This is a genomic window from Comamonas aquatilis, from assembly GCF_965139575.1.
Lineage (GTDB): Bacteria > Pseudomonadota > Gammaproteobacteria > Burkholderiales > Burkholderiaceae_C > Comamonas > Comamonas aquatilis.
On record NZ_CBCSIW010000020.1, the window covers coordinates 1 to 56,284 of the forward strand.

General features: G+C 58.5%; 53 protein-coding genes and 1 pseudogene (1 of these 54 cut by a window edge). 33 read left to right on the plus strand and 21 right to left on the minus strand.

Translation table 11 applies throughout. The features are described 5' to 3' along the window. Positions 1-92 (plus strand): IS3 family transposase (locus ACNAZA_RS18215; RefSeq protein ID WP_415797097.1); only part of this gene is annotated, 92 nt, incomplete at its 5' end. Positions 93-107: 15 nt separating this feature from the next. Here ACNAZA_RS18215 and ACNAZA_RS18220 read toward each other — a convergent pair. The 5 genes from ACNAZA_RS18220 to psrA form a co-directional block, all read right to left on the minus strand. Continuing rightward, positions 108-587 carry a type IV toxin-antitoxin system AbiEi family antitoxin domain-containing protein gene (locus tag ACNAZA_RS18220; RefSeq protein WP_415797943.1) on the minus strand — a complete coding sequence of 160 codons (480 nt, stop codon included), beginning with the start codon at positions 585-587 and terminating at the stop codon, positions 108-110. Between the two features lie 527 nt (positions 588-1,114). Beyond that, positions 1,115-2,563 (minus strand): phosphonoacetaldehyde dehydrogenase, encoded by a 1,449-nt coding sequence (gene phnY / locus ACNAZA_RS18225; RefSeq protein WP_415797944.1) that lies wholly within the window; start codon positions 2,561-2,563, stop codon positions 1,115-1,117. A gap of 20 nt (positions 2,564-2,583) precedes the next feature. Next, the gene (gene phnA, locus ACNAZA_RS18230; protein WP_415797945.1) at positions 2,584-3,813 is read right to left on the minus strand and encodes a phosphonoacetate hydrolase; all 1,230 of its coding nucleotides are present in this window, start codon (positions 3,811-3,813) and stop codon (positions 2,584-2,586) included. Positions 3,814-3,870: 57 nt separating this feature from the next. After that, a complete protein-coding gene (locus ACNAZA_RS18235) occupies positions 3,871-5,181 on the minus strand; it encodes an MFS transporter (protein ID WP_415797946.1) in 1,311 nt (436 codons plus the stop codon). A gap of 112 nt (positions 5,182-5,293) precedes the next feature. Further along, positions 5,294-6,385 carry an iron-containing alcohol dehydrogenase PsrA gene (psrA, locus tag ACNAZA_RS18240; RefSeq protein ID WP_275054579.1) on the minus strand — a complete coding sequence of 364 codons (1,092 nt, stop codon included), beginning with the start codon at positions 6,383-6,385 and terminating at the stop codon, positions 5,294-5,296. A 247-nt stretch (positions 6,386-6,632) separates the two neighbouring features. Between psrA and ACNAZA_RS18245 the strand changes: the two genes are divergently transcribed. Together ACNAZA_RS18245 and ACNAZA_RS18250 are read left to right on the plus strand one after the other, a co-directional pair. Next, positions 6,633-7,556 carry a LysR substrate-binding domain-containing protein gene (locus tag ACNAZA_RS18245; RefSeq protein WP_415797947.1) on the plus strand — a complete coding sequence of 308 codons (924 nt, stop codon included), beginning with the start codon at positions 6,633-6,635 and terminating at the stop codon, positions 7,554-7,556. A 106-nt stretch (positions 7,557-7,662) separates the two neighbouring features. After that, positions 7,663-8,405 (plus strand): annotated as a pseudogene (locus tag ACNAZA_RS18250) (IS5 family transposase); the annotation flags it as partial. A gap of 5 nt (positions 8,406-8,410) precedes the next feature. On the opposite strand, the gene ACNAZA_RS18255 reads toward ACNAZA_RS18250, so the two are convergent. Together ACNAZA_RS18255 and ACNAZA_RS18260 are read right to left on the minus strand one after the other, a co-directional pair. After that, positions 8,411-8,710 carry a putative quinol monooxygenase gene (locus tag ACNAZA_RS18255; RefSeq protein ID WP_415797948.1) on the minus strand — a complete coding sequence of 100 codons (300 nt, stop codon included), beginning with the start codon at positions 8,708-8,710 and terminating at the stop codon, positions 8,411-8,413. Between the two features lie 3 nt (positions 8,711-8,713). After that, on the minus strand, positions 8,714-9,733 hold the full coding sequence (locus ACNAZA_RS18260; RefSeq protein ID WP_415797949.1) for a zinc-binding alcohol dehydrogenase family protein: 1,020 nt from the start codon (positions 9,731-9,733) through the stop codon (positions 8,714-8,716). Positions 9,734-9,984: 251 nt separating this feature from the next. On the opposite strand from ACNAZA_RS18260, the gene ACNAZA_RS18265 reads away from it, so the two are divergent. Next, positions 9,985-10,917, plus strand: a complete 933-nt coding sequence (locus ACNAZA_RS18265; RefSeq protein ID WP_415797951.1) for a LysR family transcriptional regulator — start codon at positions 9,985-9,987, stop codon at positions 10,915-10,917. Between the two features lie 552 nt (positions 10,918-11,469). On the opposite strand, the gene ACNAZA_RS18270 is transcribed toward ACNAZA_RS18265, so the two are convergent. Next, positions 11,470-11,733 carry a helix-turn-helix domain-containing protein gene (locus ACNAZA_RS18270; RefSeq protein WP_415797952.1) on the minus strand — a complete coding sequence of 88 codons (264 nt, stop codon included), beginning with the start codon at positions 11,731-11,733 and terminating at the stop codon, positions 11,470-11,472. A 137-nt stretch (positions 11,734-11,870) separates the two neighbouring features. Between ACNAZA_RS18270 and ACNAZA_RS18275 the strand changes: the two genes are divergently transcribed. The 7 genes from ACNAZA_RS18275 (at position 11,871) to ACNAZA_RS18305 (ending at position 20,504) form a co-directional block, all read left to right on the plus strand. Continuing rightward, on the plus strand, positions 11,871-12,665 hold the full coding sequence (locus tag ACNAZA_RS18275; protein ID WP_415797953.1) for a hypothetical protein: 795 nt from the start codon (positions 11,871-11,873) through the stop codon (positions 12,663-12,665). Positions 12,666-13,623: 958 nt separating this feature from the next. Beyond that, on the plus strand, positions 13,624-14,892 hold the full coding sequence (locus ACNAZA_RS18280; RefSeq protein WP_415797954.1) for a nucleotidyltransferase domain-containing protein: 1,269 nt from the start codon (positions 13,624-13,626) through the stop codon (positions 14,890-14,892). A gap of 497 nt (positions 14,893-15,389) precedes the next feature. Then, entirely contained in the window at positions 15,390-16,262 is an 873-nt protein-coding gene (locus tag ACNAZA_RS18285; protein ID WP_415797955.1) for an SMODS domain-containing nucleotidyltransferase, read from the plus strand. An 11-nt stretch (positions 16,263-16,273) separates the two neighbouring features. Further along, positions 16,274-17,038 carry a hypothetical protein gene (locus ACNAZA_RS18290; protein ID WP_415797956.1) on the plus strand — a complete coding sequence of 255 codons (765 nt, stop codon included), beginning with the start codon at positions 16,274-16,276 and terminating at the stop codon, positions 17,036-17,038. A 174-nt stretch (positions 17,039-17,212) separates the two neighbouring features. Further along, positions 17,213-18,046, plus strand: coding sequence for a vWA domain-containing protein (locus ACNAZA_RS18295; protein ID WP_415797957.1), 834 nt, complete (start codon positions 17,213-17,215; stop codon positions 18,044-18,046). Between the two features lie 9 nt (positions 18,047-18,055). Continuing rightward, the gene (locus ACNAZA_RS18300) at positions 18,056-18,811 is read left to right on the plus strand and encodes a hypothetical protein (protein ID WP_415797958.1); all 756 of its coding nucleotides are present in this window, start codon (positions 18,056-18,058) and stop codon (positions 18,809-18,811) included. Continuing rightward, a complete protein-coding gene (locus ACNAZA_RS18305; protein WP_415797959.1) occupies positions 18,792-20,504 on the plus strand; it encodes a serine/threonine-protein kinase in 1,713 nt (570 codons plus the stop codon). The genes ACNAZA_RS18300 and ACNAZA_RS18305 overlap by 20 nt, the downstream gene beginning before the upstream one ends. 156 nt (positions 20,505-20,660) lie before the next feature. Here the strand turns inward: ACNAZA_RS18305 and ACNAZA_RS18310 are convergent, their stop codons facing one another. Further along, positions 20,661-21,524, minus strand: coding sequence for a ComEC/Rec2 family competence protein (locus ACNAZA_RS18310; protein ID WP_415797961.1), 864 nt, complete (start codon positions 21,522-21,524; stop codon positions 20,661-20,663). A 215-nt stretch (positions 21,525-21,739) separates the two neighbouring features. On the opposite strand from ACNAZA_RS18310, the gene ACNAZA_RS18315 reads away from it, so the two are divergent. Continuing rightward, positions 21,740-22,201, plus strand: a complete 462-nt coding sequence (locus ACNAZA_RS18315; protein WP_415797962.1) for a RidA family protein — start codon at positions 21,740-21,742, stop codon at positions 22,199-22,201. Positions 22,202-22,291: 90 nt separating this feature from the next. Then, a complete protein-coding gene (pdxY, locus tag ACNAZA_RS18320) occupies positions 22,292-23,173 on the plus strand; it encodes a pyridoxal kinase PdxY (RefSeq protein WP_415797963.1) in 882 nt (293 codons plus the stop codon). Between the two features lie 127 nt (positions 23,174-23,300). Here the strand turns inward: pdxY and parC are convergent, their stop codons facing one another. From parC to ACNAZA_RS18335, 3 genes are all read right to left on the minus strand, one after another. Beyond that, complete coding sequence (gene parC / locus ACNAZA_RS18325; RefSeq protein WP_415797964.1) at positions 23,301-25,691, minus strand: DNA topoisomerase IV subunit A; 2,391 nt, start codon at positions 25,689-25,691, stop codon at positions 23,301-23,303. A 118-nt stretch (positions 25,692-25,809) separates the two neighbouring features. Beyond that, positions 25,810-26,640: a lytic transglycosylase domain-containing protein gene (locus tag ACNAZA_RS18330; protein WP_415797965.1), complete on the minus strand. Its 831-nt coding sequence runs from the start codon at positions 26,638-26,640 to the stop codon at positions 25,810-25,812. Between the two features lie 64 nt (positions 26,641-26,704). After that, positions 26,705-28,687 (minus strand): DNA topoisomerase IV subunit B, encoded by a 1,983-nt coding sequence (locus ACNAZA_RS18335; protein WP_415797966.1) that lies wholly within the window; start codon positions 28,685-28,687, stop codon positions 26,705-26,707. Between the two features lie 217 nt (positions 28,688-28,904). Here ACNAZA_RS18335 and ACNAZA_RS18340 point away from each other — a divergent pair, with 217 nt between their 5' ends. From ACNAZA_RS18340 to bamC, 6 genes are all read left to right on the plus strand, one after another. After that, positions 28,905-30,131, plus strand: a complete 1,227-nt coding sequence (locus ACNAZA_RS18340) for an MFS transporter (RefSeq protein WP_415797967.1) — start codon at positions 28,905-28,907, stop codon at positions 30,129-30,131. Positions 30,132-30,134: 3 nt separating this feature from the next. Beyond that, entirely contained in the window at positions 30,135-30,281 is a 147-nt protein-coding gene (locus ACNAZA_RS18345) for a hypothetical protein (protein ID WP_415797968.1), read from the plus strand. 42 nt (positions 30,282-30,323) lie between these two features. Continuing rightward, positions 30,324-31,136 (plus strand): SDR family oxidoreductase, encoded by an 813-nt coding sequence (locus ACNAZA_RS18350; protein WP_415797969.1) that lies wholly within the window; start codon positions 30,324-30,326, stop codon positions 31,134-31,136. A 44-nt stretch (positions 31,137-31,180) separates the two neighbouring features. Next, complete coding sequence (locus ACNAZA_RS18355; RefSeq protein ID WP_415797970.1) at positions 31,181-31,756, plus strand: class I SAM-dependent methyltransferase; 576 nt, start codon at positions 31,181-31,183, stop codon at positions 31,754-31,756. Positions 31,757-32,010: 254 nt separating this feature from the next. Then, positions 32,011-32,907 (plus strand): 4-hydroxy-tetrahydrodipicolinate synthase, encoded by an 897-nt coding sequence (gene dapA / locus ACNAZA_RS18360; protein WP_120966710.1) that lies wholly within the window; start codon positions 32,011-32,013, stop codon positions 32,905-32,907. Positions 32,908-32,976: 69 nt separating this feature from the next. Beyond that, a complete protein-coding gene (bamC, locus tag ACNAZA_RS18365; RefSeq protein WP_120966709.1) occupies positions 32,977-34,095 on the plus strand; it encodes an outer membrane protein assembly factor BamC in 1,119 nt (372 codons plus the stop codon). Positions 34,096-34,263: 168 nt separating this feature from the next. On the opposite strand, the gene ACNAZA_RS18370 is transcribed toward bamC, so the two are convergent. From ACNAZA_RS18370 to ACNAZA_RS18380, 3 genes are all read right to left on the minus strand, one after another. Then, on the minus strand, positions 34,264-34,530 hold the full coding sequence (locus tag ACNAZA_RS18370; protein WP_415797971.1) for a hypothetical protein: 267 nt from the start codon (positions 34,528-34,530) through the stop codon (positions 34,264-34,266). Between the two features lie 383 nt (positions 34,531-34,913). After that, positions 34,914-36,044, minus strand: coding sequence for a JmjC domain-containing protein (locus ACNAZA_RS18375; protein WP_415797972.1), 1,131 nt, complete (start codon positions 36,042-36,044; stop codon positions 34,914-34,916). Between the two features lie 226 nt (positions 36,045-36,270). Next, a complete protein-coding gene (locus tag ACNAZA_RS18380) occupies positions 36,271-37,245 on the minus strand; it encodes an AraC-like ligand-binding domain-containing protein (protein ID WP_415797973.1) in 975 nt (324 codons plus the stop codon). Between the two features lie 243 nt (positions 37,246-37,488). Here ACNAZA_RS18380 and ACNAZA_RS18385 point away from each other — a divergent pair, with 243 nt between their 5' ends. From ACNAZA_RS18385 to ACNAZA_RS18410, 6 genes are all read left to right on the plus strand, one after another. Beyond that, positions 37,489-38,721, plus strand: a complete 1,233-nt coding sequence (locus ACNAZA_RS18385) for an amino acid ABC transporter substrate-binding protein (protein ID WP_415797974.1) — start codon at positions 37,489-37,491, stop codon at positions 38,719-38,721. Between the two features lie 222 nt (positions 38,722-38,943). Further along, positions 38,944-39,819: a branched-chain amino acid ABC transporter permease gene (locus ACNAZA_RS18390; RefSeq protein ID WP_415797975.1), complete on the plus strand. Its 876-nt coding sequence runs from the start codon at positions 38,944-38,946 to the stop codon at positions 39,817-39,819. Next, on the plus strand, positions 39,816-40,754 hold the full coding sequence (locus ACNAZA_RS18395; RefSeq protein WP_415797976.1) for a branched-chain amino acid ABC transporter permease: 939 nt from the start codon (positions 39,816-39,818) through the stop codon (positions 40,752-40,754). Before ACNAZA_RS18390 ends, ACNAZA_RS18395 begins: the two co-directional genes overlap by 4 nt. Next, on the plus strand, positions 40,751-41,509 hold the full coding sequence (locus tag ACNAZA_RS18400) for an ABC transporter ATP-binding protein (protein ID WP_415797977.1): 759 nt from the start codon (positions 40,751-40,753) through the stop codon (positions 41,507-41,509). Before ACNAZA_RS18395 ends, ACNAZA_RS18400 begins: the two co-directional genes overlap by 4 nt. Then, positions 41,502-42,215, plus strand: a complete 714-nt coding sequence (locus tag ACNAZA_RS18405) for an ABC transporter ATP-binding protein (protein WP_415797978.1) — start codon at positions 41,502-41,504, stop codon at positions 42,213-42,215. Before ACNAZA_RS18400 ends, ACNAZA_RS18405 begins: the two co-directional genes overlap by 8 nt. A 22-nt stretch (positions 42,216-42,237) precedes the next feature. Beyond that, entirely contained in the window at positions 42,238-43,689 is a 1,452-nt protein-coding gene (locus tag ACNAZA_RS18410; RefSeq protein ID WP_415797979.1) for an aldehyde dehydrogenase, read from the plus strand. A 130-nt stretch (positions 43,690-43,819) separates the two neighbouring features. Here ACNAZA_RS18410 and ACNAZA_RS18415 read toward each other — a convergent pair whose 3' ends face one another. Continuing rightward, positions 43,820-44,506, minus strand: a complete 687-nt coding sequence (locus ACNAZA_RS18415) for a DUF2076 family protein (RefSeq protein WP_415797980.1) — start codon at positions 44,504-44,506, stop codon at positions 43,820-43,822. A 241-nt stretch (positions 44,507-44,747) separates the two neighbouring features. On the opposite strand from ACNAZA_RS18415, the gene ACNAZA_RS18420 reads away from it, so the two are divergent. After that, the gene (locus ACNAZA_RS18420; RefSeq protein WP_415797981.1) at positions 44,748-45,269 is read left to right on the plus strand and encodes an FKBP-type peptidyl-prolyl cis-trans isomerase; all 522 of its coding nucleotides are present in this window, start codon (positions 44,748-44,750) and stop codon (positions 45,267-45,269) included. Between the two features lie 65 nt (positions 45,270-45,334). On the opposite strand, the gene ACNAZA_RS18425 is transcribed toward ACNAZA_RS18420, so the two are convergent. Further along, complete coding sequence (locus ACNAZA_RS18425) at positions 45,335-45,943, minus strand: outer membrane lipoprotein (protein ID WP_415797982.1); 609 nt, start codon at positions 45,941-45,943, stop codon at positions 45,335-45,337. Between the two features lie 285 nt (positions 45,944-46,228). Continuing rightward, positions 46,229-46,639, minus strand: a complete 411-nt coding sequence (locus ACNAZA_RS18430) for a PepSY domain-containing protein (protein ID WP_415797983.1) — start codon at positions 46,637-46,639, stop codon at positions 46,229-46,231. 275 nt (positions 46,640-46,914) lie between these two features. On the opposite strand from ACNAZA_RS18430, the gene ACNAZA_RS18435 reads away from it, so the two are divergent. Genes ACNAZA_RS18435 through ACNAZA_RS18445 form a run of 3 tightly spaced genes read left to right on the plus strand, consistent with a single transcriptional unit; the run spans position 46,915 to position 49,430 of the window. Continuing rightward, positions 46,915-47,223 carry a PepSY domain-containing protein gene (locus tag ACNAZA_RS18435; RefSeq protein ID WP_415798003.1) on the plus strand — a complete coding sequence of 103 codons (309 nt, stop codon included), beginning with the start codon at positions 46,915-46,917 and terminating at the stop codon, positions 47,221-47,223. A 40-nt stretch (positions 47,224-47,263) separates the two neighbouring features. Then, the gene (locus tag ACNAZA_RS18440; RefSeq protein ID WP_415797984.1) at positions 47,264-47,926 is read left to right on the plus strand and encodes a response regulator; all 663 of its coding nucleotides are present in this window, start codon (positions 47,264-47,266) and stop codon (positions 47,924-47,926) included. 13 nt (positions 47,927-47,939) lie between these two features. Then, the gene (locus ACNAZA_RS18445) at positions 47,940-49,430 is read left to right on the plus strand and encodes a sensor histidine kinase (RefSeq protein ID WP_415797985.1); all 1,491 of its coding nucleotides are present in this window, start codon (positions 47,940-47,942) and stop codon (positions 49,428-49,430) included. A gap of 86 nt (positions 49,431-49,516) precedes the next feature. Here the strand turns inward: ACNAZA_RS18445 and dut are convergent, their stop codons facing one another. From dut to coaBC, 3 genes are all read right to left on the minus strand, one after another. Then, positions 49,517-49,966, minus strand: a complete 450-nt coding sequence (gene dut, locus ACNAZA_RS18450) for a dUTP diphosphatase (RefSeq protein WP_120966693.1) — start codon at positions 49,964-49,966, stop codon at positions 49,517-49,519. Positions 49,967-50,083: 117 nt separating this feature from the next. Then, the gene (locus ACNAZA_RS18455; RefSeq protein WP_415797986.1) at positions 50,084-50,614 is read right to left on the minus strand and encodes a hypothetical protein; all 531 of its coding nucleotides are present in this window, start codon (positions 50,612-50,614) and stop codon (positions 50,084-50,086) included. A 2-nt stretch (positions 50,615-50,616) separates the two neighbouring features. After that, positions 50,617-51,846 (minus strand): bifunctional phosphopantothenoylcysteine decarboxylase/phosphopantothenate--cysteine ligase CoaBC, encoded by a 1,230-nt coding sequence (gene coaBC, locus ACNAZA_RS18460; protein WP_415798005.1) that lies wholly within the window; start codon positions 51,844-51,846, stop codon positions 50,617-50,619. 113 nt (positions 51,847-51,959) lie between these two features. Here coaBC and ACNAZA_RS18465 point away from each other — a divergent pair, with 113 nt between their 5' ends. The 4 genes from ACNAZA_RS18465 to eno all read left to right on the plus strand — a co-directional run. Then, on the plus strand, positions 51,960-53,618 hold the full coding sequence (locus ACNAZA_RS18465; RefSeq protein ID WP_120966690.1) for a CTP synthase: 1,659 nt from the start codon (positions 51,960-51,962) through the stop codon (positions 53,616-53,618). 72 nt (positions 53,619-53,690) lie between these two features. Then, a complete protein-coding gene (kdsA, locus tag ACNAZA_RS18470) occupies positions 53,691-54,548 on the plus strand; it encodes a 3-deoxy-8-phosphooctulonate synthase (RefSeq protein ID WP_415797987.1) in 858 nt (285 codons plus the stop codon). Between the two features lie 2 nt (positions 54,549-54,550). Then, positions 54,551-54,841 (plus strand): DUF1330 domain-containing protein, encoded by a 291-nt coding sequence (locus tag ACNAZA_RS18475; protein WP_415797988.1) that lies wholly within the window; start codon positions 54,551-54,553, stop codon positions 54,839-54,841. Positions 54,842-55,191: 350 nt separating this feature from the next. Then, positions 55,192-56,284, plus strand: partial view of a phosphopyruvate hydratase gene (gene eno / locus ACNAZA_RS18480; protein ID WP_120966687.1) — the 5' portion only. 194 nt of this gene lie beyond the right edge of the window; only the first 1,093 of its 1,287 coding nucleotides appear in the window; the start codon lies at positions 55,192-55,194; its stop codon lies beyond the right edge, outside the window.

Consider the following 56,284-nt stretch of genomic DNA (forward strand, 5'->3'; position numbering starts at 1 on the left):
ATATTCGTTGGTACAACGAAAAACGTATCAAAGTATCTCTGGGACGTTTAAGTCCTGTGGAATACCGGCACAAGCTTGGCCTAGCCGCATAAAACCAGTCCAAGTTTTTATCCGCACCTCCTATCCAGCTGCGAGGAAAAATCCTTCGCAACACGGGCGATTGCCTCAATTCCGCCGACGTCATCCTGGTGCCGGATGAGATCCAGCAGCGTTGCTGCCCGCGTACTGACCCGCCAAGGAGCAACACCGGATCCCACGACAACGACCGGTGTACCGGAGATCTTCCTCTTGGTAAAGAAGGTAACTTTCAGCTTGCCCGGTGTAGCCGTCGTACGTGGTCGGCTGACCATAACTTGGGCTTCTTGGATAGCGTAATGTGCCGATCCCCAGTACCGCGCCGCAGATAACAAGGCGATGTAATAGTGTGGCTCAATTCGCTTGAGACAGTCGTCAATCCACCAAGTAATTGGAGGAGCACCGTAATGCATTTGCTCCGCCGGGACAATTAAGTAACTTGTGGGTCGACGCGAAGCCAGAGTGATAAGGCCTTGCAAGGTCAGACGGTGGAGCGCCTTCTTCACCATCATGCTGTCCCCGTCACGCCCAACGAGCCGGCCGAACTCCTCTGGAGCAAATAAGTATCGGGCCTGAGACTGAATAGCACGGAGCGCCGCTCTCGGTCGAAGGGGCTCTTCAGCGCGGGTAGGTCGGGAATTCGAGGAGTTTTCAGGGCTCATTGCTTGCATAAATGTTATGCAAAAATACCCCAATACGTCCTTTTAGACAAATGATTTTGCACTAGAGAAAAGGTTCTTTAGCAGTCTGGGTGGCACGCCTTCGCTCATCTAAGAACACGAAGCTTCTAGGTCAAGGCTCGTTGCTTAATAAAATCGAACGCCTTAAAACTGCTGACGCTGTCTTTTGTGGCCATGGGCTCATGAAGAAAGGCATGGGCTTTCCGGATGCAAAGATGTACAAGCTGTTTTCTATCTGGCTAGTGACAGTCGAAAAGTCTCTACTAGTTATCGTGATGCAGCGGAGCGGCCAATAGGTCCGTCCGCTGCAAAAGCTCAATCGATGCGAAGGAGATCATCCGCAGATTGAAAAGTTCGCTTTACCAGGGCAGCGAATATGTCTTGGTGTTGCAGAAGCTCTTCATTGCTTCAAGAACACCCTCTTTGTAGCCCAGGCCTGAGTCCTTGATGCCGCCAAAGGGTGTGAGTTCCAGACGGTAGCCTGGCACCTCGCGTACGTTCACGCTCCCTACGTTGAGCTCGCGCACGAAGCGAGTGATGTAGTCAAGCCGGTTGGTGCACACCGAGGAAGAAAGACCGTAGGCCGTGCCGTTCGATATGCGGATGGCCTCGTCAATATCCTTGAAACGGATTACGGGTGATACAGGTCCAAAGGTCTCCTGAAGAGCCACAGTCATTTCAGGTTTAACGTGATCCAGCACGGTGGGTGCATAGAGGGCGCCGCTGCGGACATGACCTGCCAGCAGTTTGGCACCGTCTGCAATGGCTTCGTTCACCACTCTCTCGAAATGAATGGCAGCTTCCTCGTCGATCACCGTACCCATATCTGTGTGCGGGTCCATTGGATCGCCGTAATTCAGTGCCTTGGTCTTTCGAACCAATAGTTCGACGAACTGGTCGGCCACCTTTTCGTGTACCAGCATGCGTTTGACAGCAGTGCAACGCTGGCCCGAGTTCTTGTATGAGCCACTGGCTGCCAGCGTAGCTGCTTCCTCCACGTCGGCGTCTTCCATGACGATGATGGGATCGTTACCTCCCAACTCAAGGATTTGACGTTTGTAGACTGCTTTGGCCGCGATGTACTTGCCGATAGCGACACCGCCAGTGAAAGTGACCAGGTCTACGTCGGGATGAGTCAGCATCTCATCGGCAATCTCGCGTGGGTCACCAGTAACCACCGAGAGCATCTGAGGCGGTAAGCCAGCTTCATACAAAATATCGGCCAAAACGAACGCAGTAAGCGGCGTCTTCTCGCTGGGTTTGAGCACAACGCGATTGTTGGTTGCGATTGCGGGAGCCACCTTGTGGATCACTTGATTAAGTGGGTGGTTGAAAGGGGTGATTGCGGTGATCACACCAAGCAGCGGCTCCTTGGTTGTGTAGACCTTGCGGCTCTTACCGTGGTGCGTGAGATCGCACGAAAAGACGGCACCATCGTCCACTAGGGCCTGGTTGGCGGCGAATAGCAGCACATCAGATGCTCGCCCCACCTCGTACAGGGAATCCTTGCGGCACAGGCCCGACTCCAGAGTAATGACTCGCGAGATCTCATCCAGGCGGGAGGCGATGATCTCGCCTGCGCGCATCAGGATCTGGTAACGCTCATAGCGCGTGAGCGTAGGCTTGTAGTCTCGGGCGATCCGGTAAGCTCGTCGAATATCGTCGAGCGTGGCCTTGGGCACAGTACCGATGACTTCGCCAGTGTAGGGGTAAGTAACCTCGATCACCTCGTCGCGGTGCACGCGCTCGCCAGCGATGCGCAATGCCTCGCGGCGGATATCGATGGGTTTGACTTGAGTCAGGCTCATGATTCGTGTCTCCGGAAGGGTTAGGCAGCGTGATTGAGAGCGATGTCAAGTGCATCGAAGTTGCGCAGGCGCCTATTGCCAGCAATGCCGGTTACGGGGCGATTGCAAATGAGCGGTACCCGTTGCTCGGAGATGCCGCCATGCGAGCGCAGCGGAGCATCTAGACCTGACAGGTCGTGGCGACTAGCGCTAGTACCGAGCACCGTACGTTGCTCGCTGACCACGACGATATCGCCGATGCGGTCTTCAGGCAGTTCGAACTTCTTTGCGGCTTCAGCACGGGTTAGAGCCAGTTCCACACCGGGCAGCTCGCGAATGCGGGCAATCCATTCAGCGGCCGTTGTCTCGTCGGGTGCATAGATGGTTGCGTACGAGCCCAGCGCGCCATGGTGAACCACATAAGGATCTGTAATGGGAAGTATGACGCGCGCACGTTCGGGGCCATACCATGCGTCGAGCTGGTCTTGCAGGTAGATCACCTTGGGGTTGCCATCAGCGCCGTGCTTATCGTTCATGCCGTGGTCGGCTGTGAGTACGATGGTGGTCCCGAGGGCATCGAGCTGAGCCAGGTACTTATCCATCATTGCGTAGAAGGAGTTGGCCGCCTCACAGCCTGGAGCAGCCTTGTGCTGCACATAGTCCGTGGTGGAAAGGTACATAAGGTCCGGACGGAGGGTCTCCATCAACTTCACACCAGCCGCGAACACGAATTCAGACAGCTCCGCGCTGTATACCGAAGGCACAGGCATCCCCACTAAATCAACGACGCCGGTGATACCGTGCTCCTCCTGTGTCACCTGATCTGCCTTTTCTGAAGAGAAGCAGATGCCCCGCATTTTGTTACCGAGAAGCTTTCTCAGCTTGTCTTTAGCAGTGACCACAGCAACCCGGGCACCAGCATCGGCGAAAGCTGCCAGCACTGTGCCTGCTCGCAGGTACTTTGGGTCGTTCATCATTACTTCCTCGCCCAACTCACGGTCGAAAAAGTAGTTGCCGCAAATGCCATGTACAGCAGGCGGCGCACCGGTAACGATGGACAGATTGTTCGGATTGGTGAAAGAGGGCACCACGCAATCGGCTAGCAAATCTGCACCTTGCGCCCGCATGCGCGCCAGGTACGGTGCCACGCCAGCCTCGACCGCTGCGTCAAGATATGCCGGTTCGCAGCCATCCACACACACGATGACGACGGGCTCCTTCATCCAGCGATAGGTTCTGCCGTTTACTTCGAGAGTAGTGGTTGTATTCATGAGTTGTGTCTCCTATGAGTTGATATTGAATTCGGCTTGGTTTGCTGGCCCTGTGACTCAGCGACGAATGAAGGCGGCGATAAAAGCGCTGATGAGACAGCTCGCGGCCACGATGGGGAATACGAGCGAGGTGTTTCCTGATTGATCCAGCATTCGACCAATCAGTGGCTCACCAAGGCCCGCGAGCAAGTAGGAGAAGAAGTTCATGACTCCTGTGGCGGTACCTGCGCGTTTCGCACCGACCAGATCGGGGCAAAGTGCCCAGAACGAGGAAGCCGGTCCGTAGACAAAGAACCCAGCGAGGAAAAGCAGCAGCAGCCCCCAGATGCTGGTCGGCAACTGGTACATGCTGATCGAGGCAACCGCACCAAGCAGCATGTAGAGAACGATGGCCTTGTAACGCTTGGATCCAAATACCTTGTCAGAGATCCAGCCATTGGTCAGAGCCCCAAAAGCCATCCCTACAGGCAGCGCCACAGAAATCCAAGCAGGGTTGAACATGCCGTCCGCAGCCTTAGCCCAGTCCTTGCCCAAGAAGTGCACCGGTACCCAAACGATCAATCCGTAGCGAGCAGCATTCTGAAAGCCGATGGAGAGTGCAGCAATGATCAGGCGCGGGTTACTCAGAACGGCCTTGTAACGAGACCAGGAGCTTTCCTCGGGCTCATTTGCGGCAAGGCTGTCCTTGGCATCATCAGCATTCGCCACACCGGTGTCGGGTGACTTGAAGCCCAGGTCTTCCGGGCGTTCCCGCACGATCAGGTAGAAGGTAATTCCACCCACCAGCATCAGAAGAACTGGAATCCGGAATATCCAGCGCCAATCGAGATGCAAAACGTTCACCACAATGATGGAGGTGATGAATGACAGAACCGACGCGCACCCTGCTGCAAAAACGTAGAAGCCATACACCTTACCGCGCTCGCCGGCTCCCCACCAATTTGAAAGCAGCCGACTGCCAGGGGCCCAGCCCAATGCTTGAAAGTAGCCATTGATGCCCCATGGAATCGCCAAACTTTTGAATCCGACGGCGAAGCTCACCACCCAGTTTGCAGCACAGGAAAGGATGGCGCCGGCGGTCATTACCCGGCGTCCGCCATACTTATCCCCCAGGTTGCCGTTAATTGCTTGACCGATGGCATAGCACCACAGTAGTGATGTAGATGCCCATCCGAGCACTTCCTTGGAGAGCCCGAACTCTTTCTGGATACCAGGTATCGCAAAGCCAAAAGTCTGGCGTCCTGTGTAAAAGAAAAAGTAGCAAAACATAGCTGCAAGCAGCATCCGCCACTGAGCTCTACGAAACGGACTATCTAGCGAGGCTGCATAAGAAGACCCTGCCCCCAGGGTCTGATTTACCGATTGCATGTTGTCTCCTTTTTTGCGGGCAAGAAGCCCGACAGGTCGAACTACTTACTGGTATGTATTCATGCATGCAGGAGCTCGAAGCACGCTTCAGACGCTCCTGCGCGGTACACGACTACGCAGCTACTGCGCCGATGAAGTTTTTTCCACGAGCACCATCCATCGCTCTAGCAATCATTGCTGCGGCCTCCTCATCAGGAACGCCATAGTCGGAAAACTCTGTCTTGACTCCCAGCCCATTCAAAAATTCGCGCAGGAGCTTTGCCCCTTGTGCCAAATCTGGCCCAAACACCCGCTGCAAAGCGAAGTCTCGATCGGCAGATTTGGCCCATGCTCTTTCGAGAACTATGGGCAACGTGAATGAACAGGCAATCCCGTGAACGAGGCCATGACGAAGCGTCATCTCGTAAGAGATCGAATGAGCTAAGGCCGTTTTCGTATTAGAGAAAGCCATACCAGCCTTGAGTGCAGCTAAAGCCATACGTTCGCGCAGCTCGATGTTTCCCAAGTCCTTCATCAGCGCAGGCAAACAGCTGAATATGTCCTGCACCGCGGAAATCGCGAAGGTGTCCGAGACAGGATTCGAGTTAACGTTCCAGATTGACTCCAATGCATGCGAGAGCGCATCCAGTCCGGTGGAGACGGTTGTACTAGCCGGAACGGAGAGCATTAGCTCAGGGTCGATCACCGCGGCCTCCGGCCAGGTTTCATTGAGATGCAAGGAATACTTCTTTTGACTGGCCGCATCCCAAATAGTGGCCCACGGTGTGACCTCGCTTCCGGTCCCCGCTGTCGTGGGGACCGCTATGAGTGGCTTAACGCAAGAAGGAGTGAATGACTGTCCTGTGGCCAACAAGCTGATGAGCTCGTCGAACTTGCCACTGCTGGTTCCAACCATCAGCGCCTTTGCTGTATCAATAGCGCTACCACCACCTACGGCAACGATGGCATCACATGCATTGCCGTTTTGCCAAAAGCGGTTGTAAAGCCCTGCCAACTGCTCGACATCGGGGTTCGGGCGCACGTCCTCAATGACCGCGACTAATGTGTCTTTCAGTAGTCCTTTCAGCCGTGTGACTAAACCCAGGCTGCGAGCTTCTGGAAAAGTCACCACGACGACGCGACGGCCGGCAAGGATTTTTGGCAGGCGCTCAAGGCTACCTCGGCCGCAATGAATTGAAACGGGATTGTGATATGCGTGAGGCATAGGGCTTGTCTCCTGTCGTTAGTGTTCTAGGTATTCCGCAGTTGAGCGTTCAACCTGGAGCTCAGTTTCCTCGGGGCCCTAGTCAGCGTCCAATCGCATTTCCAGCGGGTGTATGAGCCAAAACCGATGGATCAACCATCCGGTAAATTTCGCCCCCTCCTCGGTGCAAACACGGGTTCCCAGGCTTGCGTCGAACGCGTATCAGATGCCTTGCACATCACACAACATCTAATACGTTCATACACCCATGTTCCACCAGTACTACAAGAGCATTCGCTGCTTTCACGCGGTTGCAAGAACCGGCGGCTTTACAGCTGCCGCGCAGTATTTGCATATTGGCCAGCCGACGGTGACCGACCAAGTGAAGGCCCTTGAGACACGCTTTAACGTTGAACTATTTATGCGTAAGGGGCGTGGTGTGCTACTCACCGACGCAGGCGAGCAGCTTTATGCCATCACACAGGGACTATTTGGGCAGGAGCAGGAAGCAATGCAGTTCTTGCAGAGGGCCCATAAACTGAAGTCAGGACTGATACGCTTGGGGAGCGTTTCACCACCTCTTGCCTTGGAATTAGTTCGCAATTTTCGGAAAACCAATCCGTCGCTTGATCTAACGATTTCCATTGGATCGGAGAGCTCAACACTGCGTAGCTTGCAGGACTTCGATATCGATGTTGCAATTCTGGTTGAACCACCTCCAACCGAAGGCTTGCATATTGCTCACTACCGAAGAGAACGAATCGTTGCAGTCGTTCCGGAAGGACATGCGTGGACAACGCGCACCCTGATCACTACCTCGGACATAGCAGACGAAATGGTCATCTTGCGTGAGCCTGGATCCAAAACGCGTCATAGAGTTGAGCGAGCATGCAGTCAGAAAAATGTGGTTCTATCTTGTGCCATGGAAATCAATAGCCGGGAAGCCATCCTTCACGCAGTATCAAACGGTATGGGCATTAGCTTCGTGACGCAGGCAGAATTTATTCCACTACCCGGCCTTGTTGCAGTTTTGATCGACGACGAGCAACTGTCCATTAACTACTCTCTTTGCTGTCTGTCCGTGCGCCGTGAGCGACCACTAATTAAGGTCCTTTTCGACTCCGCAGGTGCCGCACACGACCATTCGCAATCAGTAGACAGGCCAACAAACACAGCACAAGTCACCAGCTAAACAGGGATACCTAGCTATGGCCTCGCCTCTAACAATGTGCACCAGTTCCACTGCCATTGAGTGCTTCCTCATCGCTCACGGTTAGCTTGCGCGCACCGCCTTCGTGCCTTCTGCCAAAGGCGGTGCGTGCAAGCTCGTGGTCAGCGACGAAGCCGCCCTCAACGGCATCCTGTTCGTGCCGCAAACAGGCATCCCATGGGAAGACCTTCCCCAGTCCCTTGGATATGGCAGCGGCATGACTTGCTGGCGGCGCCTGCGCGACTGGAATGTCGCTGGTGTCTGGGAGCAGTTGCACCAGGCCATGCTGATCCGCTTGCGTGAACACGACCAGATCGATTGGAGCCGGGCCTTCATTGATGGCTCCTCGGTACCAAGCCCCCGGGGGGCCAGGAAAAGGGCCCCAACCCCACTGACAGAGGCAAGCTCGGCTCCAAACGACACATCGTCGTAGATGCCAGGGGCATCCCGCTGGTGATCTTGGTCAGCGGCCCGAACCGGCACGAGTCCAAGATGTTCGAGAGGTGCGTAGACACGATTCCTGCGGTTGCAGGCTTGTCAGGGCGTCCCCGTAAAAGACCAGCCAAGCTGCACGCCGACAAAGGCTACGACTTCAAGCGATGCCGAACCCACCTGAGGCAGCGGGGCATCATCGGCCGGATTGCCAGACGATTCGTTGAGAGCAGCCAGCGGCTGGGCAAGCACCGTTGGGTGGTGGAGAGGACGCACAGCTGGTTTGCTAGCTTTGGCAAGCTGCGAATCCGCTTTGAACGACAGCGGGATATCCACGAAGCGCTGTTGAAGTTGGCGGCAGCGATCATCTGCGCACGCTTCGTGGATAGGTGGTGTTAGCCAGTCTAAGCAACTTCACGTAAGCCAATTAGTTGTAGAGGCCGTGCCAGTAGTTCTTCAAATCGCTTTTCAAAGTCCTTGAAGTAGGGCATGGAGAAATGCTTCTCCAGCGCCTCTTGGTCTCTGAAAGATTCGCGCATACAAAACGTGCCGGGGGCTTCGCAGAGTTCAAAAAGCGTGTAATCCAAACATCCAGGTTCTTGCCGTGTAGCAGGCACCAGAGCGAGCAGAGCATCGCGTAAATGATCGTGCTGCCCAGTCTTTGCTTCAAGTACAGCCAAGTTGAATATGACGGCGGATTGCATGACTCAAGCCCACCCTTCCAACACAACCTTACCGCGGGCCTTACCCGATTCGATCAGCGCATGAGCGCGTTTCAGATTGCTGGCATTAATTTCGCCGAAATGCTCTGCCAACGTGGTTCGAAGCAGCCCAGCATCTACCAGGTCGGCTACTTCGTTCAATAGTCTGTGCTGGCCGATCATGTCGTCTGTTCCAAACAGGGAGCGAGTGAACATCAATTCCCAGTGAATCGAAACAGCCTTGCGCTTGAACAATGTCGCATCCAGAGAAGTAGGATCATCAATTAGTCCGAACTTGCCTTGAGGTGCGATAGCTTCGACGATATGCGCAATGTGGTCATCGGTGTTGGTCAGGCTAATGATGTAATCGACCGTGGAAAACCCAAGTCGTTTGAGCTCAGCAGTAACAGGCTGGCTGTGGTCAATGACATGATGCGCCCCCAACTCCTTAACCCAGGCCTGGGTTTCTGGACGAGAGGCTGTCCCGATCACGGTAAGACTGGTCAAGCGTGCAGCCAGTTGCGTCAGGATAGAGCCGACGCCACCAGAAGCACCAATTATCAAAAGTGTCTTGTTGCTGGGCTGCTTACCAGGAGCAATACCCAGACGATCAAACAGCATTTCCCAGGCAGTGATTGCAGTGAGCGGTAAGGCAGCAGCTTGCGCAAAGTCCAGTGACCTTGGGGCGTTACCTACGATGCGCTCGTCCACTAGGTGCAACTGCGCATTCGTGCCGGGCCGTGCGATTGAGCCGGCATACCAAACCCGATCACCTGGCCTGAACAGTGTGACCTCGGGCCCCACTGCTTTGACGATGCCACTGGCATCCCAACCCAGAACTTTGTAATCCTGCCCCTCTGCTGGTGTGGCGCTACGACGCACCTTGGTGTCCACGGGGTTCACCGAGACAGCCTTCACCTCGATTAGCAGATCACGCCCAGTAGCGACTGGGTCTGGCAAGTCGATGTCAAGTAGCGAATCGCCATGGTTAATGGCCTGGGGGATCCTGTATCCAATGGCTTTCATTGTCGTTCCTTTTGAAATTGTGTCGGAGGGTACCGTTTAGCAGAGTAGGTGAGGTAGTCGACATACTTGAGTCAACCTCAGTCACGAAACTGGCTGATGCAAGTCGGGGGTGTTCACGACTGCAATCGTTCTCAAGATGGATCAATCATGAACCCACCTTTCTTTTTGATAAAGAAGCAAAAACATGAAGCAACATTCAAAAATTATTTGAAAATAAGGGCGCTTCAAATTCAAACTTTCTCCTTTGACTCATGAAGGCATTAAGAGATTTGGATATCTTTGTGCGCACGGCAGACACTGGCAGCCTCTCAGCGACAGCGCGTTCGCTGGATCTGACGCCAGCGGCGACCAGCGCCGCACTTAAAAGGCTAGAGGAAGAGTTGGGCGTGCAGCTGTTTTTGCGGTCCACCCGTAACCTTCGCCTAACCTCTCAAGGAGAGCTTTTCCTGGAACATTGCCGACCAGCGGTGGCCTCGCTGCAACAGGCGAGTCAAGAACTGGCCGCTGGTGAGAAGGCCTTGCAAGGTGTGCTCAAGATGTCTGCGCCATCGGACCTGGGGCGCAATCTGCTGTTCACTTGGCTCACCGAGTTTCAGAAGCTTCATCCCAAAGTAGAAATCAGATTGCACCTATCAGACCGCATGGCCAACATCTATAGCGATCCTGTAGACGTCGCCTTCAGATACGGCAAGCCACCGGATTCCAGCTTGGTTGCATTACCTTTAGCAACCTCCAATCGCAGGGTGTTATGCGCTTCTCCCTCATATATCGCCCAGCATGGAGCACCATCAACACCGTATGAATTACCCCAGCGTGATTGCTTGTGCTTTATGCTTGACGAAGAGATTCATGATCGATGGCGCTTTTCACATAACGGCACTTCTGAGATCTCCGTTAAAGTAAAAAGCGCCAATGTTTCTAACGATGGCGACGCAGTACGTCGTTGGGCACTTCTTGGTAAAGGTATCGCCTACAAATCACAGCTGGATGTTCTCAACGACTTAAATGAGAGGCGACTTCTAGTTCTATGCCCAGATTGGACAACTGAGACAACACCTCTGTTCATGATTGTTCCGAGCCGACGTCAACTGACTCCGTTGTTACGTAAACTTTGCGATTACATCGCCCACCAAGTAAGTGAAGCTTTAATCAGTCTTCGCAGTGATAGGTACTGCGACTTTTGAACGTTTTTTCCTATATTAATTTGTACGAGCTGAAAACAGCCCCGCCGCGCATCTTGCCGCCGGAATGCTGAGCGACCTTGACATTGCAAGACTCGCTTGAAGCAGCAGATGGACAACTTGCTCCTTGCGCCGAACGACAATCCGGGCTTTGGGCAAACTGGTCACAATTGTGGCCAGCGAACTGCCAAGTACCGCCGCAGTCGACGCCTATGCGCCAGGACTACGGGGATAAGCAGGTGCTGGGGGAAAGCGTTGAGATACCTGCAACGGCGGCGAAGCAAGCACCGTGACGTGAAAGGCTTGCGGGTAGTGCGGCTCCATACGTTCAGCCACTCTTGAAGGTCTAGCCTAGTCTTCCTAGGAGGCTAGGCTATGCCCACCAACATTCAGACAGGGTTGAGAAACTCAGGTATGGAGCTCTAGGCCTTGATTTCTGCTGGCATAGCCCAGCATAGGGCTTCAAGGCAGAGCGGATGACTCCTGTGCAGGCAAGCTGCACTCACCCGAATCTATCCGTCTTAACTAGATCTCCCTAAGCAGGAACAAGTCAGCCTAGAAATTTCTAGCTACACCTTGAAGGTAGCGCTCTTGGACCCGTTCCATGAAGCTCCCGAGCGGTAACTCTAGAGCTTCCGACAAGCGATAAAGAACACTCAGAGTCGGCTGCTTGCGAGCTACTTCAATAAGGCTGATATATGGACGATCAAGGTCGCAGCGGCCAGCCAAGTCCTCTTGAGAAAGCCCCAACTCTTTGCGCCGCACCTTCATCTCAAGCGCCAGCGCGGTCATAAGTTCGTAATTGGTGCTCTGCCGCATCCGGCGAATTTGTCATTTATGTATACTTTAGACACGTGTCTATAGACAGCTAAATATTGACGTGCAACAAGCCAAGTGCTGCGATAAGTGGTCTGGCTTACGAATCGGAAGAAGTCCCTGCTAAGACAAGCAATGCAATGTCGACGAACCCTCTCCTGCGCCCCTGCGGGATAGCTGAATTGAAATGGATGATGAAAATGAGCAGTGTTAGGTTTTGGCACACGACCGCTGTGGTCGCTGCTGGATTGGTTGTGGCCGGATGTGGAGCAACCCAACCGAAAGTTCAGCCCGGAATACAGGAACAGCTGCCAAGGCAAGTCAAGCTGCACACGCAGGATTCGTTGCTCAGTGCTTCACGTGAAGGAAGAGCTTTTGCTCTTATTGGCAAGGCCCCCTCAAGCGGTACTTGGGAATTGATCAGCGCCAGTGCGAAGTTTCCGGCTGTCAGTACGGGGCAAGAAGTGCTTCTTGTCTCTGACGACCTGAAGCGCTGGGAAACAACCACTCCTCGATTCCAAGACTGTTCGAAGCCTAGTGCCGGGTATTCCGTGTGCTCGAGCGCATTGGCACAGAAGGACTGGCTGGGATACGCAAATTACAACTCCGATGCTGTCGTCCGAGCTGTGAACTCGATTCCAGAGTATCAAGCCCAGACAGTGATGCAAAGCTACCTTAATGCAGAGGACGAAGCGGCGCTGTCCAAGTACGAAGAGAAGAGGAAGGAGCAAACAGAGTGCTATGCAAATCACGCAGCTGGTTCACGTGAGATTGAAATAGCGGGAGGGAAAGCCATGGCATCTGCTATTGCTGGGAAGCCATTGAAACCAGAAGAAATGGCTGCGATTCGTCGTGCTCAACAGCGTATGTCTGCGAGCAGTGTGTGTGGTTACAACGTTCAGCCACCAAAGAAACGCGCGAGCGTGGGTGGATAGGAGAGATCGAGATGGGACGCTTATATGACGAGCTGACAAAGCTTGAGCGCTTATATCCTCAAAAAGTAGAGACAGCTCTACCGCCACGGCTAACAGAGATACCCGACTTAGCACTCGCATACCGGGAACTTCAAAGGCTCGCCCAAGCTGATGGCGACCTCGGTGCCGAGTATTGGAGTCGAGTGATCAAGCTGCTTGAATGGGCTGAAGCCGCTCATCAAGACGCTGTAACTGGAGTCTAATTCCGCAAAAACGTTTGCGAAAAACCTCCAAGCATCCTTGAACACACGAGCTTTTGTCGAAACTGCAAGTAGGAAGCTACCAGAAGCAGATATTCACTTGATGCGGGGGCTCTTGGCCGGTATGAAGCGAGCAGTTAAATAACCCAAGGTCAACAGCAACCTGAAACGGCCATCCAAGAAGCGGAACTGGCCAACTGCTTCTGGCCGAACTGAGCTGGCGACGAACCGCAGCCTGGTCAGCCGCAACTGGCACAGGTAGTCAATTCATCTGGAATACGCACTTGCGACACCGGACGCGAATGTTGATCAGCTCACCATGCCGAGCATTAGCTTCGCCTCGCTCAACATTCCGCAGGGCTTTGCGAGCCAAGCCAAATCTTGGCTAACTAGCTCTAAGTCGGAGAGGAAAAAGCCGCCGGGACCATGGCGGCACCTTGTTCGTTCAAGCTGGCTGCATTGGGATAGGCCCCCTAGCCGCGACCACAAGAACTGAGAAGCTCAAGCAGGACTCATGAGAGAGACAACCCAACCCAATCTGGGCAGTCATAAATTCCGTAAAACTCTATATTTTACTGTACATATAAACATACTGTGTTTATATACGGCGCTACAGGTAGTGTTTGATGCCCCAAGAATACCCAGATATAGTGTCTCCTAGCATTTGGGGCGGCTGAGTGCTGTTTTTTATAGGTGCCGCTATTAGAAGGAAATTTCAAATGGCGGCCCTCAGTTACCAGAACCCTTCCCCCTCCCTCCCAGGTCAGACCATCGCCAACCGCTCATCGGCTCGATTCTTCTACCTAGTCGATGCAATTGGACGCTTACATGAGCCGACTAACACACAGTTGGAAGCGCTTGAGTCGTCATATCGCAGTACTGGAGAATTTCTCGCGGAGTGCCTGGAATTCAAGGGGCTGCTTCATGAGATCCACGCCCATGGCTCACGGCAGATCGGCACGCTTGTCCGCCCCTTGGACGAGTCCCGTGAAGGGTTTGACATTGATCTGATTGCCCGCTTCCATCAAGGCGCTATGCAAAGATATGGCGACCCTGAAGGGCCCACACGTCTACTGAATGACCTTCACGCAACTTTAGATCGATACGCTAAGGCCCACGGTCTACGTATCCAGCGTTGGGAACGATGTGTAACTCTTGAATATGCAGGCGGTATGTTTGCCGACATTGCGCCCCTAATTGATGCGCCTTCGCAATTCAGTCTTTATGGCGACACTCTTGGCCGGATTCCTGATCGTGAGAAACACCGCTATGACCTGACCAATCCTCGCGGCTATGCCAGAGGATTCGACAAAGTTGCAGCAATCTCGCCCGTTTTCACATCAACGGTCAAGTTTGCCGAAGATACTGCCATCAATAGCCGCGCGGATGTTGTGCCGCTTCCCGACTCCCAAGAGGTGTTCGATCGCCTGCTCAGTCGTCTTGTGCAGTTACTCAAGCTACATCGCAATGTGTCATTCGGCCAAGCTTCCAATGGAATGAGTGATTTGGCGCCATCGTCCATCTTCATCACGACCTTGGCCGCAGCAGCCTATGCCGTTCTAGCCCCGAAACCACACGACAGCCCTTTAGAGCTTCTCCTCGAAATCGTAGAAACCCTGCCAGACTACTTCGAGCGAACTCTGCAACCCAATGGCCACGAATATTGGACCCTTGCCAACCCTTCCGCACCAGGTGAAAACCTTGCGTCTGGTATGAACACCCCAGCACGGCAGGCCGCATTCAACGCATGGCACCAGCGCATCAAAAGTCAGCTTAAGGAGATTGTCGATGCGATTGAAAAGCACCTCGGTATGGACGTATTGCTGGAAAAACTGGAGGCAGCATTTGGCAAACGAGCCGCACTAGCAGTTCGCGACGACGAAGCTAAACAGCGCCAAAGCAATATCAGCATCGGAAAGGTAGCACTGGCTTCGGCAGGAGTATCCGTCGCAACGACGGCCCGCTCCCATACATTCTTCGGCGACTAATGCGTAAAAACATCCCAGTCGCCGTACCCACGCTATCCCAACGAGCCTTAGAGCTTCGCCGACTTGGGCTACCTGGGTCCACTGTGCACCTGGTGAGCGGCAGGGAGCTTCTCTTTCGTTTCTCTGTGACCCCAGGCCAATTTGGGCGGAACTACGATTGCCTTTTACGGCTGAAGCCAGACTCGCGTGCACCAGAAATGCTGGTGATGGAACCTGATCTTTATAGCCTCGCTGGCAACGATCCCATTCCGCATATCTATCGACATGACGGTCCTGGCGTCCTGCTGTGCTTATGGTGGCCAAAGCGTCGCGAGTGGGTTCCACAGTTGAGACTGACAGAAACATTCATACCATGGACCGAAGAATGGCTCTGGTACTTCGAAGACTGGTTAAAAACCCGCACCTGGGCAGGTGGCGGCGAACACCCTCCCCCTCAGCGTAAGCACAACCGGCTGATGCCACCAGTCCCCGCCCACGCTGGACAATAGGAGAGTCACTTGCCACGCACCATCGAAGAAGGATTTAACGATTTCCTGAGTCGATTGAAAGCCAAAGCGCCTGAGACAGAAGCCGCTAAAAGCCATCGAGCCTCTATCGAAGCCTGCCTTGTTAACAACTTCGGGCTCAAACGGTTCGTGCGCATTGGCTCGTTTGGCAATGGAACCAGCGTATCCGGATATAGCGACATTGACTATCTTGCTTCAATTCCAACAAACCAATTTAAGCAGTCATCTGTCGCTTCTCTCACCAAGATCAGAGACGCACTTGAACTGCGGTTCCCGCGAACTGGCGTCCATGTGAACTCACCTGCGATCGCAGTTCCATTCGGAACCTATAAATCTGAATCAACTGAAATCGTTCCAGGTCACTATGTCGGAGAAGCTAACGGGCACAAGGTTTACGAGATTGCCGACGGCAACGGCGGCTGGATGAGAGTCAGCCCCGACGCACACAACACCTACGTTACTCGTATTGATCAACGATTGGGTGGCCGCGTCAAACCACTAATCCGCTTTATAAAGGCTTGGAAGTTTCATCGCCAAGTTCCAATCTCCTCCTTCTACATAGAGATGCGTGTGGCGAAATACGCTGAGGACGAATCGTCGATTCTCTATGACATTGACGTCTCTGCGGTTCTCAAGAGTCTGTGGAGCCACCAACTGGCACAACTTCAAGATCCCACCGGTTTCTCCGGTTACGTCCGAGCCTGCAAGACCGAAGCTCAGCAAAACGACGCGCTATCAAAACTCAGCACAGCAGTCATACGAGCCCAGAAGGCTCGCACAGCATCCAGGGAGGGCAGCACATCGGATGCGTTCTCTTGGTGGCGCCTTCTCTACAACGATGCTTTTCCAACCTACTACCGTTGACGCTAAGCCGCATGTCCAAATCAGATCCAATACGCACGAACTATTACAACGCCGTTGAACGTGCCGACAAAGTGTCGGATGTACTGTTTTATGTTTCGGCCACCTTGTCGATCGTTTCGCTATTCGTCGACAAGTCAACACACTCTCTTGCTTATGACATTGTCTTAACTTGTTTCGCACTATCTGTCGTTGCGCTGTTCATCATTGGCCTTGTTAGCCGGTTGTACTGGACACCGCGCGCCGAAGACAAGCGTCGACAGGACTTCTTCGCCAGCGCTTGTGGCGTTAGCTTGAGTCACCAAAAAACTGATGGCTACTACAACAATGACTTTACTGAACCGATTCGACGCATGGCAGCTCAGATACTCGAGAACAGCCATTTCAGTAAGGCAATTGCTTTACGCATGGTTCGCACTGAACGCATAAGAGTGATCGTTTATGGGTGCATCTGGCTCGCTTGCGTGTTCAACAGAAATGCAGACTTGGGCTTGTTGATAGCTGCATCTCAAGCTGTATTTAGTGAACAAATCGTGTCGAAGTGGCTAAGACTGGAATGGCTACGCATCCGATTCGAAAGAACTTATGACGAGGTTCACCGAATGTTCCGGTCCAAACCAGCAAGTCAAAGCTTCAAAGCAATGACATTAGAGTCTCTGGGCTCGTACGAGACTGCGAAAGCTACCGCAGCCATCACCCTGTCATCGTCACTGTTTCAAAAAATGAACGACCAACTGTCCGCAGAGTGGGAGCAAATCAAGGCCGACCTTGGCATTTGAACAGTTCTGGTTAGACAGCATCTAAGTCACTGCACGCAAAGAAATGCTCTAACGGATCAAGCAAATCTATTGCAACATCCCCCAACAGTGTCACTATCTAAAGCTTCCTATATCATGACACAATTTGGTACAAATTAGCCAATAGTTAACTTTCCAATCCAGGAGCAGAGACTTATGTCGCACGAGGCCCAGATCAGCCGGAACAATCCCACCGCATTTCTCTTTGTCGTTGATCAATCGGGCTCGATGTCGGATCGCATGTCCATTGGAAAAAGTAAGGCGGAATTCGTCTCCGATGCACTGAACCGGACACTCATGAACCTAATTGGTCGTTGCACGAAATCAGAAGGCGTGCGCGACTATTTTGAGGTGGGTGTGATTGGTTATGGCGGGCAAGGAGTCGATAACGGCTTCTCTGGCTCTCTCGGCTCGCGCGTACTCAATCCTGTGTCGGCGATTGAGCAGAATCCAACTCGTGTAGAAGACCGCAAGAAGAAGATGGATGATGGCGCAGGTGGCATCGTGGAGACTTCTGTGAAGTTTCCCGTCTGGTTTGAACCACGCGCCGATGGAGGGACACCGATGCGCTCAGCGCTAGCAAAAGCAGCCGAGGAAATTGCAGCTTGGTGCGATGCCCATCCCGAGAGCTATCCCCCCACGATCTTGCACGTCACCGATGGTGAATCTGGCGATGGAGATCCCGAAGAGATTGCAGCAAACCTCGGACAACTAAGCACCAATGATGGTCCTGTTGTCGTAATGAACATCCACGTCAGTGCACTGGGTGCCGATACTATTAAGTTCCCCGGTTCAGAGTCGGGCCTACCCGACAACTACGCAAAGATGCTCTTTCGCATGTCAAGCTCGCTACCTCCGCATCTTGCTGCTTTCGCGAAAGAGAAGGGCTACAACGTCACCTCAGAGTCACGCGGCTACATGTTCAACGCTGAGGCCGGTGAAATCGTCGACTTCTTCGACATCGGTACGCGAGCATCCCAGCTCCGCTAACCAGCCGTTATGCGAGCTCTTTTCGTTGGGACCTGCGCGAAGGAGCCCGATAAGCCAGAAGCAAACGAGGACGCTTATGCCTTCTCTGCTGACCGACAACGCTTCGTGTTGAGCGATGGAGCCAGCGAGTCCTATGACTCGCAGCTCTGGGCCAACATGTTGGTACGTAAACTCGCACACGATCCCTACTTCAATCAAGCATGGATCACAAGCGCAATATCGGCCTACCAAGGTGAGCATGACTTCGCCACGATGAGTTGGTCGCAACAACTCGCTTATGAAAAAGGTTGCTTCGCAACCCTAATCTCCGTTGAGCACGATGCGCTCAATAACCACCTTGCAGTCTTTGGTGTAGGTGACTCAGTCGCCGTGCTCCTCGTGGGCCTGGAAATTGTTCGCGCGTGGCCATTGGACCATCCAGACAGGTTCAAGGAGCGACCGACTCTTCTTTCCACACTACGAGCACACAACGAATTCACCAACGCACCCGATTTCAACTCACGAGCACGCATTGAGCTGGAACTAGCTGCATTTCCAGAACCAACTCTTCTCTGCATGACAGATGCACTTGGTGAATGGACGCTAAGAATGGCCAGCGACGAACCAGAACGCCTGGCGGATCTCTTAGCGGTTCGCAGCGAAGAACAACTCGCGAAACTAGTCCTCAATGAACGTGAGGCAAAGCGCATGCGCGTGGATGACTCGACTCTAGCAATTCTGAAATTCGACAATGAGGACGACGCCAGTGGCGTACCCCACTCTTGAGCAATACAACAACGCATTCTCCGCGCACCGCACGCTATTAGCGGACACGGAGCTTCGCTCAGGTGATCTCGCCATCAGCGGTCTTGGACTACCGTTGGCGATCAGCGGTGGCTTTGCCCTAACCTATACGATAAGCACACATGGGCGCAAATTTGCAGTTCGCTGCTTTCACAGGGAGTCAAAGGGCCTCGAGCGTCGCTATGCCGCAATTTCAAAAAAGCTCGCGAGTCTGCGATCACCTTATTTCCTAGACTTCCAGTTCCTGCCGCAAGGTATTCGAGTCGATGGATCCGCCTACCCCATAGTGAAAATGGCATGGGCGAGTGGAATAACGCTTGGCGAGTTTCTCGAGGACAACCTCAGGAATTCATTGGCACTAGGACGACTCGCTGACGCTTTAGCACAGCTCGCCACCTATCTGGAAAGAGAAGGCATCGCTCACGGAGACCTTCAAAGCGGCAACTTGATGGTGAGCCGTGACGGCTCGACTGTGCAGTTGATCGACTATGACGGCATGTTCGTCGACGAAATCAAGGACTTGGGCAGTGCGGAGCTCGGACATGTCAACTTTCAGCATCCACAACGCAAGTCTGTCAATCCATTCGACGCAACGCTAGATCGCTTTTCTCTCATTGCCCTAACGCTGGCGATTAGGGCATTGCAAGCAGACTCATCGCTCTGGGATAAAACAAACTCAGAGGCAGACGCGATCATCTTTCGTGCCAACGACTTTCTGGACCCTGCCAATTCCAGTGCATTCGCGCTCGTCGCCAAAAACCCGAACCTCGCCTCCCACGTCAAGAATTTTGCCGCTGTGTGTAAGTCGCCGATGGCGCGAGCTCCCGGATTGGCAGACTTCTTGGCAGGTAGAAATATTCCCGCTGTCAGCGTCGTCATCCAACCTGCTCAGGTCGGTTCGAATCTGGCCACAACATCAGCCCGACCAGGCTATATCGGCGCATATGCCGTGCTCTCTGCTACCGACTATGCAGCATGCTTCAAGGCAGTCGGTGACAAGGTGGAAGTTATTGGGCGCATCGTCGAAGTCAAGCATGACAAGACGCGGCGGGGAGGCAAGCCCTACATCTTCATCAACTTCGGGCCATGGAAAGGCAACATCTTCAAGGTATCAATCTGGCCGGACGGCATGGCGCACGTTAAGTCGAAACCTGATGAATCCTGGGTCGGTAAATGGGTCAGCGTCGTGGGACTTATGGAGCCGCCGTTCAGCAGCCAGAAGTTTGGCTACTCGCACCTTTCTGTCTCTGTCGGAACTGCGGGGACAATGACCCCCATTACTGAGCAAGAGGCAAGATGGCGCCTCGCGGGAGCAGGAAAGGCCGCAGGGAACTTCACCGCAGCCACCTCGAGCAATCAGCAGACACTGGATAGAATCAAAGGCATTTCGGGCTCAGTGTCGGCTATCTCATCTTCGAGCGCCTCAACCTCAGCTCCGGCAACCTCCTCGAACACTCAGGTTCTGCAAAAGATCCGAGCCGCCTCCGCGTCCTCGCTACCAGCATCATCACCTTCTCCAAGCTCGGCGGGACGTAGCACTTATCACCGGTCGAATTCTGCCGGACGTAGCTCCACGCCCTCTCAGCCACCAAGTTCCACAGGGCGCTACACCTATCAGCCTCCACAGCAGCGGCCAGGGATCATTGCGCGCCTGTTCAAGTGGCTCTTGGACTAAATCGACACCGGCCTAAACAGGATGAATTGTCTCCCTGTGTCTCAGCGCAGATTTCATTTGTCAGCGCAAAAATATCTGGCGCAAATTTCTTTTGTTAGTTTAGCTTCTCAAGATTAAAGAAATTTCATACAAATCAGACGCTTAACAGCGCAGGTTTTATTTGTCTGTCACCAGCTCTATGGCTTGCTGATCGCCCACCGCCAGCGCCGCAACTACGCCTATCGCTTTGCGCCGGGTTGACGCATCGGTCTGCGGGAGCAGCTCGGCTTGCGCACGAATGCGATTTCGCAGCCATTGACGCCATCGCTGCAGCCGGTAGTCGGAGCCCAGCTCCAGCAGCACCGGCTCCGGCTTTTCACGCACATAGCCCGTGGCCTGCACGCCCTGCTCCCATTGCTGCAACTCATAATCAAAGCCATGTGGATTGCGCGAGCCATGAGGGCGCTTGAGGCGCACCGTCATGCGCCAGCGCTGGCCCGGCACAAGAGCCCTGCCCTGCGCCCAGGGCGCCACCCTGGGCTTTGCTGCCTCCTCCTCCCGGTCAAACGCCTCATACCAGGAGAGCGCTATGAGCGCGGGCACACCCGGCGTTTGCGTCTGTGCTTGGGGTTTGTCCACGGCAAAACGCCAGCGCTGGCCGTTGCCCGTGTCCTGCAGCATGGAGGCAATCGTGCCCTCCACTTCTATATCGACGGCCTCCAGCGATGGAGGCAAGGTATGGGCCAGATAAGCATGGGCACGCCAGCCGCTGAGACCTGCCACCAGACAGGCTGCCGCCAGCAGCGGCCCCAGTTGCAGCCAAGCCATTCGCACCCAGGCCGCTGTGGAGTGTGCTCTGAAGCGCCACACGGCAAGCAACAGCAGCACGCCAAAGAGCAGCAGCACCGGATAGGCCCAGAAGGCCCAGAGCCGGGCTTGCGTCACCTGCCACGCGGCCCCCAGCACGCAGCCGCACAGCGCCGCCACCCACGACGGACGCGAGCGCAATGCTCCGGCAGTGACCACGCTTGCAGACGGCATCCGCCATGCTAGAGCGCAGCACCTGCCCTGCCGATTGCGGCAATCCCTGCCCCTGCAGATCATGCAAAAAAAACACCGCTAAGCGCAGATTTTCTGTGCGCTTTGCGCTATCAAATTCGTATCTCTACGCATCCATGTTCGCTGTCGGCAGCGATCCGGCAGGCTGCAGCCTGTGTCAAACTCATTGCCTCGTTTTGCCAACCCCTGGAGCTTTCATGAGCGTTTACGACAAACTCAAAGAACTCAACATCACCCTGCCCGAAGTCGCCGTGCCCGCAGCCGCCTATCTGCCGTATATGCAAAGCGGCAATCAGCTGTTTCTCAGCGGCCATGTGGCCAAGAAGAACGGCCAGCCCTGGGTGGGCAAACTGGGCGAGAACATGAGCACCGAAGAAGGCAAGCAGGCGGCGCGCGCCGTGGCGATTGACCTGCTGGGTACGCTGCACCATGCCACCGGCGGTGATCTGAACCGCATCAAGCGCATCGTCAAGGTCATGAGCCTGGTGAACTCCTCCACCAGTTTCACCGAGCAGCATCTGGTCACCAATGGCTGCAGCGAGCTGTTCGCCCAGGTGCTGGGCGAAGCCGGCAAGCATGCCCGCAGTGCCTTTGGTGTGGCGCAGATCCCCATGGGTTGCTGCGTGGAAATTGATCTGGTGACCGAGCTGGCGGATTAAAAACCCAGGACTTTCTCTGCCAGCCCCGGCCTATTGCATGTCTGTGCCTGGCTGGGGCTGCACCACCGCATTGCGAACCTCATTGCCATCATGTCCACGCCTTTAGTTCTCTCCATTCAATCGCATGTAGCTTACGGCCATGTGGGTAACGACGCGGCCATGCTGCCGCTGCAGCTGCTGGGCATAGAGCCGGTGGCCGTGCATACCGTGCAGTTCTCCAACCACACGGGCTATGGCGAGTTCAAAGGCCAGGTGTTCACGCCTGCGCATATCGGCGACGTGCTGGACGGCCTGCGCGCGCGTGGCGTGCTGTCGCGCTGCGTGGCCGTGCTCTCGGGCTATCTGGGCGATGCCGGGGTGGGTGAAGCCATCCTGGCCGCCGTGCAGGAAGTGCGCGCAACCCAGCCGGCAGCGCACTATCTGTGCGACCCGGTAATGGGTGACGTGGGGCGCGGCCTCTTCGTGCGCCCCGGCATTCCGGAGTTCCTGCGCAAGCGGGCGCTGTCCCAGGCCAGCGTGATTACGCCCAACCACTATGAGTTCGAGCTGCTGTGCGGTGGCAAGCCGCTGACCAGCGTGGCGGCAGCCATCGAAGCCGCACGCGGCATGCTGCCCCATATGCACCAGCATCCGTCGGCCTTGATAGCCATCACCAGTCTGCGCACCGAAGATCTGCCCTCCGAGCGTCTGGCCACGCTGGCCGTGACCGCCTGCGAGGCCTGGCTGGTCGAGACCCCGTTTGTAGATCTGCAGCCACTGCCCAATGGCATGGGCGATGTGTTTTCTGCCGTGTTGCTAGGCCATCTGATCCAGGGTGATGCCGCACCTGAGGCTGTCGCCAAGGCCGTCAGCACCCTGTATGCCCTGGTAGCCAACACCGAGTCGGGCCAGCGCGATCTGCCGCTGGTCGCCTGCCAGGCCCAGATCCGGCAACCCACGCAGATCTTTAGCGCACGGTCGGTTTCGCTATGATTTTTTCTGCATTTTTCATGCACCAAAACTGTCGCTAGCCATTGATTAGAAAGCGCAATCTGCTATAAAAAAGCCGTACTTCATCAAAGTACGGCTTTGGTTTTTGGGCTTTTGCAGCAGCGCCGGCTTATTCCACGCGGGTTACCGTCTGGGGCTTGAAGCCCAGGTCCGCTGCCTTGCCCTTGCGGCCGCGCGTGCCACGGGCGTTGTTGAGGCTGCGGATCTCCAACGACTCACTGCGCGCCTTGCCGCCACGGCCAATGCCGTCAAGGCGGATGCTGCGGGTGTAGGCTGCAGCACCGGCCAGCGTGTCCTTGTCTTCCAGACCCAGCAGCATCAGGCCACGTCCGCCCTTGGGCATGGCTTTGAGCTCGCTGATCTCGAAAGTCAAGATGCGGCCGCCCACCGAAGCACAGATCACATGGCTGGCAGGTGCCAGCAGACCCGCGCCCTGCTCGCCGCCAGGCACATGCTCGGCACGCGCATTCATGGGCACGCCATGCACCACCGATGGCGCGCACAGCGTCTCACCCTCGCCCAGCGAGACAAAAGCCTTGCCCGCCTTCTGGCGCGAAATCATGTCACCCACCGTGGCCGTAAAGCCGTAACCGCCCGAGCCGGACAGCAGCAGCTGCGTGCTTTCCGCCCCGGCAAAGTAATACAGCAGCTGCGTGCCCGCCTCCAGCTCGATCAGCGTGGTCACCGGCTGACCGTCGCCACGCCCGCCGGGCAGGGCCGAGACCGGCACAGAGTAGACCCGGCCGTTGCTGCCAAAGGCAATGAGCTGATCCACCGTGCGGCATTCGAACGTGCCGTGCAGGCTGTCGCCGGCCTTGAAGCTCAGCGTCTCCGCCTCCACACCGTGGCCGTTGCGCGTGCGTATCCAGCCCTTGTCGGAGATGATGACGGTGGTCGGCTCATCCACCACCTTGACTTCGGCCACCACCTTTTTCTCTTCCTGGATCAGGGTGCGACGCTCGTCGCCAAAAGTCTTGGTATCGGCCTCGATTTCCTTGCAGATCAGGCGGCGCAAAGTGGTTTCGCTACCCAGAATGTCTTCCAGCTTGCCTTGCTCGGTGCGCAGCTCCTTGAGCTCCTGCTCGATCTTGATGGCCTCCAGCCGTGCCAGCTGGCGCAGGCGAATTTCAAGAATGTCCTCGGCTTGGCGGTCGGAGAGATGAAACTCCTCAATCAAGGCCTGCTTGGGCTCATCGCTCGCGCGAATGATGGCAATGACCTTGTCGATATTGAGCAGAACCGCCTGACGGCCTTCCAGAATATGAATCCGGTCCAGCACCTTGTTCAGGCGGTGCTGGCTGCGACGGGTCACCGTCTGAAAGCGGAAGGCAATCCACTCTTCCAGCATCTGGCGCAGCGACTTTTGCACCGGCCGGCCATCGAGGCCGATGCTGGTCAGATTGATGGAGCTGGACGACTCCAGGCTGGTGTGGGCCAGCAGCGCCGTGATCAGCTCCGATTGCGGAATCTTGCCAGTCTTGGGCTCGAACACGATGCGCACCGGTGAATCCTTGCTCGATTCGTCGCGCACGCCGTCCAGTACCGCCAGCATGCTGGCCTTGAGCTGGGTCTGATCCTGGGTGAGCGTTTTCTTGCCGGTCTTGACCTTGGGGTTGGTGATGTCCTCGATCTCTTCGAGCACCTTCTGGGCCGAAACGCCGGGCGGCAGCTCCGTCACCACCATCTGCCACTGGCCACGTGCCAGCTCCTCGATCTTCCAGCGCGCGCGCACCTTGAGACTGCCGCGACCGGTGCGATAGGCCTCGGCAATATCGTGGCTGCTGCTGATGATCTGGCCCCCGCCCGGATAGTCGGGACCGGGAATCATTTCATTGAGTTCCGCATCCGCCATGCCCGGCTTCTTGATCAAGGCCACGCAGGCGCCAGCCACTTCGCGCAGGTTATGGCTGGGGATTTCGGTGGCCATGCCCACGGCAATGCCACTGGCGCCATTGAGCAAAGCAAACGGCAGGCGGGCCGGCAGCTGCTTGGGCTCTTCGGTGCTGCCGTCGTAATTGGGCACAAAGTCCACCGTGCCCATATCGATTTCATCGAGCAGCAGGCCGGTGATCTTGGATAGACGCGCTTCGGTGTAACGCATGGCGGCTGCGCCATCGCCGTCACGGCTGCCGAAGTTGCCCTGGCCGTCGACCAGCGGATAGCGCTGATTGAAGTCCTGCGCCATGCGCACCAGAGCGTCATAGGCCGACTGGTCGCCATGCGGGTGAAAGCGACCCAGCACATCACCCACCACGCGGGCACTCTTGACGGGTCTGGCCGCCGTGTTGCCGGTAGGGCCGCCATAGGACAGACCCATGCGATCCATGGCGTACAAAATACGGCGCTGCACGGGCTTCAAGCCATCGCTGACATCGGGAAGGGCGCGGCCCTTGACCACCGACAGCGCATATTCAAGATAGGCGCGCTGGGCATATTGTCCCAAATCCAATGCGTCGCCCGCGGCCTGCTCGGCCAAATCCAAAGTGCTCTGATCGCTCATGAAAAAACTGCTGAATTCAAATTCTTGTTATGCAGGGCAAGCTCAACACCCCGTTGGCTCAACCCCGCGCACCGGCATGGCCCATCCCAGCCATGCACCCCATGATGAAGCGTCCGCCTCAGTCGACCTTGCCGGGCAAGGTCATGCTCACACGACCGTAGACAAAGCCCTCGAACTCGGCATCGTTTTTGACGCGAAACGTGGACCGAGACTGACCCGATTGCAACTGCTCGTAAATTCCGGTGACGGCCTTGACGTAATTGCGGGTCTCGGGATAGGGAGGAATGGCCTGACCAGCCTTTTTGACCGCTCCTTCGCCCGCGTTATAGGCCGCCAGCACCAGATCCAGCCGCCCCGGAAACAAGCTCATCAGGTAGCTGAGATAACGGGCCCCGGCGGGCACATTGACGGCAGGATCGACCAGCTTTTGCTGCACGCTCAGCTTGGCGCTGGAGCTGACGCCAAAGCGTTCGGCCGTGGCCGGCATCAGCTGCATCAAACCCACAGCCCCCTTGGGCGAAACAGCGCCGGTGTTGAATCCCGACTCCACGGCGATCACGGCTTTAATCAAGTCGTAATCCACCCCGGTTTTCTCGGCGGCTTTTTGCAGATGAGGCCGCACGCTCTTGTAGCGCGGCAAGCCGTCAAAAAAACTTGGCGTTCGCGTGCTCTCCTGCGGGTCGGCTGCCCCGAGATCAACCCCGGGTTTCATGGTTTGCCCGCTGCTGTCATAGACCCAGCCCTTGAAATAAGGCTGGTAGCGCTCATCCAGCGCCGCTGAAGCGAAGTGGGTGATACCGAACTCGTCCACATAAGCCCATAGATCGGCATGGGCCAGCGATGCACCACCCAAGGCCGTGGCAGCCAGCGTCAGCTTGAACGCAGCGCCACGCACCCACCCGCGAAGGCCGGAGTAGCCGGCTGGCCATATTTTCAACAGGGTCTGCATGATTGAACTCCTGTAAACCTGAGGCCCGGGCTGGCAACTGTCGCCAACCCCGGGTATCCCGCTATCAGATATCAAGCTCCACGGCATCGCCATGCAACTCCATGAGCTCACGACGGGCAGCGGCTTCGCCTTTGCCCATGAGCTTGGTCACGACCTGTTCGCACTGTGCGAAGTCCAGATTCATGAACTGCACCGGCAACAGGCGGCGCGTATCGGGGTTGAGCGTGGTTTCCCACAGCTGCTCGGCATTCATCTCGCCCAGGCCCTTGAAACGGCTGACCTGGCATTTCTCGCGCGGCACACCATCCTTGGCGCATTTCTCCATGATGGCATCGAGCTCGCCCGCATCCAGTGCATAGACCTTGATGGCCGGCTTCTTGCCGCGCGCAGGTACATCCACACGGAACAGCGGCGGCAAGGCCACGTGGATATGGCCCGCCTCGATGAGTTTGGGGAAGTGCTTGAAGAACAGGGTCAGCAGCAGCACCTGGATGTGGGAGCCGTCCACGTCCGCGTCCGACAGGATACAGACCTTGCCATAGCGCAGACCGGATAAATCCGGCTCGTCATTGGGGCCGTGCGGGTCCACGCCCATGGCGACCGAGATATCGTGGATTTCATTGTTGGCAAACAGCCGGTCGCGGTCCACCTCCCAGGTATTGAGCACCTTGCCGCGCAAGGGCAGCACCGCCTGGGTTTCCTTGTTGCGCCCCATCTTGGCGCTGCCGCCGGCCGAATCACCCTCGACCAGAAACACTTCGTTGACCGAGAGGTCGCGGCTTTCGCAGTCGGTCAGCTTGCCGGGGAGCACGGCCACGCCGCTACCCTTGCGCTTTTCTACCTTCTGGCCCGCTTTTTGGCGGGTTTGCGCGGCCTTGATGGCCAGCTCCGCCAGCTTCTTGCCCCAGTCCACATGCTCGTTGAGCCACAGTTCCAGCACCGGGCGCACAAAGCCCGAGACCAGACGCACGGCATCGCGCGAATTCAGACGCTCCTTGATCTGGCCCTGAAACTGCGGATCCAGCACCTTGGCATTGAGCACATAGCTGGCACGGGCAAACACATCGTCCGGCATGAGCTTGACGCCCTTGGGCAGCAGCGAGTGCATGTCGATGAAGGCCTTGACCGCCTGGAACAAGCCATCGCGCAGGCCACTGTCATGCGTGCCGCCCGCCGTGGTGGGGATCAGGTTCACATAGCTTTCGCGCAGCGGCGCACCGTCTTCGGTAAACGCCACGCACCAGGCCGCACCTTCGCCTTCGGCAAAGCTGTCGTGATTGCGGTCGGCAAATCCCTCGCCCTCGAACAGGGGAATCACAGGCTCGCCATGCAGGCTTTGCTGCAGATAGTCGCGCAGCCCGCCCTTGAAAAGCCAGACCTGGTTGTCCCGGGTTTTCTCGTTGCTGAGCGAGACCGAGACGCCCGGCATGAGCACGGCCTTGCTGCGCAGCAAGTGCATCAATTCGCCGGCGGGCAGGGCTGCCGATTCAAAGTACTTGGCATCGGGCCAGACACGCACCGTCGTGCCGTGCTTGCGCTCACCGGACTCCAGCGGACGCACCTTCAAGGGCTCGACCACATCGCCGCCCGAGAAGGCCAGCGTGGCCTGCTGACCATCACGGTGCACCTGCACCTCCAGCCGGGTGGCCAGCGCATTGGTCACGGACACGCCCACGCCGTGCAAGCCACCCGAGAAGCTGTACGCGCCGCCATTGCCTTTGTCGAACTTGCCGCCGGCATGCAGACGGGTGAAGACCAGCTCCACCACCGGTGCTTTTTCTTCGGGGTGCAAGCCAAAGGGAATGCCGCGGCCATCGTCTTCCACGCTGAAGGAGCCGTCGGCGTGGATGGTGAATTTGATTTTCTTGCCATAACCGGCAAGCGCTTCATCGGCCGCGTTATCTATCACCTCCTGCAGCACGTGCAGGGGGTTGTCGGTACGCGTATACATGCCGGGACGCTGCTTGACTGGCTCCAGACCCTTGAGAACGCGGATCGAGCCTTCGGAATATTCGCTAGCGGTAGAAGAGGAAGGTTTAGCTGCCATGGGGGCGAATTGTAGTGGCCTCTCCAGATTGACGCTGGATAAATTCACAGTTGTTTACTTCCCAATACTCTCGCACAAAGCCGTATCGGCTGTCTTGGCCAGGGTTGGATCACGTTTTCGGGCAGCAGAGCGTGCCGCGCACGCGACGACGCCAGCCACCGCACAAGCGCTGGTTTCGTTAAAGTCTGATACCGATCCGAACGTTTTGCGCAACGCCATGACTACCCAGACCAACCAACAGCCGCTGTCCATGGCACAGATTCTTCTGTGCGGTGGCGCCATCGTCACCCTGTCCATGGGCATACGCCATGGCTTTGGTCTGTGGCTGCAGCCCATCACGCAGGAGATGGGCTGGACGCGCGAGAACTTTTCCCTGGCCATTGCCGTACAGAATATTTCCTGGGGCATTCTGGGTATTTTCGTAGGCATGCTGGCCGATCGAATGGGCGCTTTCAAAGTGCTGATCGGCGGCTCCATGCTTTATGCCCTGGGCCTGGTCGGCATGGCGCTGTCGCCCTCCACCCTGGCTTTTACGCTGACGGCCGGTGTGCTGATTGGCGCGGCGCAAGCGGCCACCACCTATACCGTGATCTTTGGCGTGCTGGGCCGCCAGATTCCGGCCACGCGGCGCAGCTGGGCCATGGGGGTTACGGCAGCGGCGGGCTCCTTCGGACAGTTTTTCATGGTACCGGTCGAAGGGGCGCTGATTTCCGCCTTCAACTGGTCCAATGCCTTGCTGATTCTGGCCGCCTTTGCGCTGTTGATCGCCGCTCTGGCCTTTGGTCTGCGCGAGCCGGGCTTTAGCAGCGGCAAGCCGCCGGTACGCGAGCAGACCGTGGGGCAAGCCCTCAAGGAAGCCTGGAGCCACCCCAGCTTTGTGCTACTTACGGCCGGCTACTTTGTCTGCGGCTTTCAGGTCATGTTCATTGGCGTGCACATGCCCAGCTACCTCAAGGACTTCGGCATCGCCCCCCATGTGGCCAGCTACTCGCTGGCCCTGGTCGGTCTGTTCAATATCTTTGGCACCTATCTGGCCGGCAATCTGGGCCAGAAAATGCCCAAGCGCTATCTGCTCTCCGGCATTTACGCCCTGCGCTCGGTGGTCACCGTGCTGTTCTTGCTGGCGCCGCTGTCGCCATGGTCGGTCTATGCGTTTTCAGCGGCCATGGGCTTTCTGTGGCTGTCCACCGTGCCGCTGACCAATGCCACCGTGGCCCAGATCTTTGGCGTGCAGCATTTGTCCATGCTCAGCGGCTTTGTGTTCTGCAGCCATCAGGTGGGCAGTTTCATGGGCGTGTGGCTGGGCGGCTATCTGTATGACCTCAACGGCAACTACAACATGGTCTGGTATCTGTCCATTGCCCTGGGCATTTTTGCCGCCCTGGTCAATCTGCCGGTGCGCGAAACAGCCGTGGCACGCGGCACGCGCCCACAGGGAGTCTGAGCCATGCAAGGCAAACCACGCTCACTGGCTTGGTGGCAGCGCGCGCTGATCTGGGTTGCCGTTGTTGCCGTGCTGCTGGCCGTGTTTGCCCTGTACACCCGGGCGGATTTCATGGTCACACTGGCGGACCAAGTTTGGGCCTGCTTTTAAGCTGTTGGTCATCCGGCCCAGGCGGCATGGCCGGGAGTGTTCATGCCCCGCATCATCATCACCGGCGCCTCGGACGGCATAGGTGCCGAAATGGCCCGCCAACTGGCCGCCTCCCACCAAGAGCAGCTGCAGATCACGCTGGCGGCACGCAATCAAGAGCATCTGCAGGCCGTGGCCCGGCAATGCCAGGCTGCGGGAGCGCAGGTGTTGGTCGTACCCACCGATGTCTCCGATCAAGCGCAGTGTCGCAGCCTGATCGATCAGGCCGTGCAGCGCTTTGGCGGCCTCGATGCCCTGCTCAACAACGCAGGCGTCTCGGCCCATGCGCTGTTGAGCGAAGTCGATGCCGCGCACCTGTCATGGTATGAACAGCTGATGCGCATCAACTTCTGGGGCAGCGTGTGGTGCACCCACGCAGCGCTGCCGCATCTGAAGGCCTCCAGGGGCTGCATCGTGGCCGTCTCGTCGCTGGCCGGGCTGATTGGCGTGCCGGGCCGCACAGCCTACAGCGCCAGCAAATTTGCCATGGGCGGCTTTTTTGAGGCACTGCGCACCGAACTCAAACCCAATGACGTCAGCGTGACCCTGGCCTACCCGGGCGTGGTCGATACCCGCATCCGCTATCACGGCTACAACGCCAAGGGCGAGGCGGCAGGGGTCAGCGGTCTGAAGGAAGACGCTGCCATGCCGGTGGCCGAATGCGCGCAGCTCATCATTCGCGGCATGAACCGCCGCCAGCGCGAAGTGCTGATGAGCCGCAAGGGCAAGCTGGGCCGCTGGCTCAAGCTGATTGCGCCGGGACTGGTGGAGAACATGGCGCTTGCAGCCCTCAAGGACGAAGTGAAACCCCATTGAGCGATGACCAGAAGCCAAGCGGCGCTGCTATAGTTTTCGGCAAGATGATTTGCCCCAATCCAGCTGTTGCAGCCACTCCCGCCCATGGTGCCCAGGCACATTCCGAATGGATCACCCGCTTTGCCCATCTGGTGCAACCCGGAGGCACCGTGCTGGACCTGGCCTGCGGCCTGGGCCGCCACACCCGGCTGTTTCATGCATCAAATCATGCAGTGACCAGCGTGGATCAATCGCATGAAGCTATTCAATCAGTAGCAAACATTGCAAACGCCATTGAAACCGACATTGAAGCCGGTCCCTGGCCGCTGGCTGGACGCAGCTTTGATGCGGTGGTTGTCACCAACTATCTTTGGCGCCCTTTGTGGCCGCTGATTCTGGCCAGCGTCAAACCCGGCGGCGTTCTGCTGTATGAGACCTTTGCCCAGGGCAATGAAGCCTATGGCAAACCCAGCCGCCCGGATTTTTTGCTGGCTCCCGGCGAACTGCTGCAAGTTTGTCAGGGCTGGACGGTGGCCGCCTACGAGCACGGCGTGCTGCATCAGCCAGACCGCGTGGTACAGCGCATTGCCGCCATCCGGCCTGCAGAGTCCGCCACTGACCCGGCCCCGCTGCAGGCCTGATCACCTTGAATGTCCAAGGCTTTCCAAACCGTTCGAGCTGCCTGGATGCACCCAGGCAATGGCGAAGCGGGCAGGAAAAAGCCTGACAGACACACAGCAATCCGACATCGATACAATTAAATTTTCGTCAAATCGTCAGATAATTAAAACAATCTGACAAAAAACCCGATTTGCCCGCAGCTTGCGCAGTTAAACCACATATTTACCTGCGGCCCTGTTTGTAGAATGACCTTTTCCCGTTTCATATTGCGGACATGACATCACCTTCCGTTGCTCTCACTGGCAGCATTGTTGCCCTCATCACGCCCATGCACCAAGACGGTAGCGTCGACTACCCGGCGCTGCGCAAACTCATAGACTGGCATGTGGCTGAAGGCACGGATTGCATCGGTGTGGTCGGCACTACCGGTGAATCGCCCACAGTCAATGTGGAAGAACACTGCGAAATCATCCGCGTCTCGGTGGAGCAGGCGGCAGGCCGCGTCTCCATCATGGCTGGCTGCGGTGCCAACAGCACGCACGAGGCCATCGAACTGGCCCGCTTTGCCAAGAAGGTCGGTGCAGACAGCCAGCTGCAAGTGGTGCCTTACTACAACAAGCCCACGCAAGAAGGCCAGTACCAGCACTTCAAGGCCATTGCCGAAGCCACAGGTGATCTGCCACTGGTGCTCTACAACGTGCCCGGCCGTTCGGTCGCCGATATGCAGCACGAAACCGTGCTGCGCCTGGCCCAGATCGACAGCATCGTCGGCATCAAGGAGGCCACGGGCAATATCGAGCGCGCCCAATGGCTGATTCGCGATGTGCCCCAGGGCTTTGGCGTCTACTCTGGTGATGATCCGACCGCAGTGGCTCTGATGCTGTGCGGTGGCCATGGCAACATCAGCGTGACGGCCAACGTGGCCCCCCGCCTGATGAGCGAGCTGTGCAAGGCGGCACTGGCCGGCGACGTCAAGCGTGCGATGGAGATCCAGTTCAAGCTCATGCCTTTGCACAAGAGCCTGTTTGTGGAAGCCAATCCCATTCCGGTGAAATGGGCAGCAGCCCGCATGGGTTTGTGCAGCCCCGCGATGCGCCTGCCCATGACGCCTTTGAGCCAGAATTTGGAAGCTACAGTAGAGGGTGCGCTGACCCAAGTCGGCTTGCTCTGAGCGAGTTGAGATAAGCTAGCGGTTTTTTCGCTCACTGCATACTGCATGAACGCACCAAGGACAATCCGCGTGAAACAACACACTGCACGTTTGGGCCTGCTCAGCATTGCGCTGGGCTTGTCGGCCTGCACGACCACGTTCCAAGACGCCAAGATCGACTACAAGAGCGCCGGTAAAAGCCAAGCCCCGTCTCTTGAGGTCCCCCCGGATCTGACGCAGCTGTCGCAAGATTCGCGCTACAACGTGCCCGGCGGCGTTGTCTCCGCTGCGGCCATGCAGGCCAATGCCAAGACCGCACAACCCGCTGACCGCCAAACGGCGGTCAACGCCATTGGCGACGTCCGTATCCAGCGTGAAGGCAGCCAGCACTGGCTGGTCGTCAAGCGCCCTGCGGACAAGCTGTGGGAGCCCGTGCGCGACTTCTGGCTGGAAAACGGCTTCATCTTCACCATCGAAGACCGCCAGCTGGGCATTCTGGAAACAGACTGGGCAGAAAACCGCGCCAAGCTCCCTCAGGACATCATCCGCAAGACGCTGGGCAAGATGCTCGACTCCTTGTACTCCACCAGCGAACGCGACAAGTTCCGCGTGCGCTTTGAGCGCGAGGCCGATGGTGCGACCAACATCTATGTCACCCACCGCGGCATGGAAGAGGTCTACACCAACACCAACAAGGACAACACCATCTGGCAGCCACGCGCCCGTGATCCGGAGCTGGAAACCGAATTCCTGCGCCGCATGATGGTCAAGCTGGGCGTGAGCGAAGAGCAGGCCGCTGCCGTCGCCAAGGCCGACAAGTCTGCCGCCGTCACCAGCAGCGCCGCTGTCGCACGCATGGACACCGTCAACGGTCAACCCGTGCTGCAGATCGAAGAAGGTTTTGACCGTGCATGGCGCCGTGTGGGCGTGGCCCTGGACCGCACCGGCTTCACCGTGGAAGACCGCGACCGCAGCCGCGGCATCTACTTTGTACGCTACGTGGACCCCAACGCCAAGGGCGATTCCAAGGGCTTCTTCAGCAAGATCTTCAGCCGTGGCCCGGAAGCCGCAGCGCCCGTCAAGTACCAGATTCTGGTCAAGGGCGACGGCAACAAGTCCCAGGTCAGCGTGCTCAACGAGCAAGGCCAGCCCGAAACTTCGGCCAATGCCCAGCGCATTGTTCGCATCATTACCGACGATCTGAAATAAGCCCAAAGTGCATTGCGCACAAAAGCCACCAGCCTTCGGGCCCGGTGGCTTTTTTCATGGACGCATGCAGAGCGTTAAGCCGGCCATAACTCTCCGGGCATAAAAAAACCGCACCAAGGTGCGGTTTTTTGCGCAGAAGCCAAAGCCTCTGCCTGCGTAAGCAGCAAATTACTTGGCGGCTTCAGTAGGAGCTGCAGGAGCGGCGTCAGCAGCAGGGGCTGCAGGAGCGGCGTCAGCAGCAGGGGCAGCAGGAGCTGCATCAGCGGCGGGAGCTGCAGCGTCAGCAGCAGGAGCGGCAGGAGCTTCAGCAGCAGGTGCGGGAGCAGCAGGAGCTTCCACAGCAGGAGCAGCAGCAGGAGCAGCTTCTTCCTTCTTGCCACAAGCGGCCAGAGCAGCAGCAGCGATCACGGTAGCCAGAATGAGAGAGTTCTTCATAACGATTCCTAGAAAGTAGGTTCAGCAGACAGTATTTGCATTGCCATTACGGTCAGCCTTTGCAGCTATTGATCGCTCTGGCAGTCAGGTCAAACAGTAAATTCGACTCGATTTGCATTATAGGTAGTTTTGCCCATTGCTGACTAATACTGACAGCAACTAAACAATTCTGCACAAATCACCGAGTTCGAACCGACCGGGACAAGCGCTTGCTTGTCTTGTCGCATACTGTGACCCAGAATTTTGTTTCTGTCAATTTACTGACAGCTGCTTGGAAGTTCTTGATGAAATCACAAGCAGAACGAGCGTCCGACAACCGGGCTTGGCTGCCAATCCGCAAGCAGGTAATACCCGAAGGTAGCACGTGCCCGCGGATCAGTCCATCACACGTTGTCGCCAGGCCTCACCCAGCCGGCATCAAACCAGGACGACAGCAGCTCCAGCGCGTCATCGCTGGCGCTGGCCAGATCCTTGCGCGACAGGGCGCGGGTATCGGCCAGCTTGCGCATCAGCGTGGCATCACGGCCACCCGCCAGATAGCTCTCGCCATTGATGAAAATGTGCTTGGCGTCATACATCATGCGGGTGCGACGATCGAGCACCACGCTTTCGAACATGCCGTTTTCCTCGCCATGCTCGAACCAGACATTGGCCTTGGGGTCGGTCAGGTGTTCTCCCAGAGCGCGCTCCAGCGCCAGCGGCTCGGCCATGGCCTTTTGCAGCGCTTCGCGCGCAAAGTCATAAAGACCGGCAGGAATCTCACCGGGATTGGTCACGGCTTCCTGCTTGGGATCGCGATAGACCACGGGCGCCTCGGGCTCATCGGGCTCGTCCGACATGCGCAGCAGCAGCTCGCGGGCCAGCTCGCCGCGGTCGGGCGAGCGGAAACCGATGGAGTAGGTCATGCACTCGCCTTCGGCCACACCGTCATGCGCCCACTTGGGCGGCAGATACAGCATGTCGCCGGGCTCCAGCACAAACTCTTCTTCGGGCTCGAAGTTGGCCAGTATCTTGAGCGGCACATCAGGCTGCAGCGAGAAGTCCTTTTGCCGGCCGATGCGCCAGCGACGTTTGCCATGGGCTTGGAGCAAAAACACGTCGTAGCTGTCGAAATGCGCGCCCACGCCGCCTTGATCGGTCGCAAAGCTGATCATCAGATCATCCAGGCGCGCTTCGGGCACAAAACGAAACTGCTGCAACAGCTGATGCACTTTGCTGTCATGCAGGTCCACGCCCTGCACCAGAGCCGTCCAGCCGGGCTTGGTGAGTGCAGGCAGGCTGCGGCGCGACAGCGGGCCGTGGCTGAGCTTCCAGCTGCCGTCTTCGTTGTGCTGAATCAGACGGGATTCCACACCGTCTTCGCCGGCCATAGCCAGCAGCTTGGCGCGAGGAATCAGAGGCTTGAAACCGGGAATGGCCTGGCGCACCAGCAGAGGCTTTTTATGCCAGTGCTTGCGCATGAACTGGGAAGCCGTGAGCCCACCCAGCAGGGTGAGCGGTGTATTGATATCCATGAGAAAGCAGTCCGCTAAGAGAGGGCAATGGCCTGCATTGTCCTATAGCCAGCAAAATCACCGGCAATCCCGCCCATATCGCTCGCCGACGTAACCCAGGCGGCGCTCAGATCATTCAAAGCCATGGAATCCCGGGCAATGCCGTCAATCGGAGGTAGCAGTTGCGCTCTCAAAATTCATAGCATGTATGCGTATACCAGTCGTGCGGGAGGCGACTGTTGGATACTCAGTTGAGCAGTGTTCCGCTTGCCGCGCCTTGGCTGGCGCGGAACTGGGCCGGCGTCAGTCCGGTGTGCTGTTTGAAGGTGCGACTCAGGTGCGCTCCGCTGGCAAAGCCGCAGGCCAGCGCCAGCTCGGTCAAGGTGCAGTGCTGCTGTCCTGGCTGGGCCAACTCGCGCTGGAACAAAGCCACGCGCTCGGCCCAGACGAACTGGCTGATGCTCAACGCCTCATCGGCAAACGCGTTGTAGAGATGGCGCTTGCTGCAGTTGAGCGCGCCAGCCATGGCCTCCACCGTCAGACCCGGATCGCGCAGATGCTGGCGCACATAGGTCTTGATGCGGCTTTTGAGCAGCTCGGCCGGCGTCAGAATCGCCGTTCGACCGCAGGCGTCGAGCAGCGAGAGCTCGATCAGCTGTACCAGCGCATCCGTCACATGCTGGGTCAGGCCCTCGCCCATGGCCTGGCATTCGGCAAACGTGCCGCGCATCACATCCAAGGCAATGCGCGATACACCCTGAGCGCCGCCCACATAAGAGCCCATGAGCGCATCGATGGCGTGGCCGTGGTCTTCAAACCGGCTCTTGGGCAGGGTGACGATCAGGTGCTCGCTCCACTCGGGGTTGAGCACCTCGTACTCCTGCGTGCTGTCATAAATCAGCCACTGGCCGCTGCGGGCGCGGGCCTCGCGCCCTTTCTGACGCACGGTGGCGCAACCCTGCCAGGGAGCAACAATCTTGAGAAAGTCCGTGCTGCGGCTGGCCATGGAGTCCGAGGTACGGCGCACGCGGTGGCGGCCCGCCTCGATCTTGGTCATGCCCACCCGCCCCAGCTCGAAGGTGCCCAGTCGCGCAGCAAAGTGCGTGTCGCCATAGATATCGCTTTCCAGCCCGTAAAGCGAGGACATCCACTGCTGCCAAGCGCCCACGGCCTGAGCGCCTTGCATCTCGGTCATCTGATAAGCGGGGGCGGCGTGGGACATGGAGACTCCTGAGAGCAGGTTTTCGACAAGAGGGCACAGCAGGATGCTTCATTATCCATAGCAGCCGATGCGTGCATCTGGCCTGTCGTTTGCCATGCAGGGAAATCCGTGTTTACCCACATAGAGCTGCACCGCGAGACAAGACGTTGTGCACGTCCAGACAAACCCCTGCGGGCGTCTTTTCCTACGATGGACAAAAAAACCGGAGCCTAACCGGAACCATTCACCCAAGAGGAGACAAGCATGACATTCGCCAGCAAGCGCTTTGTTCTGAAACGTATCGCAGTAGCTGCGGCCATCGCAGGTCTGGGCTCTGTGGCCGCACAAGCCATGGCGCAAGAGGCTCCCAAGTCGATTCGCATAGGCTGGGCCATTGCCAAGACTGGCGTCAACGCCGGCGGCACTTCGGTGACCACGGCGCCCAATTACAAGCTCTGGGTCAAGGAGATCAACGATGCCGGCGGCATCCTGCTCAAGGCCTACAACAAGCGCGTGCCGCTGGAAGTCATCGAGTACGACGACCGCTCCAGCACCGAGGAAGCGGTGCGCGCCACCGAGCGTCTGATCACCCAGGACAAGGTGGACTTTGTGCTGCCGCCCTGGGGCACGGGCTCCAACCTGGCCGTAGGTCCCACCTATGAAAAGCACAAATACCCGCTGCTGGCCGCCACCTCGGTGACCGACAAGGCGCCCGATCTGGCCAAACGCTGGAAGCATGCCTTCTTCTTCCTGGGCACGGGCGGCGAATACGCAGAGGGCCTGGTTGCCATGCTGGAAAAAGCCAAAAAGGACGGCAAGATCAACAACAAGATCGCCATGATCAATATTGCCGACGGCTTTGGCGTGGAACTGGCCAATGCCACCCGCAAGGCCGCCAAGCAGCATGGCTTCGAGCTGGTCTATGACAAAAGCTATCCGATCGGCACGCAGGATATGACGCCGGTGATCAACGAAGCCAAGGGCAAGGGTGCAGACACCTTTGTCGCCTACTCCTACCCGCCCGACACCATGCTGATCACCGAGCAGGCCAGGACTCAGGGCCTGGCACCCAAGGTGATGTTCACCGGCGTGGGCACGCAGTTCCCCATGTTCAAGGGAAAGTTTGGCGCGGCGGCCGAAGGCATGATGGCCCCGGGCGGCATCGATGCCAGCAATCCGCAGATGCAGGCTTATCTGAAGCGCTTCAAGGAGGTCACGGGTCAGGAATCCGACCGCTTTGCCAGCCCCATCGTCTACACCTCGCTGCAGATGCTGCAGCAGGCCATAGAGCGCGTAGGCAAGATCGATCGTGCTGCCGTGACACAGGAGCTCAAGAGCGGCAGTTTCGAGACCGTGCTGGGCACGGTAAAGCTGGAAAACCAGATGTTGACCAAGCTCTGGCATGTGGGTCAGTGGCAAAACGGCGAATTCAATGCGGTTGCTCCAACCACTCGCGCTGGTGCGAAGCCGGCAGTGATTCCACGCGTCACTCCCTGAAAACATTGAAGTGCTATTCCTGAGGGGCTTTGCGCCTCAGGGACAGCACCTTCGCGACGGGGCCTCCTAGGCTCTTGCTCGGTGTTCCCAACTGAGGCATGCCTCTCAAACATTTCGCCCAGCTCTGCAAGAACTATCAAAAAAAGAGCGGGTGGCGCATGCCTTTTATGCACTTTTGCCTGATTTCATAACAAGAACAATGAATCACCAGCGGTATACGCTATGAATTTAATAGACATTCTTCTGGCTGGCGCCATGCTGGGCGGACTCTACGGCTTGATTGCCATGGGGCTGACGCTGCAGTACGGCGTGGCACGCATCATGAACCTCTCGTATGGGGAGTTTCTGATTGCACCGGCTTTCCTGGCTTTTTTTGCCGTCAGCAGCTGGGGCATTTCGCCACTGCTCCTGCTGGCGCTGGTGGTGCCGTTGGGTTTTGCCGTGCAGTGGGGCATTTACCAGTTGCTGCTCACGCCCTTGGTGCGCCGCGCCAAGGGCGGGCCGTCGCTGGAAGTGGATTCCATACTCGCCACCTTCGGCATGCTGTTTGTGGTGCAGGGCGTGATGATGGTGCTGTTTGGCGGCGACTATCACAGCTATACCTATCTGTCCGAGCCGCTGGAGATTTTCGGCAGCAAGGTGGCGACCAACCGCCTGCTGGTGCTGGGCTTTGCCATCGTGCTGGGCGGCGGACTGTATCTGCTGCTGACCCGCACCCGGGCCGGCGCCGTGGTGCGTGCCGTCTCGGTGGCGCCGCAATTCGCGCACCTGGTCGGCATCAATGTGCGCAGCACGGCGGCTCTGGCCTACGGCCTGGGTGGTGCACTGGTCGCCGTCTGCGGCGTGCTGGTCAGCATGTTTCTGCCCTTCTCGGCCGGCATGGGCACCATGTTTGCGATGAAGGCGCTGATCGTGGTCATCATGGGCGGCGTGGGCAACCTGATGGGCTGCCTGGTGGCCGGCATGTTGCTGGGTTTTGCTGAGACCCTGGTGGCGTCTTTTGTCGATCCCGGCCTGACGCTGGCCGTCAACTACGCCGTGTTCTTGCTGGTGCTGTTGTTCAAGCCCACAGGCCTGTTCGGGAGGAGTGCGCGATGACCTCGACAAGCCACAAGGAAATTCTGATCTGGGTCCTCAGCGCCATTGCCCTGCTGGGTCTGGCCCTGCTGCCGCACTGGCTGAGAGACGAGTACTACCTGTCCCTGCTGATCAGCATCCTCATGTACTGCGTGCTGGCCACGGCCTGGGCATTGTTCTCGGGGCCCACGCGCTATATCTCGCTGGCCACTGTCGCCTTCTTCGGCATGGGTGCCTATGTGACGGCCGTGTTTGGCGAGCAACTGCCTTGGGCGGCCGTGCTGGCCATAGCGGCCGGCGTGGGCCTGGTCATGGCGCTGCTGGTGGGCCTGTCCACGCTGCGCCTGTCCGGCGTGTACTTTGTGATTTTCAGCTTTGGCCTGGCCGAGCTGGTCAAGCAGCTGGTGACCTGGTGGGAAGTCAATATCACCAAAGACCTGGGCCGCTATGTGTTTGTGGAGATCACCCAGCTCGATATCTACTGGCAGCTGCTGGCCTTGCTGGCCCTGGTCTTGCTGCTGCGCGCCCTCATCAACCGCTCGCGCCTGGGCCTGGCTTTGCGGGTGATCGGCGAAGACGAAACCGTGGCCACCCACGTGGGCATCAACACCACCACCGCCAAGGTGCTGCTGTTCACCGTCAGCGCCGTCTTCATCACCGTGACGGGCGCCATCATGGCCCCGCGCTGGACCTATATCGACCCCAGCATTGCCTTTGCCCCGGCCATCTCGTTTCAGACGCTGATCATGGCCTTGCTCGGCGGTGCGGGAGCGCTGTTCGGCCCCTTGCTGGGTGCCGTGCCTCTGGTGCTGCTGTTCGAGTACCTGAGCGCCAACTTCCCCAACCATTTCGCCATCTTGCTGGGCCTGGTGTTTATCGTGATCGTTTACTTCGTGCCCCAAGGCCTGTCGGGCGTTCTCTCCAGGCTGTTCAGCAGAAAGCGAGGCCAGCCATGAAGACCGCCACCCTGCTTTCCCTGCGTTCCGCGACCAAGCGTTTTGGCGGTCTGGTGGCCGTCAACAACCTGAGCTTTGATGTCTACCCCGGCGAAGTCGTAGGTCTGCTCGGACCCAACGGCTCGGGCAAGACCACGGCCATGAATCTGATCTCGGGCGCCCTGCCCCTCAATGGCGGCGAAATCCTGTTCAAGGGCCAGGCATTGCACAGGCTGAAAAGCCATCAGATTGCACGGCTGGGCATTGCCCGCACCTTTCAGCTGGTCAAGGTGCTGGGCTCCATGAGCTGCACCGACAACGTCATCGCCGGCATGGCTTTCAAGCCCAGGCCGCTGTTTGGCAAAGCCGCTGCGCAACGTGCGCAGGAGCTGCTGCAACGCGTGGGTCTAGCCGATTGGGCCCAGACCGCTGCAGGCGATCTCACCTATATCAACCAGAAACGTCTGGAGCTGGCCCGCGCCCTGGCGCTGGAGCCGCAAATTTTGCTGCTCGATGAATGGCTGGCCGGCCTCAATCCCACGGAACTGCAGCAGGGCATTGCGCTGATACAGCAGTTGCAGGCCAGCGGCCTGACCATCTTGATGGTTGAACATGTGATGGATGCCGTGCACGCCCTGTGCAGCCGCTGCGTGGTGATGAATGCGGGCTCAAAAATAGCCGACGGCCTCACGGCCCAGGTGCTCAAGCAGCCCGAGGTGGTACGCGCCTATCTGGGCGGTGATGAGGAAGAAACTGCGGAGGCTGCCCATGCTTGATGTGCGCAATATCGCCGTGCGCTACGGCAAGCATGAGGCCTTGCATGGCGTGAATCTGCAGGTGCAGCCCGGTGAACTGGTTGTCATGCTGGGCGCCAACGGCGCGGGTAAATCCAGTCTGCTCAAGGCGCTGGGCGGCATGATCAGACCCGAGGCTGGTGCCAGCGCCCAACTGGCAGGCAAGGAGCTGATGCAGCTGCCCGCCCATGCCATCGTGCAATCGGGCCTGGCCCTGGTACCCGAAGGACGCGGCGTGTTTGGCGATCTCAGCGTGAAGGAAAACCTGCTGCTGGGCGCTCAGCCCCAACGGGCCCGCACCAACGAGACGCAGAACCTGGAGCGCGTGTTCACCCTGTTTCCCAAGCTGCGCGACCGCCTGCCGCAGGCGGTGCGCACCATGAGCGGCGGCGAGCAGCAGATGGTGGCCGTGGGCCGCGCGCTGATGAGCCAGCCCGATATCTTGTTGCTGGACGAGCCCTCGCTAGGCCTGTCGCCGCTGATGTGCAAGGAGCTGTTCGCGGCGCTGGCCCGCATCAAAATCCTGGGCATGGGCGTGCTGCTGGTGGAGCAAAACGCCCGCCAAAGCCTGGCCATCGCCGACCGGGGCTATCTGCTGGAGACCGGCCGCATTGTGGGTCAGGGCTCGGCCAAGGAACTTTCAAACAGCCCGGCGGTACGACGCGCGTACCTGGGCGGTGAACATTGAGCAATGACAAGGAGAGACTCTCATGATTGAACAGAAAATGCTGATTGGCGGCCAGGAATGCATCGCCAGCAATGGCGCGACTTTCGAGCGCAAGAACCCTCTGGATGGCTCGGTGGCCACACGCGCCCCGGCAGCGACGAGCGAAGACGCGATTCGCGCCTGCGATGCCGCAGCAGCAGCCTTCCCCGCCTGGTCGCAACTAGGCCCCAATGCCCGTCGCACCATGCTGATGAAGGCCTCGCAGGCCCTGGAAGCCAAGGGCGACGCGATTGCCGCCGCCATGGCAGCCGAAACAGGAGCCTCCGGCATCTGGGCCGGCTTCAATGTGCATCTGGCCGCCAGCATGCTGCTGGAGGCCGCCTCGCTGACCACGCAGATCAACGGTGAGATCATTCCCTCGGACGTACCCGGCAGCGTGGCCATGGCCGTGCGCCAGCCTGCAGGCGTGGTGCTGGGCATTGCGCCCTGGAATGCGCCGGTCATCCTGGCCGTGCGCAGCATCTCCACGGCACTGGCCTGCGGCAACACCGTGATTCTCAAGGGCTCGGAACTCTGCCCCGCCACCCACGGCCTGATCATCGAAGCGCTGCAGGATGCCGGTCTGCCCGCCGGCGTGGTCAACTTTGTGACCAATGCGCCAGCAGATGCTGGCAGCGTGGTCGAGGCCATCGTGGCCCACCCCGCCGTGCGCCGCGTGAGCTTTACCGGGTCCACCAAGGTGGGCCGCATCATCGGCCAGACCTGCGCCAAGCACCTCAAGCCCGCACTGCTGGAGCTGGGCGGCAAGGCTCCCTTCCTGGTGCTGGACGATGCTGATATTGACGCCGCCGTGAATGCGGCCACCTTTGGCGCTTTTGCCAACTCGGGCCAGATCTGCATGTCCACCGAGCGCTTTGTGGTGGACAACCAGGTCGCCGACGAATTCATTGCCAAGTTCGCCGCCAAGGCCAAGAACCTGCCGCTGGGCGATCCGCGCAAAGGCCCGGTGGTGCTGGGCTCGGTGGTCGATCAGGCCACGGTGGAGCGCTGCAACGCCATGATTGACGATGCTCTGGCCAAGGGCGCCAAAATCGTCTGCGGCGGCAAGGCCGAAAACACGCTGATGCCGGCCACGCTGATCGATCATGTGACGCCAGCGATGCGCATCTTTCACGAAGAGACTTTCGGCCCAGTCAAGGGCATCGTGCGCGTCAATGGCGAGGAAGAAGCGATCGCCACCGCCAACGACAACGAGTTCGGTCTGTCCTCTGCCGTGTTCACCAAGGACACTGCCCGCGGCTGGCGCGTGGCGGCGCGCATCGAGGCCGGTATCTGCCACATCAACGGCCCCACGGTGCATGACGAAGCACAAATGCCTTTTGGCGGCGTCAAGGCTTCGGGCTACGGCCACTTTGGCGGGCGGCAAGGTATTGATGCCTTTACCGAAACCCGCTGGGTGACCATGCAGACGAGCGAGCGCCACTACCCGTTCTAAAACGTTTTTGAAGCACCCATGAAAAAGCCGTCCGCAGTTACTGCCGGGCGGCTTTTTGCTTTTGTTTTGATAGCTTCTTGCGCTTATCAGGAAAAGGCTTCAAGCGTAAAACCTTTGAAAATCACCTCCATCAGGCAAAGCTGTCATCGTCCCAGCTGCCTCCGTCATCCCAGTTGCCACTGGCGGCGTTGTCTATGCTGTCCACACCGGCATCGCGGGCCATTTGATCGGGGGCCGATTTTTCGCCTTGCAGACTTTGATGGCTGCCTTGCGCTTCATCCAGCGACTTGCCTGAATGGCTTTGCGTCTCATGCTGGCCCAGCAGATTGCCCAGGCCGTTGAACAGCAACATACCGCCAGCCACGCCGGCGGCCGATGCGGCAGCAGTCCCCAGAAAGCCGCCCGCTGCGGACGGCGCAGCCGGGGCTGCCGGAGCCGAACCGCCAAAGAAACGATCACGCCAGCTGGATGCGGGCTGCGCGGCCGGCGCTGCTTGCGGCGCCTCATAGGCAGGCAGCGGCCCCCGACCGAAATGCGTGTCCAGCCCACCGGACAGAAAACTGCCTGTGCCGCTGCTTCGGGCTGCGGCTTGGCGGCCCTGATCGACTTCTTGCTGCAACTGGCTGATCTGCTGCTGGGCCTGCTGCAAGGCGTTTTCGAGCAGCAAGCTGCGCTGAGCCAGCCAGTAGACCGCATCGGGCACGGCAGCCAGGCCCTGGCGAATTTCAGCCTCGGCCTGCGCATCCTTGGGCGCGCCTCGAGTCTGCGCCAAACGCTCAAAGAGTTCGCGCAGCAGTTGTTGCTCTTGGGATGTCATACGGTATTCCTTTGCCTCTTGGCGATTTCTGCCCCGCAGATAGGGGCGAGTATGAGAGTGCGCAAGAGCGGCAATGTGAACAGTGTTCAAGACCTCGTAGCATGGTGTAACAAGACGCCGCAGCTGCACTGCCATTGCGAGCGTGGGACAATTCCAGCCAATTCATTCACACCACGGGCCGCGCCGGCCCCTGGCCGTTATTCAAGCGCCTTGTCTGCGCTTTCAAACTACAGAACACACCATGGAAGTTACCGAACAATGCGTGGTCGCCCTGACCTGGGTCATGAAGGACACTCTGGGAGAAGAGCTGGACGTGCTCGAAGAGCCGGTGGAGTTTCTGATCGGTGGTGACGACTTGTTCAAGCGCATCGAAGAAGCGCTGCAAGGCCACGGCGTGGGCTCCAAGATCGACCTGCATCTGGAACCCGAAGAAGCTTTTGGCGACTATGACGAGAATCTGATCCTGCTGGAAAAACGCGAACTCTTTCCCGCCGAGATCGAAGAAGGCATGAGCTTCGAATCCAGCGCCATGCCCAAGGGCACCAGCGCCGTGCTGCCCGGCCTGCTCTACACCGTGACCGAGATCTACCCCGAGCATGTGGTGCTGGACGGCAACCACCCGCTGGCCGGCATTGCGCTGCGCCTGCATATCAAGATCGAGGGCGTGCGCCAGGCCACCGAAGAAGAAGTCGGCCGCGGCACGGCCGGCACGGGCTTTTTCCGCATCGAGCCCATGGCTCCAGGCAACGAAACCCTGCACTGAATCAAGTCAAAGCGAACAGCAAAAAGGGACTCCAACCGAGTCCCTTTTTTCATGCGCCAACCGCTTTAGCGGTAGAGCTGATTGCCATCCACGCGCACGCGCTCGCCGATATTGAACTGGGGGGCATGCTGGTAGTCAAAGGCGCGCACGTTGCCATCCTGCAACTGTACGGTCACGCGGTAAATATCGCGCACGCTGCCGCCACCGACGCTGTTTTGCACGGCGCTGCCGGCCAGCGCACCGCCGACCACACCGGCAATCGTGGCCAATGTGCGGCCCGAGCCGCCACCGACCTGGTTACCCAGCACCCCGCCGATCACGCCGCCGGCAATCGCACCGCCAGCGCCAATGCCGCTGCCGTCCTGCACACGCACGGTTTCGATATTGAGTACGCGGCCTTGCTGCACATATTGCGGCTGCGGCTGTTGCGAATAGCAGTTGGGATTGTTGTAGCCGCAGTTATGGGCCGGATAGGTCTGAGCAGGAGCATTGCCCACCGGATAGGACTGGGTTGTGGCGGGGAAACCGGAGCCGGAGTAAGCACCCTGCGAATAACTACCCTGTGCGGGGTAGCCGCTCTGATAGCTGCCCTGAGGATAGGCCACACAGGCTGAGAGAGCTGCCGCAGTGCCAGCCACCATGGCCACCCGGCCCCAGCGTTGAATGACGTTCATGAGAATCTCCTGACTGGCGAAGGCCACTGGCTGTCGCCGCAATTTCTGTTGTGAGTGGGTATGCAAGCCCAATGGGCTCTAACTTCCACTCCAACGTTTCACCCGGCAGTTGCGACGACAGCTTTCACACTTGCTCACAATACTCAACGTATGGAAGCTGTTTCATCGCTCTGAAAATCAGAGCTGACCGCGCTTGCTTCAGTTTATTTTTCTTAATAGTTCTCTTCAGTCTCTTTTCTCAGAGAGCACCTTCAGCTATTAATTAAATTAAAGAGCGATAGACATCTAGTCTTGACTGCGGACCCGCAATACCTCGCCGTTGCGGCCATCCACATCCAGCTTCACAAAGCGGCCATCGTTGGCAGTGGCCTTGACCTTGTAGCGGCCGTCATCCCATTCGACTTCCCGAAACTCGCGATAGCCCATCTTCTCCAGCCTGTCGCATACCTCGCGAATGCTCAGCGCCGGCCCCAAGGCCATGCCGCGCACGGCGGCCAGCGATGCCGTCGCCCTGTCCGCCATGGAGTCCTGCGGTGCTGCCAGGCAAACGCCAGCGGACATGAGCGCCGCCGCTCCCGCCAGGGCAATGCAACACAGACGCATGGAAGATCCGCCCGAGGCGGACGCGGCGCTGGCCCTGCGCAAAGGCTCGGAGGTCAAGGTATGGACGGCAGCGCCGGCTTGTAGGCTGTGCATGGAAAGCTCCTTATGGGTGGTTTGACCTCGCCAGCAACCAAGACGCTTGGTTCCGACGGGTTGAAGCCATTGTTCGCAGGCCTGGCTGAACCGGTTCTGAAGCCGGCGTTCAGCTTCCGTTCATGCAGCCCGGCCTATAACCTCAGCAGCAACCCGCCATCCAGCCCGCTTTCCTCGCTAAACACTTTTACCAGCAAGCCATGCCTACCCTGCCTGACCGCCACCACCGCCGCACACCAAGCACCGCGTCGCGCAAGAGCGGCAAACGCCATGCACTGCTTGCGCTGCTGCTGGCACTGACGGGCTCTGCCACGCTGGCCATATGGCCTACCGCCTCCGATGCCGGCGACAACGATCATGAAATGGCACGCCAGGCCCTGCGCCAGGGCCAGGTGCTGCCGCTACGCACGGTGCTGGACCGCGTGGAACAGCAATATCAGGGACAGGTGATCAAGGTGGAGTTCGAGCGCGATGACGGCAGGTTCGTCTATGAAATCCGGCTGCTGCAAAGCGACGGCAAGGTGGTCAAACTCGAGATCGATGCCGGCGACGGCAGCCTGATCAGCATGAAGCGCAAAAAATGATGCGGCAGGAAAAGTCATCATTCAAGGAAAGAGACAAGGCATGCGAATCCTGCTGATCGAGGATGAATCCACGCTTCGCGAGCAGTTGCTGCTGGCGCTGCAGCAAGCCGGCCATACGGTGGAGACGGCCGCCGATGGCGAGACGGCCCAGTATCTGGGAGAAGTGGAAAACTATGACGCCGCGGTGCTGGACCTGGGCCTTCCCCTGCGCGATGGCCTGAGCGTTCTGCGTGCCTGGCGCACTCAGGGCCGCACCATGCCTGTGCTGATACTCACGGCACGCGGCGCCTGGCATGAAAAAGTGGCAGGCATGGATGCGGGGGCCGACGACTATCTGGCCAAACCTTTTCACATGGAAGAGCTGCTGGCCCGCCTGCGAGCCCTGCTGCGGCGCCTAAGCCCCCATGCCAGCGCACTCTGGCAATGTGGAGCGATCAGCCTCGATTCGCGTCAGGCCAGAGTCACCGTCGATGGTCAGGCACTGACACTGACCAGCCACGAATTCAAGGTGCTGGCCCTGCTGATGCAACGCATGAACAACGTGGTGTCACGCACCGAACTGTCGGAGCACATCTACCCCCAGGACAGCGACCGCGACTCCAACACCATTGAAGTCTTTGTGGGGCGGCTGAGAAAAAAACTGCCCGCTGGCTCGATAGAAACCGTTCGCGGCCTGGGCTATCGCCTGGCTGCTCCCGAATAAATCCAGAACAAGCATGTCTGATCACACCATTCACGCCACCAAGGCCCGCCAAGCTCACCATGAGCGCGATACCGGCTCCTGGAAAAATTCACTGCGCCTGCGCCTGCTCACCGGCACCCTGATCTGGGTTCTGGGCGCTCTCTTGCTTACCGGCTGGGGCTTGCGTGCGCTGTTTGCCGAGCATCTGGCGCAGCAGCTGCGCTCTCAGCTCGTCGCCAAACTCGACCGCCTGAGCGGTGCCGTAAGCTTTCAGATGGACCAGCCCGTGCAGATCACGGTCGCCCCGTTTTCCGGTGACCCGCTGCTGCAACAACCGCTGTCTGGCATGTACTGGCAGGTTGATCAGCTGGACACTGCAGGACAGGCCACGGTGCATGCCGGTATTCAGCGCTCGCGCTCGCTCTGGGACCAGACACTGGACTGGCCTCTGTTCAAAGCGGACAAAACCTGGGAGCCCACACTCCCTTTGCATGCGCCGGCCACCTACGGCCATATGTCCGACGACAACGGCAATGGGCTGGTGGTGGTGACGCGCACCGTACAGCTGCCAGAGACTGACGCCCCTGCCTTGCGGCTGATGGTCGCGGCCGATACCGCCATGCTGGCCGTTCCGCTGCAGCGCTTTACCAAGATGCTGATTGCCGCCCTGTGCGTGCTGGCCGCAGGGCTGGTCGTCGCCGTGGTCGTGCAACTTCAGCTGGCGCTGGCACCACTGACGGCACTGCGGCGCCAGCTTGCAGCCGTCAGCCAGGGCGAGGCCCCGGAAATTCAGGGCGAGCACCCAACGGAAATCATGCCTCTGGTTCAGGAATTCAACCATGTGCTGCGCATGAATGCCGAGATGGTGGAGCGCGCCCGCACCCAGGCCGGCAATCTGGCCCATGCGGTCAACACTCCGCTGAGCATCATGGGCAATGCGGCGGCGCAGCAAGATGATGCCCTGGCGACTCTGGTGCGTGAGCAGGTTGCCAGCGCCAGCCGCCAGGTCGAGCATCACCTGGCCCGCGCACGGGCCGCCGCTGCAGCAGCACAACAAGGCCACGGCCTGCGCACACCGCTGGAGCAGCCGCTGCAGTCGCTGGCACGTACCATGAGCAAGCTGCATGCGGCGCGAGACATACATTTCGAGCTGCAAGGCGATGCCTCGGGCTGGGACTTCAAGGGCGACACACAGGACCTGATGGAAATGCTGGGCAATCTGCTGGACAACGCAGGCAAATGGGCACAGTCTCTGGTGCTGCTGCAGATTCAGCCAGCAGCCGATAGCAGCCGCTACATCACGCTGAGCATTGACGATGACGGCCCAGGCATCGCTGCCGAGCAACGCGAGCGCATCTTCATGCGCGGCGAGCGGCTGGATGAACAGCGCCCGGGCGCAGGCCTTGGCCTCGATATCGTGCGCGACCTGGTTCAGACTTATGGCGGCAGCATCGAAGCCTTGAGCTCGCCCTTGGGTGGGCTGCGCATGGTGTTGACGCTGCCGGGTGCCAGACGCAAGGCCTGACTTGGCTCAACAGCTGATGGCCGCAGGCCAAAGCCGGTCCATAGCGCACCGCCAATGTTCCAGCTGTGCCTGCTTTTGTCGTCAGCTTATTGTTTGCCGGTGGAGCCGTAGCCGCCTTCGCCGCGCTCGCTGGCGGCGGCAAAGTCTTCGACCAGATTGAACTGGGCCTGTACCACGGGCACGATGATCAGTTGGGCCAGACGGTCCATGGGCTGCAGCGTGAACGTGGTCTGCGAGCGGTTCCAGGCGCTGACCATGAGCTGGCCCTGGTAATCCGAATCGATCAGGCCCACCAGATTGCCCAGCACGATTCCGTGCTTGTGGCCCATGCCCGAGCGCGGCAGGATCATGGCGGCGTAATTGGGGTCCTTGAGATGCATGGCCATACCGGTGGGGATCAGCTGCCACTGGCCGGGCTCCAGTACCACGGGCGCATCAATGCAGGCACGCAAATCCAGGCCGGCGCTGCCGGGCGTGGCATAAGCGGGCAGATTGTCACGCAGACGCGCATCTAAGATCTTGACATCAACTTTCATGCTTACCTTTGGAAAGAGCTGCCATCAGCAGCTCGTTCTTTGTTCTTGAATCACGCAACAGCGCCAGAGGCTGTCGCAAATGGAAGGGCGCCATTGTGGCAGGCCTGGCGCCAGCTTTCACTTGCCCTTGATCTTGGCCAGCGCATTGCTGATCAGGGACAGAAAAGCCATCAGCGACAGCAGGGTGCCGAAACTGGGCGAAAACTGGCTCACCACAATGCCCACAACGCCCAGAAAAATGCTGAAGGGCTGAATCCAGGGCCGGCTCTTGGGCGTCGCCTCCGCCTTCTTGGCGTCGATCTCGCGCTCGATTTCCTGATAGCGGCGCTTGGCTTCGGCCTTGGAGCGGCCCTGGGCCGTCTGAGCCGCCTGTGTGCCCACCACAGTCTGGGCAGAACCCTTTCTGGCGGCGGGTCTAGCGGCCCCAGTACGCTGCGCCTGCTCGGCCGCTTCCCGAATTTTCTGCAGCTTCTCGCGCAGCAGGGCCGCAGGAGAAGCCGCCTGATCGCCCGGCGTCTCCACTGCATCGTTGATCGCGCTCGCTATGGCACGCTGGGTGCGCACAAACTCGGGATTGGTGCGCAGCAGCTTGTCCACATAAGCCACGTAGTCACCATTGCTCGGGCCTTCATAGCTGGCGGGAATCATATTCAAACTCCTAGTGGTGCAGTCAGGCGCTGCGCAATTTCTTCAACCAGCTGGCGGGCCAGCACGTCCTTGCTGGCATGGGGCAGCTCTTTGGAGCCGTCCTCGTCGATCAGCACCAGCGCATTGTCATCCTTGCCAAAGGTGGCCGGTCCGATATTTCCCACGAGCAAGGGCACGCCTTTGCGCACGCGCTTGGCACTGGCATGTCTCAGCAGGTCATGGCTTTCAGCGGCAAAGCCCACGCAATACAGCTTGCCGGACTTCGCCTGTGCGGACTGGGCCACGCCCGCCAGAATGTCTGGGTTCTCGACGAAGCTCATGGCCGGTACATCACCCGAACCGTCTTTCTTGATTTTTTGATCCGAAAATTCGGCTGGACGCCAATCTGCAACTGCTGCTGTAGCTATGAAAATCGATGCATTCGAGACTTGCGACTGCACGGCATCCTGCATCTGGCGCGCCGATTGCACATTGAGCCGCGTCACGCCTCGCGGCGTGGGCAGGTGCACGGGGCCGGCCACCAGCGTGACCTCGGCGCCCGCCTCTCGCGCCGCACGGGCGATGGCAAAACCCATCTTGCCGCTGGAGAGGTTGGTGATGCCGCGCACCGGATCAATCGCTTCAAACGTAGGGCCGGCCGTGATCAGCAGGCGCTGACCGCGCAGACACTTGGCCGTGAAGTGGGCGGCGAGCTCCTCCATGATTTCTTCGGGCTCCAGCATGCGGCCGTCACCCACTTCGCCACAGGCTTGCTCGCCAGTACCCACGCCCAGCACCTGAGCGCCATCCAGTGCTACCTGCCGCAGATTGCGCTGGGTGGCAGGATGGGCCCACATTTCGCGGTTCATGGCCGGGGCCAGCAGCAAGGGCACGCTGTCCATGGGGCGGGCCAGACACATCAGACTGAGCAACTCGTCGGCGCGGCCCTGGACCAGGCGGGCGATAAAGTCGGCGCTGCAGGGCGCGATGAGAATGGCATCGGCCTCACGGCTCAAATTGATATGGGGCATGTTGTTGGGCTCACGCGCATCCCACTGGGAGGTGTAGACTGCGCGCCCAGACAGTGCCTGCATGGTGACTGCGGTCATGAACTGCTCTGCGGCCTCGGTCATGACCACTTGCACGGTGGCGCCGGCCTGAACCAGCAAACGGCACAATTGCGCCGATTTGTAACAAGCCACGCCCCCGGAAAGGCCCAGCACCAGATGTTTGCCTGCGAACACGTCATTCATGGCGTGCAATTTAGCAGACAAGCAGCGCCTTGCAGTCACTCAAGCAGCCCTGCACTGCACGCCGAAATTCACGGCGCACCTATAATCTTGTTTTACCACCACCAAAAAAAGACATGACCAAGTTCGTCTTCGTCACCGGCGGTGTGGTGTCTTCCCTCGGTAAGGGAATCGCCTCAGCCTCCCTTGCAGCGATCCTGGAATCGCGCGGTCTCAAAGTCACCCTCATCAAGCTCGATCCCTACATCAACGTGGACCCGGGCACCATGTCGCCCTTCCAGCACGGCGAAGTGTTCGTGACCGATGACGGAGCCGAGACCGACTTGGACCTGGGCCACTATGAGCGTTTCATCGAAACGCGCATGCGCCAGACCAACAACTTCACCACGGGCCGTATCTATCAGTCCGTGCTGGAAAAAGAGCGTCGCGGCGACTATCTGGGCAAGACCGTGCAGGTCATTCCCCACGTCACCAACGAAATTCAGGAATACATCAAGCGCGGCGCCGGTCTCGGCACCGAGCATGAAGTCGATGTGGCCATCTGCGAAGTCGGCGGCACGGTGGGCGATATCGAATCCCTGCCTTTCCTCGAAGCCGCGCGCCAGCTGGCTCTGAAGCTCGGCCCCAACAATTCCGCTTTTGTGCACCTGACTTATCTGCCGTTCATCGAAACAGCAGGCGAGCTCAAGACCAAGCCCACCCAGCACACCGTGCAGAAGCTGCGCGAAATCGGTATCCAGCCCGACGCTCTGCTGTGCCGCGCCAAGCATCAAGTGCCTGACGAAGAGAAGGAAAAGATTTCCCTCTTCACCAACGTGCCCGAGTGGGGTGTGATCTCCATGTGGGACGTGGATACCATCTACAAGGTGCCCCGCATGCTGCACGAGCAAGGTCTGGACGGCCTGATCTGCGACAAGCTGCGTCTGAACACGCCTCCCACCAATCTCAAGCGCTGGGACGAGCTGGTCTATGAGACCGAACATCCTCAGGGCGAAGTCAAGATCGCCATGGTGGGCAAGTATGTGGAGCTGTCCGACGCCTACAAGTCGGTCAACGAAGCCTTGAAGCACGCCGGCATGCGCAACCATGTGCGCGTGAAGATCACGCACGTGGATTCGGAAACCATTCACGATAGCGACGCTGCCAAGCTGCTCAAAGACTATGACGGCATTCTGGTGCCCGGCGGCTTCGGCTCGCGCGGCGTGGAAGGCAAGATCTCTACAGCCAAGTTCGCCCGCGAATCCAAGGTCCCCTATCTGGGCATCTGCCTGGGCATGCAAGTGGCCACCATCGAGTACGCTCGTCACGTGGCAGGCCTCGAGAACGCCAACTCCACCGAGTTCGACGCCAACACGCCCAACCCCGTGATCGCACTGATCACCGAGTGGAAGGATGCGGACGGAACGATCAAGACCCGTGACGCCAACTCCGATCTGGGTGGCACCATGCGCCTGGGCGCCCAGTCGTCCGACGTGCAAACTGGCACCCTGGCCCACAGCATCTACGGCGATGTGGTGACCGAGCGTCACCGCCACCGCTACGAAGCCAACACCCAGTATCTGGACCAGTTGCGCGAAGCCGGCCTGGTGATCTCGGCCCTGACCCAACGCGAACAGCTGACGGAAATCGTCGAGCTGCCCGCCAAGGTCCACCCCTGGTACATCGGCGTGCAATTCCACCCCGAATTCAAGTCCACGCCCTGGAGCGGCCACCCGCTGTTCAATGCCTTCATCAAGGCAGCCATGGAACGCCAAAAGGCGGCAAAAAAGGCTTGAGCCTTATCGCTTGAACCCTGAGGGCTTGCCCTCAGGTACGGGCTAGGTACTGATTTCCCTAAGGATCCCACCATGAAACTCTGCGGCTTTGACATCGGCCTTGACCAACGCTTTTTCCTGATCGCCGGCCCTTGCGTGGTCGAGTCCGAGCAGCTGCAGATGGACGTGGCCGGGCAACTCAAGGAAATCACCTCGTCCCTGGGCATCAACTTCATCTTCAAGAGCAGCTTTGACAAGGCCAACCGTTCCTCGGGCACCAGCTTTCGCGGCCCGGGCATGGAAAAAGGCCTGGAAATCCTGGCCAAGGTGAAGAAGGAATTGAACGTGCCCATCCTCACCGATGTGCACACCGTCGAAGAAGTACCTTATGTGGCCTCCATCGTGGACATGCTGCAAACCCCTGCCTTTTTGTGCCGCCAGACGGATTTCATCCGTGCCGTGGCCCAATCGGGCAAGCCGGTCAATATCAAGAAGGGCCAGTTCCTGGCGCCTCACGATATGAAGAACGTCATCGACAAGGCCCGCGCTGCCGCCCTGGAAGCAGGTCTGCCTGCAGACAGCTTCACCGCCTGCGAGCGCGGCGCCAGCTTTGGCTACAACAACCTGGTCAGCGATATGCGTTCGCTGGCCATCATGCGCGAGACCCAGGCTCCCGTGGTGTTTGACGCCACCCACAGCGTGCAGCTGCCCGGCGGCAACGGCACCTCCAGCGGAGGCATGCGCGAGATGGTGCCCGTGCTCTCCCGCGCAGCGGTTGCAGTGGGCGTGGCCGGTCTGTTCATGGAAACCCACCCCGATCCCTGCAACGCTCTCTCCGACGGCCCCAACGCCGTGCCGCTCAAGCATATGAAGGCGCTGCTGGAGACGCTGGTGGCGCTGGACGATGTGACCAAGCGCAACGGCTTCCTCGAAAACCAATTCGGAGCCTGAACATGGCCAGCGGCTACATCATCGCTTACGTGGAAGTCACCAACCCCGCGCAATATGACGAGTACCGGAAATGGAGCACCGAGGCCATGCAGGTGCACGGCGCCGAGGTCTGTATTCGTGGCGGCCAGGTGGCCGTGCTCGAAGGCGACTGGGCACCCGAGCGCGTGGTGGTGCTGAAATTTCCCAGCTTTGAAGCCGCCCAGTCGTTTCACGACTCACCCGAGTACCGCAAGGCACGGGCCGCGCGCGAAGGCGCCGCCATCATGCGCATGATCTGCGTGGAAGGCATTTGACCCTTGAATCATTCAGGCATGACAGACGAACCCCGTTCGCCACTGACATGCCTGTTTTTTTATCTGTTTTCCCGGGCCGGATACCGCAGACAGCGGCTTTCTGCAAGAAATCCCATATCGGCGGCCCGTCAAGGCAAAAGCAGCCCACCAAATTTGTGCACAATAGCCGCCGCCGCTTCTCCCATACTCGTCACGTGCGTGACGCGCTTGCAGCCGACATGCCAAGCTGCTGGGGAAAGTCAGAAATTATTTTGATAGCAGCTTGCGCTTGATGCACAAGCACAAGGGCGTGATTTCATGCAAGAAATCAGCCCACACGTACCGATTTCAGAAACCTCAAAGGAAATGCAATGAGTGCCATTGTTGACATCGTAGGCCGCGAAGTGCTGGACAGCCGCGGCAACCCCACCGTCGAATGCGACGTGTTGCTGGAGTCGGGCGTGATGGGCCGCGCTGCCGTGCCTAGCGGAGCTTCCACCGGTTCGCGCGAAGCCATCGAGCTGCGTGACGGCGACAAGAGCCGCTACCTGGGCAAGGGCGTGCTGAAGGCGGTCGAGCACATCAACACCGAAATCTCCGAAGCCGTGCTGGGCCTGGATGCTTCCGAGCAAGCCTTCCTGGACAAGACCCTGATCGACCTGGACGGCACCGACAACAAGAGCCGCCTGGGTGCAAACTCCATGCTGGCCGTGTCCATGGCCGTGGCCCGCGCCGCGGCTGAAGAAGCCGGCCTGCCCCTGTACCGCTACTTCGGCGGCATGGGCGGCGTGCAACTGCCCGTGCCCATGATGAACGTGATCAACGGCGGCGCCCACGCGAACAACTCGCTGGACCTGCAAGAGTTCATGATCATCCCCGTGGGGGCTCCCACTTTCCGCGAAGCCGTGCGCTGGGGCGCTGAAGTGTTCCACGCCCTCAAGGCCATCATCCACCACAAGGGCATGTCCACCGCCGTGGGCGACGAAGGCGGTTTTGCGCCTTCCGTGGAAAACCACGAAGCCGCCATCCAGCTGATCATCGAAGCCATCGAAAACGCTGGCTACAAGCCCGGCGAACAAATCGCTCTGGGTCTGGACTGCGCCGCCTCCGAGTTCTACAAGGACGGTATGTACGTTCTGGAAGGCGAAGGCAATATGACGCTGACCGCTGCCCAGTGGACCGACATGCTGGCCGGCTGGTGCGACAAGTACCCCATCATCTCCATCGAAGACGGCATGCACGAAGGCGACTGGGATGGCTGGAAGATTCTGACCGAGCGCCTGGGCAAGAAGGTTCAGCTGGTGGGTGACGACCTGTTCGTGACCAACACCAAGATCCTCAAGGAAGGCATCGACAAGGACATCGCCAACTCCATCCTGATCAAGATCAACCAGATCGGCACGCTGACCGAAACGTTTGCCGCTATCGAAATGGCCAAGCGCGCCGGCTACACCGCCGTGATCT

Bases quoted from the DNA above. Each gene is read 5' to 3' on its own strand.
- ACNAZA_RS18220 (WP_415797943.1), bottom strand. From the start codon at position 587: ATGATGGTGAAGAAGGCGCTCCACCGTCTGACCTTGCAAGGCCTTATC.
- phnY (WP_415797944.1), bottom strand. From the start codon at position 2,563: ATGAGCCTGACTCAAGTCAAACCCATCGATATCCGCCGCGAGGCATTG.
- phnA (WP_415797945.1), bottom strand. From the start codon at position 3,813: ATGAATACAACCACTACTCTCGAAGTAAACGGCAGAACCTATCGCTGG.
- ACNAZA_RS18235 (WP_415797946.1), bottom strand. From the start codon at position 5,181: ATGCAATCGGTAAATCAGACCCTGGGGGCAGGGTCTTCTTATGCAGCC.
- psrA (WP_275054579.1), bottom strand. From the start codon at position 6,385: ATGCCTCACGCATATCACAATCCCGTTTCAATTCATTGCGGCCGAGGT.
- ACNAZA_RS18245 (WP_415797947.1), top strand. From the start codon at position 6,633: ATGTTCCACCAGTACTACAAGAGCATTCGCTGCTTTCACGCGGTTGCA.
- ACNAZA_RS18255 (WP_415797948.1), bottom strand. From the start codon at position 8,710: ATGCAATCCGCCGTCATATTCAACTTGGCTGTACTTGAAGCAAAGACT.
- ACNAZA_RS18260 (WP_415797949.1), bottom strand. From the start codon at position 9,733: ATGAAAGCCATTGGATACAGGATCCCCCAGGCCATTAACCATGGCGAT.
- ACNAZA_RS18265 (WP_415797951.1), top strand. From the start codon at position 9,985: ATGAAGGCATTAAGAGATTTGGATATCTTTGTGCGCACGGCAGACACT.
- ACNAZA_RS18270 (WP_415797952.1), bottom strand. From the start codon at position 11,733: ATGCGGCAGAGCACCAATTACGAACTTATGACCGCGCTGGCGCTTGAG.
- ACNAZA_RS18275 (WP_415797953.1), top strand. From the start codon at position 11,871: ATGTCGACGAACCCTCTCCTGCGCCCCTGCGGGATAGCTGAATTGAAA.
- ACNAZA_RS18280 (WP_415797954.1), top strand. From the start codon at position 13,624: ATGGCGGCCCTCAGTTACCAGAACCCTTCCCCCTCCCTCCCAGGTCAG.
- ACNAZA_RS18290 (WP_415797956.1), top strand. From the start codon at position 16,274: ATGTCCAAATCAGATCCAATACGCACGAACTATTACAACGCCGTTGAA.
- ACNAZA_RS18295 (WP_415797957.1), top strand. From the start codon at position 17,213: ATGTCGCACGAGGCCCAGATCAGCCGGAACAATCCCACCGCATTTCTC.
- ACNAZA_RS18300 (WP_415797958.1), top strand. From the start codon at position 18,056: ATGCGAGCTCTTTTCGTTGGGACCTGCGCGAAGGAGCCCGATAAGCCA.
- ACNAZA_RS18310 (WP_415797961.1), bottom strand. From the start codon at position 21,524: ATGCCGTCTGCAAGCGTGGTCACTGCCGGAGCATTGCGCTCGCGTCCG.
- ACNAZA_RS18315 (WP_415797962.1), top strand. From the start codon at position 21,740: ATGAGCGTTTACGACAAACTCAAAGAACTCAACATCACCCTGCCCGAA.
- pdxY (WP_415797963.1), top strand. From the start codon at position 22,292: ATGTCCACGCCTTTAGTTCTCTCCATTCAATCGCATGTAGCTTACGGC.
- parC (WP_415797964.1), bottom strand. From the start codon at position 25,691: ATGAGCGATCAGAGCACTTTGGATTTGGCCGAGCAGGCCGCGGGCGAC.
- ACNAZA_RS18330 (WP_415797965.1), bottom strand. From the start codon at position 26,640: ATGCAGACCCTGTTGAAAATATGGCCAGCCGGCTACTCCGGCCTTCGC.
- ACNAZA_RS18335 (WP_415797966.1), bottom strand. From the start codon at position 28,687: ATGGCAGCTAAACCTTCCTCTTCTACCGCTAGCGAATATTCCGAAGGC.
- ACNAZA_RS18340 (WP_415797967.1), top strand. From the start codon at position 28,905: ATGACTACCCAGACCAACCAACAGCCGCTGTCCATGGCACAGATTCTT.
- ACNAZA_RS18345 (WP_415797968.1), top strand. From the start codon at position 30,135: ATGCAAGGCAAACCACGCTCACTGGCTTGGTGGCAGCGCGCGCTGATC.
- ACNAZA_RS18350 (WP_415797969.1), top strand. From the start codon at position 30,324: ATGCCCCGCATCATCATCACCGGCGCCTCGGACGGCATAGGTGCCGAA.
- ACNAZA_RS18355 (WP_415797970.1), top strand. From the start codon at position 31,181: ATGATTTGCCCCAATCCAGCTGTTGCAGCCACTCCCGCCCATGGTGCC.
- dapA (WP_120966710.1), top strand. From the start codon at position 32,011: ATGACATCACCTTCCGTTGCTCTCACTGGCAGCATTGTTGCCCTCATC.
- ACNAZA_RS18370 (WP_415797971.1), bottom strand. From the start codon at position 34,530: ATGAAGAACTCTCTCATTCTGGCTACCGTGATCGCTGCTGCTGCTCTG.
- ACNAZA_RS18375 (WP_415797972.1), bottom strand. From the start codon at position 36,044: ATGGATATCAATACACCGCTCACCCTGCTGGGTGGGCTCACGGCTTCC.
- ACNAZA_RS18380 (WP_415797973.1), bottom strand. From the start codon at position 37,245: ATGTCCCACGCCGCCCCCGCTTATCAGATGACCGAGATGCAAGGCGCT.
- ACNAZA_RS18385 (WP_415797974.1), top strand. From the start codon at position 37,489: ATGACATTCGCCAGCAAGCGCTTTGTTCTGAAACGTATCGCAGTAGCT.
- ACNAZA_RS18390 (WP_415797975.1), top strand. From the start codon at position 38,944: ATGAATTTAATAGACATTCTTCTGGCTGGCGCCATGCTGGGCGGACTC.
- ACNAZA_RS18395 (WP_415797976.1), top strand. From the start codon at position 39,816: ATGACCTCGACAAGCCACAAGGAAATTCTGATCTGGGTCCTCAGCGCC.
- ACNAZA_RS18400 (WP_415797977.1), top strand. From the start codon at position 40,751: ATGAAGACCGCCACCCTGCTTTCCCTGCGTTCCGCGACCAAGCGTTTT.
- ACNAZA_RS18405 (WP_415797978.1), top strand. From the start codon at position 41,502: ATGCTTGATGTGCGCAATATCGCCGTGCGCTACGGCAAGCATGAGGCC.
- ACNAZA_RS18410 (WP_415797979.1), top strand. From the start codon at position 42,238: ATGATTGAACAGAAAATGCTGATTGGCGGCCAGGAATGCATCGCCAGC.
- ACNAZA_RS18415 (WP_415797980.1), bottom strand. From the start codon at position 44,506: ATGACATCCCAAGAGCAACAACTGCTGCGCGAACTCTTTGAGCGTTTG.
- ACNAZA_RS18420 (WP_415797981.1), top strand. From the start codon at position 44,748: ATGGAAGTTACCGAACAATGCGTGGTCGCCCTGACCTGGGTCATGAAG.
- ACNAZA_RS18425 (WP_415797982.1), bottom strand. From the start codon at position 45,943: ATGAACGTCATTCAACGCTGGGGCCGGGTGGCCATGGTGGCTGGCACT.
- ACNAZA_RS18430 (WP_415797983.1), bottom strand. From the start codon at position 46,639: ATGCACAGCCTACAAGCCGGCGCTGCCGTCCATACCTTGACCTCCGAG.
- ACNAZA_RS18440 (WP_415797984.1), top strand. From the start codon at position 47,264: ATGCGAATCCTGCTGATCGAGGATGAATCCACGCTTCGCGAGCAGTTG.
- ACNAZA_RS18445 (WP_415797985.1), top strand. From the start codon at position 47,940: ATGTCTGATCACACCATTCACGCCACCAAGGCCCGCCAAGCTCACCAT.
- dut (WP_120966693.1), bottom strand. From the start codon at position 49,966: ATGAAAGTTGATGTCAAGATCTTAGATGCGCGTCTGCGTGACAATCTG.
- ACNAZA_RS18455 (WP_415797986.1), bottom strand. From the start codon at position 50,614: ATGATTCCCGCCAGCTATGAAGGCCCGAGCAATGGTGACTACGTGGCT.
- coaBC (WP_415798005.1), bottom strand. From the start codon at position 51,846: ATGAATGACGTGTTCGCAGGCAAACATCTGGTGCTGGGCCTTTCCGGG.
- ACNAZA_RS18465 (WP_120966690.1), top strand. From the start codon at position 51,960: ATGACCAAGTTCGTCTTCGTCACCGGCGGTGTGGTGTCTTCCCTCGGT.
- kdsA (WP_415797987.1), top strand. From the start codon at position 53,691: ATGAAACTCTGCGGCTTTGACATCGGCCTTGACCAACGCTTTTTCCTG.
- ACNAZA_RS18475 (WP_415797988.1), top strand. From the start codon at position 54,551: ATGGCCAGCGGCTACATCATCGCTTACGTGGAAGTCACCAACCCCGCG.